This is a genomic window from Streptomyces sp. NPDC055103, assembly GCF_053607625.1.
The window spans coordinates 1-56,487 of the sequence record NZ_JBSGTX010000022.1; the positions used below are offsets into that span (position 1 = coordinate 1).

Consider the following 56,487-nt stretch of genomic DNA (forward strand, 5'->3'; position numbering starts at 1 on the left):
TCGCGGGATTGCCCCGCACCACGTGCTCGACCAGCGGAACGTCCGCGCTGTCGGGCAGCGCGGTCTTGAGCTCGTCCGCCAATGCCTCCCCCTAAGGTGGACGCATGAACGATCGCATGGTGTGGATCGACTGCGAGATGACCGGGCTCTCGCTGACGGACGACGCACTCATCGAGGTGGCCGCACTGGTCACCGACTCGGAACTGAACGTGCTCGGCGACGGGGTGGACATCGTGATCCGCCCGCCGGACGCGGCCCTGGAGACCATGCCCGAGATCGTGCGCCAGATGCACACGTCCTCGGGACTGCTCGACGAGCTCGCCGGCGGCACCACGCTCGCCGACGCGGAGGCCCAGGTCCTCGCGTACATCCGCGAGCACGTCAAGGAACCCGGCAAGGCGCCGCTGTGCGGGAACTCGGTCTCCACGGACCGCGGCTTCCTCGCCAGGGACATGCCTGCCCTGGAGAGCCACCTGCACTACCGGATCGTCGATGTGTCCTCGGTCAAGGAGCTGGCGCGCCGCTGGTACCCGAGGGCGTACTTCAACAGTCCGGAGAAGAACGGCAACCACCGGGCGCTCGCCGACATCCGCGATTCCATCACGGAGCTCCGCTACTACCGCGAGGCGGTCTTCGTCCCGCAGCCCGGCCCGGACTCGGAGACCGCGAAGCGGATCGCCGCCCGCCACGCCGCGCCCACGGAGCGGACCCCGTCGTAGACACGTCGTAGACCCCGTCCGCACGGGGTCGCTCGCGTCCGGAATCAATGCGGGCGCGAGCACCCCCCAGGACCCTGTAGACTTCTTCTCGGCCGGTCGGGGAAACCCAGAAAAATTCCCGGTCATGGTGGGTATAGCTCAGATGGTAGAGCACCTGGTTGTGGTCCAGGATGTCGCGGGTTCGAGTCCCGTTACTCACCCTGAAGGCCGAGGCCCCGGTTCGAAAGAACCGGGGCCTCGGTCGTTTTCGTGTGCGCTCAGGAGCAGTTCGCGCCTTCGCGAGTGAAGGCGGCGGGTACGGGTCGGTGCCGCTGCCGCCGGACGAGTGGTGCGGGCGGTGGATTCCGTGCGGACCGGCGAGCTGTCCCCCGCCGCCGGTGCCGGGCCGCACTACGGTCGGGGCCCATGTGGAGCAGGAGGAGGAGCGGGCCCGTCGTCCCGCTCGCCCTCGCCCTCCTGCTGTCCGCGGCGCTCTCCGGCGGCTGCGCGACCGACCCCGTACCGCCGCCCTCGCCCGGCGTCCCGGTGCGGGAGCCGGTCGACGGGAGCGGGCGGCGGATCACGCTGACCGTCGGGGTGTTCGGCACGTTCGGCCTCCAGGAGGCCGGGCTCTACGACATGTACATGCGGCTCCATCCGGACATCGCGGTCCGGCAGACCTCCCTCACGCGCAACGACGTCTACTACCCGCAGCTGCTCACCCACCTCACCGCCGGATCCGGGCTCGCCGACGTCCAGGCCGTCGAGGTCGGCAACATCGCCGAGGTGCTCGCCACGCAGGCGGGCCGGCTCGACGAGCTCGGCTCGGCGCCGGGCGTCGACCGGGCCGCGTTCCTGCCGTGGAAGTGGGCGCAGGGCACCGCCCCCGACGGGCGGACGCTCGCGCTCGGCACCGACATCGGGCCGCAGGCCGTCTGCTACCGCAAGGACCTCTTCGCGCGGGCCGGGCTGCCGACCGAGCGGGGCGCGGTGGGGCGGCTGTGGGCCGGGGACTGGCGCAAGTACCTGGCGGCCGGGGTCCGTTACCGTGAGCGGGCCCCGGAGGGCACGGCGTTCACCGACTCCGCGTCCGGGGTGATGGCGGCGGTGACGGGCAGCGCGGCGCGCCGCTACTACGACGAGCGCGGGGAACTGATCGTGGCGGTCAACCCCGCCGTACGGGAGGCCTGGGACCTCGCCGCCGCGTTCGCCCGGCAGGGTCTCACCGCCCGGCTCCAGCAGTTCACCCCCGGCTGGGACCAGGCCTTCGCGAACGGCGCGTTCGCGACGGTCGCCTGCCCGGCCTGGATGCTCGGCTACATCCAGGACAAGGCGGGCCCGGCGGGGCGGGGCCGGTGGGACGTGGCGGCGGCGCCCCGGCCGGGCAGCTGGGGCGGCTCGTTCCTCGTCGTGCCGTCCGCCGGGCGGCACCGCGCCGAGGCGGCCCGGCTCGCGGCCTGGCTGACGGCGCCGGCCCAGCAGGCGGTGCTCTTCGAGCGGCGCGGCAGCTTCCCGAGCGCCTCGGCCGCGTACGCGCTCCCGGCGGTCGCGGACGCCCGGCACCCGTACTTCGGCGACGCCCCCGTCGGCGCGATCTTCGCGGCGGCGGCCCGGGGCGTCCCGCGGGCCCCGGCCGGCCCGAAGGACGCCCTCGTCGCCCAGACCCTGGCCGACGTCGGCATGCTCCAGGTCGACCAGACCGGCCGCTCGCCGGATGCGGCCTGGCGGGCGGCGATGAAGGCGATCGACAACGCGCTGGACCGGTGAGCCCGCGATGACCGAGACACGGACGCCGCCGGAGCGGACGGAGCCCGGGCGGAGGGGCGCCGAGACCTCATCGCGGGTGGTGGGGCGTGGTCGTCGTACTCCCGTCGGTTCGCGCTGGGCCCCGTACGCGCTGGTCGCGCCGTTCTTCGTCTTCTTCGGCGCCTTCGGGGTCTTCCCGCTGCTCGCGACGGCCTGGACCTCGCTGCACCGGGTGGAACTGACCGCACCCGCCGAGGCGGAGTGGGTGGGGGTGCACAACTACGCCCGGCTGCTCGACGACGCGTTCTTCTGGAACGCCCTCGGGAACACCGTCGTCATCGGGGTCCTCTCCACCGTCCCGCAGCTGCTGCTCGCGCTCGGTGTGGCGCATCTGCTCGATGTGCGGCTGCGGGCCCGGGGCTTCTTGCGGGTCGTGGCGCTCGCGCCGTACGCCACCTCGGTCGCCGCCGCGACCCTGGTCTTCGCGCTGTTCTACGGGCGGGACCACGGGATGGCCAACTGGGCCCTGGGTGCGGTCGGGCTGCCCCCGGTGGACTGGCAGAACGGCCCGTGGGCGTCGAAGCTCGCGGTGTCGTCGATCGTCGTCTGGCGCTGGACCGGCTACAACGCGCTGATCTATCTGGCGGCGATGCAGACGATCCCGCGCGAGCTGTACGAGGCGGCGGCGCTCGACGGGGCGTCGCGGTGGCGGCAGTTCCGGCACGTGACGCTGCCGGGGCTGCGGCCCGCGATCGCCTTCACGGCACTGGTCTCGACGATCGGCGCGACCCAGCTCTTCGGTGAGCCGCTGCTGTTCGGGAGCGGGGCCGGGGCCTCCGGTGGCGCCGATCACCAGTTCCAGACGCTCGGGCTCTATCTGTACGAGCAGGGCTGGGTGAACCTCCATCTGGGGCGGGCCGCGGCCATCGCCTGGGCGATGCTCGTCCTCCTGGTCGTGCTCTTCGGGGCCGTACGGCTCCTGCGCGACGGGCTCGCGCGCCGCCGGGGGTCCGCCGTATGAGGACGGAGCGGGCCGGCTGGGGTACGTACGCGCTGCTCGCGTTCTTCGCGGCCGTCTCCCTCTTTCCCCTGCTGTGGACGGCGATCGCCGCCTCGCGGACCAGTACGCGGCTCGCGGCCACCCCGCCGCCGTTCCGGTTCGGGCGGAACCTGCCGCGGAACCTGGAGATCGCCTGGACCGACGCCCGGCTCGGCGAGGCCCTGGTGAACACCGCGCTGGTCGCCGGGACGGTCGCGGCGGGGACGGTGCTCTTCTCGACGCTCGCCGGCTTCGCCTTCGCCAAGCTGCGGTTCCGCTTCCGGGGCACGCTGCTCCTGCTCGTGGCCGGGACGATGCTGATCCCGCCGCAGCTCGGGGTCGTCCCGCTCTATCTGCTGATCGCGCGGCTGCGCTGGACGGACGAGCTCCAGGCGGTGATCCTGCCCTCGCTGGTCTCCGCCTTCGGGGTCTTCTTCATGCGCCAGCACCTGCGGCGGGCGCTGCCGACCGAGGTGCTCGAAGCCGCCCGGATGGACGGGGCGGGGACCCTGCGGACGGTGTGGCACGTGGTGCTGCCGGCGGCGCGCCCGGCGATGGCGGTCCTCGGGATGCTGTCGTTCGTCGCGGCCTGGAACGACTTCTTCTGGCCGGTCCTGGCCCTGACGCAGACCGGCAACCCGACGGTGCAGGTGGCGCTCACGGGCCTGGGGCGGGGGACGGTACCGGATCAGTCGGTGGTGATGGCGGGGGCGCTGCTCGGGACACTGCCGCTGCTCGTCGTGCTCGCGCTGTTCGGACGGCACATCGTGGGCGGCGTGATGCACGCCGCGAGATGATCGCGAACCTGCCGCGGGCCGAGAAGGACCGGCTGAGCAAGCGGTACGGCACGCTGTCCCTGGAGCCCGAGAAGATCCGGTTCATCGACCGGCTCGTCGCCGACTCCCGGCCCGGCTGGCCGAGCAGACCAGCGTCGTCCTCCTCAACGGCGGCGGCTTCGACGGCCCCGAGGGGTCCGTCCGCGTCTCCCTGGCCAACCTCGACGACCTGGACTACCTGAAGATCGGCCACCACCTGCGGGCGATCTTCAACGACTACGCCGACGAGTGGCGGGCCTCGAAGGCCTGACCGGTACGGACAGCGAAGCGCGCCCCGGCCGGGGTGGGGTCTCTCGGCCGGGGCGCGCGCTGTGGGGGGACGGGGGCGGCCTGCTCGGCCGGCCTGCTTGGCGGCCTACTTGTAAGCGGCGAAGGCCTTCGTGAAGGCCAGCGGCTGCTGGAGGATCGAGGAGCAGGTGGCGTCGGCGTAGTTCACGGCGCCGGCCGCGCACTGCTTGTCACGGGTCGAGGACCACATCGAGAGCCATCCGATCCCCTTCGACCGCGCGAAGTCGACGAGCTGCGTCGCGTCGGCGACCGTGAAGATCTCGCTGACGACGTCGTTGACGCCGATCATCGGGGTGACGGCGACGGCCTTCCAGGCGGCCGCGTCGGAGAGCCCGAGGACGCCCTTGACCTGGGCCTGGGTCGCGGTCGCGGCCTGGATCGCGTACGTGCCCATGTCCGCGCTGTACGCCGGGCCGTAGTCCATCGCCATGATGTTGACGGCGTCGACGCGGACCCCGTTCTTCTTCGCGTCGGCGAGCAGGGCCACGCCCGGCTGCGTCAGCCCCTCGGGCATGACCGGCAGCGTGAAGGAGACGTTGAGGCCCGGGTGGGTCCGCTGGAGCTGGGCGATCGCCTGGGAGCGGCGGGTGTTGGCGGCCGTGTCCGGCAGGGCCGCGCCCTCGACGTCGAAGTCGACCTTCGTCAGCTTGTACTGGTCGATGACCTTGCCGTACGCGGCGGCGAGCGCCGAGGACGAGGAGCAGTTCAGGGCGAGCTCGTGGCCGGCGGCGCCGCCGAAGGAGACCCGGACGTCACCGCCCTTGGCGCGCAGGGCGCCGATCTGGGCCGCGACCTTGTCGTTCGCCAGGTCGGTGACCCCGCCCCAGAGGGGGGCGCAGGAGCCGCCGGAGGTGATGAAGGCGAGGTTGAACTCCTTCACGCCGGTGGCGTCGGCGGTCGCGAGCAGGTCGTACGTCGGGTAGAGCGAGGTGTCGACGTACGGGGCGTACGTGGCGGCGGAGGCGGGGGCGCCGGTCGCGGTGGGGGTCGGCGTCGGGGTGGTCGAGGTGGCCGTCGCCGTGGGGGTCGGCTTCACGGTCGCGGTGGCCGTCGCCGTGGCGGTGGCGGTGGCGGTCGGCTTCGGGGAGGTGGTCGCCGTGGCCGTCGGCTTCGGGGAGGCGGTCGCGGTGGGCTGATCGGTGGGGCGGCCGCTCGGGGTGGGGGCGGGGCCTCCGGCGGAGCAGGCGGACTTGTTGATGAGGCAGCCGGTCGGGTCGCCGGCCGCGCCCGCGGCGGAGGTCACGAAGCCGACGGTGACGGACTGGCCGGGCGCGAGCTCCTTGTTCCAGCTCGCGGGCTTCACGGTGACGTGGCCGCCGGAGACGGTGTACTCGCCGTTCCAGAGGGAGCCGACGGTCGTCCCCGCCGGCAGGTCGAACTCCAGGGTCCAGCCGGACTGGGCGGTGGTCGTCTCGTTGGTGACGACGTACTGGCCGGTGTAGCCGCCGGTCCAGGAGCTGGTCCGGGTGTACGCGGCGCCGACGGCGGCGGCCTGCGCCGTACCGCCGAGCGCGAAGGCGGTGCCGCCGGCGATCGCCGCCGCGACGACGGCTCCGACGACCTTGGTCCTGGTGCTCGCCCTGCGCCGGTGCGAACTGGTGCCCATCGGGTGCCTGCCTCTGTGTGCCGGGGTGTGGGGGTGGGGTGCGGCAGCACGTTAGCGACTGGGAAGCGGACAAATGCCCGCGATGGGCTCGGGGTTGGGATTCTTAGGCCCCGCTTAAGGAAGGCATCGGAACCACGAAAGGTTCGGCCGCTCCGCGCCCCGTACGGCTCAGGGCCTGCCCGACCCTGAGCCGCCGGACAGGCCCTGGGCGTCGGCGGCCCGGCGGGTGCCCGTGCCGCCGCGCCGGCGGCGGGCCGGGCGGTGGCCGCGGCGGGCCGCCGCGGTGCCCGAGCGGCGTCCGTCGAGCCCGATCCAGACGCGGACCTCGGTGCCGCCGAGCACGGAGTGTCCGATGGCGACGTCTCCCCCGGTGGCTTCCGCCATGCGCCGCACGATGTCCAGGCCGAGGCCGGTCGAGCCGGGCCGGCCGCCGCTGTTGCCGCGGGCCAAGGCTGCGGTGGGGTCGGCGATGCCGGCGCCCGCGTCGGAGACCAGGACGATGACGGCGTCGTCGCCGTTGTGGACGTCGATGGAGAACGCGGTGCCCTCGGCGGTGTGCCGGAAGACGTTGCCGAGCAGGGCGTCGAGGGCGGCGACGAGTTCGGGGCGGGCCACCGGGATGCGTACGGGACGCTCGACGCCCGCGACCCGGACCCGCCGGCCCTCGTCCTCCGCGAGCGCCGACCAGAAGTCCATCCGCTCGCGGACCACCTCGGCGGCATCGCAGCCGGCGCCGGGCCCGGTCGCCTGGGTCTGCGGCTTCGCGTCCCGGGCCGTACGGATGATGATGTCGACCTCGCGCTCCAGCTGTTCGACGGCGGCCCTGGTCTGCTCGGCGGCGGGTCCGGAGCCGAGCGAGGCCGCGTTGAGCCGCAGCACCGTCAGCGGGGTGCGGAGCCGGTGGGAGAGGTCGGCGGCGAGCTCGCGCTCGTTGGCGAGGAGCTGGACGACCTGGTCGGCCATCGAGTTGAATGCGACGGCCGCCGACTTGAGCTCCGGCGGGCCCTCCTCGGGCACCCGTGCGCCGAGCCGGCCCTCGCCGAGGTCGTGGGCGGCGCCCGCGAGCCGCTGGGCAGGCCGGACCATACGGACGCCGAGCCGGTCGGCGACGGCGACGGAGCCGACGATCAGCGCGATGCCGACGCCGGCGAGGACGAGCCAGGCGGTGGCGACACCATTGGTGACCTCGCCCTCGGGGACGAAGAGTTCGACGACGGCGACCTGGCCGCTGCTGAGCGCGGTGGGCTGGAGCAGCGCGAAGCCGCCCGGCACCTCGGCGATGGAGGCCCGGCCGAGCCGGCGGGTCGCGGCGAGCTCCTCCTCGTCGGCTCTGCGGGTGCCGATCTCCATGGCGGTGCCGCCCGAGTCCTCGGCGGGCACGTGGACGGCGAGCCGCCCGGCGGCCCCGTCCTCGGTCGTGGCGACGGCCTTGTCCAGCTCCTGGCGGTCGGTGGTGATCGCGAGGACGGGGGCGAGCCCGGCGGCCCGCCGTTCGGCGTTGGAGAAGGCCCTGTCGCGGGCCATCTCCTTGACGACGAGCCCGAGGGGTACGGCGAAGGCGACGACGACCATGGCGGTGACGGCCAGCGACACCTTGACGAGCGCCCACCTCACGGCTGCGGCTCCCGGGGCGGCTCCAGCTTCACGCCGACCCCGCGCAGGGTGTGCAGGTAGCGGGGCCTGGCGGCCGTTTCGCCCAGTTTCCGCCGCAGCCAGGAGAGATGGACGTCGATGGTCTGATCGTCCCCGTAGGACTGCTGCCACACCTCGGCGAGCAGTTCCTTGCGCGGTACGACCACACCGGGCCGCCCGGCGAGGAAGGCGAGCAGGTCGAACTCGCGCCGGGTGAGGTCCAGCGGCGTCCCGTCCAGCTCCGCCTGACGGCGCAGCGGGTCGACGACGAGCCCGCCGACCTGGAGGACCCGGGACGGGGGCGCCTCGCCCCCGGTGGAGCGGGCCCTGCGCAGGACGGCGGCCATGCGGGCGGAGAGGTGGTCCACCGAGAAGGGCTTCACGAGGTAGTCGTCCGCGCCGGCGTGCAGGAGCCGTACGATCTCGGCCTCGTCGTCCCGGGCGGTCGCGATGATCACCGGTACGTCGGTGATCCCGCGCAGCATCTTGAGCGCCTCGGACCCGTCCAGGTCGGGCAGTCCAAGGTCCAGGACGACCACGTCGAAGCGGAAATGGGCGACCTCGCGCAACGCCTCCAGAGCCGTACCGACGCTCCGTACCGTGTGGGAGGCCTCGGAGAGCTGGCGGATGAGGGCGGAGCGCACGAACTGGTCGTCCTCGACCACGAGCACACTTGCCATGGGCCGCACCGTACGCCATTCGGGGGAACGGGTGAGCAATGCGCACCCTCCGATCCGAAGCCTCACGGGGTGGTGCACTATGTCCCGGTGCGAAGAGGACTCGTTCACGCCCTGGCCTGGTCGCTCGCCACCGGCGCGGCGGTCACGCTGTCCTGGTGGGGAGTGCACACGGTGCTGTCCGGCACGGTCTACGACCCCCCGCGCGCGCTGCCCCTCCCGGTCGGCGCCGGAGAGGACGTACCGGAGACGTCCGGCAGCGATCCGCTGGCCTCGTCGACGCGCCGGCCCGAGACCCCCGCGTCCTCGGCGCCGCCGTCCCCGAGGACCACACCGGGCGGGCGGAGCACGACCTCCGCCGCTCCCTCCTCGACGCCCTCCTCGTCTCCCTCCGACGGCCCGGGGACCACGACCGCGGCGCCCGCGACCACCACGGCCGCGCCCGCCACCACCGGTGCGGCCGCTCCCGCGTCCTCCGTGAAGAGCTACCCGGTCGACGGCGGCCGGGTCACCTTCGACCTCGGCGAGACCTCGGCCGAACTGGTCTCGGCGACGCCCGCGTCCGGCTGGCAGATGCAGGTGTGGAAGCAGCCGACCTGGATCCGGGTCACCTTCACCAGGGACGGCCGCGAGCTGTCGGTGTTCTGCCTGTGGCACGACAGCGCGCCGCGCGTGGAGATCGAGGACCGGCAGTCCTGAGTCTCCGGCTCAGCGGAAGACGGACGCGGGCGGTACGGGTGAGGGCTTGGCGCTCGCGTCGGTGACCGGGGCGGCCCCGCCGGCGAAGTCGGCGAGCTCGCGGCCGTGCTCCACCCGGCCCGGGTGCGGGTCGGTGGCGACCCGGCGGGTCAGTTCGGCCACGGGCAGTGCGCGGTCGGAGGCGAGCAGCACCGCGTTGCCGAAGCGGCGGCCGCGCAGCACCGTGGGGTCGGCGGTCAGCGCCAGTTCGGGGAAGACGGCGGCGGCCGTGGCGATCTGGCCGCGCAGATGGGTCAGCGGCGGGCCGTCGGCGAGGTTCGCCGCGTAGAAGCCGCCGGGGCTCAGGACCCGTCGGACTTCGCCGAGGAACTCGACGCTGGTCAGATGCGCGGGGGTGCGGGCGCCGCTGAAGACGTCGGCGATGACGAGGTCCGCCCAGCCGTCCTGCACCTTGGCGAGTCCGGCGCGGGCGTCGGTGGAGCGGACGCGGATGCGGGCCCCGGCGTCGAGGGGCAGCTCACGGCGGACGAACTGGACCAGGGGTCCGTCGAGTTCGACGATCTGCTGGGTGGAGCGGGGGCGGGTCGCGGCGACGTACCGGGCGAGGGTGAAGGCGCCGCCGCCGAGGTGCACGACCTGGAGCGGCCGGTTCGGCGGGGCGGCGAGGTCGGCGATGTGGCCGAGGCGTCGCTGGTACTCGAAGGAGAGGTGGGCCGGGTCGTCGAGGTCGACGTGCGACTGCGGGGCGCCGTCGATGAGCAGCGTCCAGGCGCGCGGGCGTTCCCGGTCGGGTACGAGTTCGGCGAGCCCGCCGTCGACGGTCTCGACGACGGCGGCGGACGCCGCCCGGTCACGCTGCTTGTTCCTGGCCACGAGCCCATTATCGGGGCTGGACGCCCTGGAGGGGTCAGTGGCCGCCGCGGTGGCTCGGAAGTCAGCGGCAGCCTCCGCCAGGGGTCGGTGACAGCCGTCGGCCAGGGGTTCGGCGACAGCCGTCGGCCAGGGGTTCGGCGACAGCCGTCGGCCAGGGGTTCGGCGACAGCCGTCGGCCAGGGGTCAGTGACAGCCGTCGGCCGCCTCGATGAGCCGGGCCGCCTCGCCGAGCGCCTCGCGCAGGACCACGGGGTCGGTGACGGAGTCGTTGTCGCCGGGCGGCAGCAGCCAGCCGGCGGGGCGGGGGGTGTCGCCGGTCGGTTCGGGGAGTTCCGGCAGCTCGGGGAGGCGGAGGCCGCGCCCCGAGGTCCGCGTACACGCGCTGCCCGGCATGTCCCAGGCCGCGGCCGTGCCCGGCGGGACCAGGAAGCCGAGGGTGTCGCAGGCCCCGTCGTGCACGACCGGACCGACCGCCGGGGCGCTGCCGCGGCGCAGGATGTCGACGGCCTCCAGGCCCTGCCGGACCGGCACGGTCACCAGGTCCCAGGGCTCCGCGGGGGGCTGGGGGGTGGCGCCGTCCGGGGCGGGCGCGTGCCACGTGGCCGACTGCGAACCGATCTCCGACATGGGACCCCTCCTCGCTCCAGAGGAGACACGTTCCGTCTCTCCCTTACGGTTCAACGCCCGTGCGCGTCAACGGCTACGGCGCCATGCCGCTGCAAAGGATGGCAGTTCATGGCAGATCGCAGGCGAGATATCCGATTTGTAGCCAAACTCAGCGTACGCATCCAGTCACAGCAGGTACGTTCTTGCCGCCGGACCACCCGGCAGCACCAGGAGAGGGCTCGGCCATGGCGATGTCACGGGCAGTTCCCAATCTCGCCTTCCGCCGGCTCCGCGGACAGCACTCGCCGGCGGAGTTCGCCGCGGCTGTCCGCCGGGCGGCGCGGGAGATCGGCGAACAGGTCGCGTGCGACGCCCGCTACATCGGGCGCGTGGAAGCGGGCGAGATCCGCTGCCCCAACTACGCGTACGAGCGGGTCTTCCTGCACATGTTCCCCGGACTCGGCCTCTCCGACCTGGGTTTCTCCGCGCGGGAATCGGTACGCGGCCGGCGGCAGGCCGCCCCCGCCGGGGCTCCGCCTCCCGCCGCGATCTCGACCCGGAACGATGAGGAGAGCGACGTGCTGCGTCGCGCATTCATGACGAGCGGCTCCGCCACCCTGGCGGCCGCCTCGCTGGGACTCGGCGGCCCCGCCGTCGCGATCCCCGCCCCCCGCGGCAGCCACAGGATCGGCGAGGCCGAGGTCCGGGCCGTCGAGGAGGCCGTGCGGCAGATCCGTCTGCTCGACGACCGGCACGGCGCCGACGGGCTCTACAAGGTGGCCGCGCAGCCGCTCCGTACCGCGTACGCGCTGCTCGACACGGGCACCATGACCCGCCGCTCCACCGAGGACCGGCTGCACGCGGGCGCGGGCGAGCTGTCCCTCTCCGTCGGCTGGCTCGCCCACGACTCGGGCCGCCACGAGGACGCCCGCTCGCACTACGCCGAGGCCCTCGCCACCGCGCGGGTCTCGGGGAACGCGGCCCTGGAGGCGCACGCCTTCTGCAACACGTCGTTCCTGGCCCGGGACACCGGCAAGTACCGCGAGGCGGTCCGGGCGGCGCAGGCGGGGCTGCGGGCCGCGCAGCCCCTCGACTCGGCCCGGCTGCTCTCGCTGCTCTCGCTGCGGGAGGCCGGGGCGTGGGCGGGGCTCGGTGACCGGTCCGCCTGCGAGCAGGCCCTCGGCCGGGCCCACGGGCAGTTCGACCGGGGGCCGTCCGACGGCGACCCCGAGTGGATGTCGTTCTTCGGCGAGCCGGAGCGGGAGGCCCTGGAGGCCCAGTGCTGGGCTGCCCTCGGCGACTGGGGCCGCGCCGCCCGCCACGCCCACCGGGCGACGGTTCTGCAGAATCCGTACTTCGCCCGGAACCTCGCGCTCTACCGCGCCCACCTGGCCAAGGACCTGGCGCACGCCGGGCGCCCGGACGAGGCGGCGGCGGAGGCGAAGCGCGTCGTGGAGTCCCTCGACGGCATCGCCTCGGCCCGGATCCGCGTGATGCTCGCCGAGACGAGCCGGGTCCTCGCCGCGTACTGACCGCGCACTGACCGCGTACGCGGGGGCGCTCTACTCCAGGTGGCCCGTGTCGTTCCAGCGCTCGATCGCCGGGGCGCCGTACGCCCAGCCCAGGACCGAGAGGCTCGTCGGGTCGAGGCGGATGCGGGAGGCGAACGAGACGTCCTCGCCGAGCCAGCGCGCGCCGATCGAGCGCAGGATGTGCCCGTGCGCGAAGACCAGCACGTCACGGTCGGCCGAGTGGGCCCAGTTCACGATCTCGTCGGCGCGGTCCGACAGCTGCGCCAGGGTCTCTCCGTCGGGGACGCCGTCCCGCCAGATGAACCAGCCGGGCTGGACGGCCTGGATCTCGGACGGGGTCATCCCCTCGTACGCCCCGTAGTCCCACTCCATCAGCGCGTCCCACGGCTCGGCGCGGTCGCCGAAGCCCGCGAGGTCGCAGGTCTCGCTCGCGCGGACCAGCGGGCTGGTGCGCACCTCCACGCCGGGCAGCCCCTGCCAGGGACCGCGGTGCAGGCGCTCACCGAGCAGCTTCGCGCCGCGCCGCCCCTCGTCGAGCAGGGGGATGTCGGTCCTGCCGGTGTGCCGGCCGAGAAGCGACCACTCGGTCTGGCCGTGCCGGGCGAGCAGGATGCGCGGTGCCATGGGAAGGACTCTCCAGGGGTGTGGTTCACGGTGCGGGCGTGCCTCTCCCATCATCGCCCACGCGAATTCCGGGTGACGTCCGGGCGACCTCGGGACGGTTGTCAGTGGTGGATGCGAGACTTCCGCGGGTGAGCGCATCCCTGGACAGCGGTCTGCCACGACCGGCACAGACGACACTTCGGCAGGCTCTGGCCGATCTGCGTGGACCGGACACGGCGCCACGCGCCCTGGACGCGCGGGCGCTCGCGGCGCTCGCCGCCAATCCGGGCTGCCGACGGCGGGCGTTGCTCGACGGCGCCGGGGTCGACAAGGCGGCGCTCGCGTCGAAGCTGGGCTCCCCCGCGCCGTTCGGCCAGTCGCAGTTCGCGATCATGCGGGGCAACTCCTTCGAGGCGAAGGTCAAGGCGGACGGCGGCCGTGAGCTGCTGCGGCTGCTCGGCGTCGAGGAGCCCGGCGCGGTCTCCGTGCCCGATCTGGCGGCGGCGGGACCCCAGGGGCGGACGGCCCGTACGGCGCTCGCGCTGCGGGAGGCCACCGGGGCCGGGACGTGGTCGCTGCTCGGCCACCCGCTGCTCGCCCTTGAGGTGGCCGGCTCCCCGGTCTATCTGGAGCCGGACGCGGTGGTGGTCGACCCCGAAGGGCGGTGGACGGTCGTCGAGATCAAGTCCTTCCCGATGATCGACGGCGCGGCCGACGCGTCGAAGGTGGGCGCGGCGGCCCGGCAGGCCGCCGTGTACGTGCTCGCGCTGGAACGGACGGCGGCGGTGACCGAAGGCGCGCTGGTCGCGCACTCGGTGGTCCTCGTCTGCCCGAAGGACTTCTCGAACGTGCCGACGGCCTCGGTGGTGGACGTGCGCAAGCAGCGGTCGGTGACCCGGCGGCAGCTCGCCCGGCTGACCCGGATCGAGGAGATCGCGGACGCGCTGCCGGAGGGCACCACCTTCGATGTGGCGGGGTGCTCGGCTGCGGAGCTGACGGAGGCCGTGGAGTCCGTGCCCCACGCGTACGCGCCGGAGTGCCTGGCCGCCTGCGAGCTGGCCTTCCACTGCAGGTCGCGGGCCCGGGACGCGGGCGCGGTGGAGACCCTGGGGCGTTCGGTACGGGGTGAGCTGGGCGGCCTCACGACGGTCGGCGCGGTCCTGGCGGCGGCGCGCGGCGAGGCCGGGGACCCGGACGATCCGGCGGTGGCGGCCCTGCGCCGGGCGCGGGCGCTGCGCCAGGAGGCGCTGGCCGCCGCACCCGCGCGCCTGCCGCGGGAGGCGGCCGAGTGAACCCGCCGACCCGGCTTCCGCGCGTCACGGCCGAGGAGGCCCCCGTATGTCGCTGATCTCCGCTCTGGCCCGGATGGAGGCCGTCGAGTCGGGCCGCGCCCAGCCGTTGGCGACGGTCCGCCATCGGCGCGTGTCCGCGCGGCCGCTCGTCCTCGTCCCCCTGACGACCGCCGGCGAGGCGGGTGCGCCGCTCGGGGCGCTCGTCGGCACCGACCGCGAGGAGCCCAGGCTCCTGGTGGTGGCGCAGCCCCGGGACCGGGACCTGCGGTTCTCGTTCCTGGCCGACCTGGCCGAGGAGGTCCTGCCGTACGTCGACTCCTTCACGGACGTCGTCGAGGCGGCGGAGCGGAGCGAGGTCGATCCCGGGACCGGCAAGAAGGTGAAGGTCGAGGTCGAGCTGTGCGCGGACGCGCCACAGCTCATCGTGCCCAGCCGGGCGGGCGTCGAGTACGTACGGCTGCTCGGGCGGTCGACGCGGTTCCGGCGGACGGCCGAGCAGGACCCGGAGACGCCGTTCCCCGCGCCGCCGCGCGTGCCGCTCCTCGGGCGCTGGCTGACGCACTTCGGCGAGCGGGCCCGGGTGCCCGGTTCCTCGCTGCTGCTCGCGGCGACGGATCTGCTCAACCGGCACTGGGCGACGGGCCAGTCCTCTCTGGAGGACCAGCACCTGGGCGCGCTGCTCGCGTGGATCGACCCGCGGGACGGGGAGTCCGGTCCTGCGGGGGCGCTGCGGGCCGAGGTGGGGCGGGACGACCAGGGGCAGTTGCTGTGCCCGCCGGCCGGTCCGGCCACCGACCCCGCCTTCGACAACAAGCTCCTCGCGCCCGCGATCGAGCGGTACGACCGGGCCCGGCAGGCGCTGGGCGCGGCCGCGGACGGCGAGGCGGCCGACAGGGGCCTCGGCGAGCTGCACCGGGCCGAGCGCGAGATCAGGCGCCTCGTCGCCGCGCAGCTGAAGCCGACCTGGGACGGGGTCTGGCGGGCGCTCGACCTGCTGCGGGAGCTGCCGGAGGGGGCCAGGGTCGAGGACCGCTGGACCCGCGACCGCTGGTCGTTCACCGGTCACCGGGACCGGATCACGGCAGGTGAGCCGCCGCAGCCGCGCCGGGACGACGCCGTGGGGGCGGCCTCGAAGCTGGCGGCCCGCGAGCAGGCGCAGGGCCAGCTGGAGGCGCACGAGGCGCTCGACGACCCGCTGGTCCTGGCGGGGCGGCGGCTCGCGGGCGAGGCGTTCGCGGCGGAGGTGGTCGAGGTGACGATGGCCTGGACGGAGTCGAAGCGGCCCGCGCCGCGCCCGCTCGTCACGGTCCGCACGGAGGACCGGCCGCACCTCGCGGAGAAGACGAGGGTGTTCCGCTCGCTGGAAGGGAAGCCGCAGGCGGCGGAGTTCGTGCGGTACGAGGAGGACGGTTCGCTGGTGCTGCGGCTCCTGGACAGGATGGGGCGGTCGAAGGAGCCGGCGGAGGGCTCGGTGCCGGAGAAGGGCGAGCGGTTCGCCTGGACGCTGTTCGAGCACGAGCAGCGGGTCGGGCCGAAGCTGCCGGACCCGGAGGAGACGCCCTGGACGCACGGCGGTCCCCCGCGGACGGACGCCGTCGAACTTCCCGATGCCGTGACCCCCGAGGACGTGCTGTGACGACCGTGGACCCTCGCTTCGATGCTGCCGGAGCTCGTTTCAACCCGGCTGCCGGAGCTCGTTTCAACCCGGCCGCTGGACCTCGCTTCGACCCGGCCGCTGGACCTCGCTTCGACCCCGCCGGACCTCGTTTCGATCCGTCCGCCGAGGCCGGTCGGGCGACGGACGGCATCCTCGCCGACACCCTGCGCGGCACTTCCCGGGGTGTCGTCGTCGACTCCCCTCCGGGTGCCGGGAAGTCGACCCTCGTCGTGCGGGCCGCTCTCGAACTGGCCGCCGCCGGGCGCCGCCTGATGGTCGTCGCGCAGACGAACGCGCAGGTGGACGACCTGGTGCTGCGGCTCGCCGAGAAGGAGCCCGGCCTGGAGGTGGGCCGGCTGCACTCCAGCGACAGCGACCCGTACGACAAGGCGCTCGACGACCTGGCCACCGTACGGAAGTCGGCGAAGCCCGGGGAGCTGACCGGGCTGCCGGTCGTCCTCTCCACCTCCGCCAAGTGGGCGCACGTGAAGAACGTCGAGCCGTGGGAGCACGCGATCGTCGACGAGGCCTACCAGATGCGCTCGGACGCGCTCCTCGCCGTGGCGGGCCTCTTCGAGCGGGCGCTGTTCGTGGGCGACCCCGGGCAGTTGGACCCGTTCTCGGTGGTGGGCGCGGAGCAGTGGGCGGGGCTCTCGTACGACCCGTCCGCCTCGGCCGTCTCCACGCTGCTCGCGCACAATCCGGAGCTGCCGCAGCACCGGCTGCCGGTGTCGTGGCGGCTGCCCGCGTCGGCGGCTCCGCTGGTCTCGGACGCCTTCTACCCCTACACGCCGTTCCGCAGCGGCACCGGGCACGGGGACCGGAAGCTCTCCTTCGGGGTGGCCTCGGACGGTTCGGGTCCCGACCGGGTCCTCGACGAGGCGGCGGAGTCGGGCTGGGGACTGCTCGAACTGCCGGCCCGCACCACCCCGCGCACCGACCCGGAGGCGGTCGGCGCGGTCGCCCTGCTCGTCCGCCGGCTCCTGGACCGGGAGGGGGCGGCGGTCTCGGAGCGGTCCGAGCGTCCTGTGCCGCTGACGCCCGACCGGGTCGCGGTCGGCACCGCCCACCGCGACCAGGCGGCGGCGGTCCGGGCGGCGCTCGCGGGGCTCGGTGTGACGGGTGTGACGGTGGACACCGCGAACCGGCTCCAGGGGCGCGAGTACGACGTCACGGTCGTCCTCCATCCGCTGTCGGGACGCCCGGACGCGACCGCCTTCCACCTGGAGACGGGCCGCCTGTGCGTCCTCGCCTCCCGGCACCGGCACGCGTGCGTCGTGGTCTGCCGGGCGGGCGTCGCCGAGCTCCTCGACGAGCACCCGTCGACGGAGCCGGTGCGGCTGGGCGCGGCGGTGTCGTTCCCCGACGGCTGGGAGGCGAACCACGCGGTGCTCTCCCACCTGGCGGAGCACCGGGTGACCTGGACGCCGTGACTTCGGGCCGGTCGAGGCCGCGTGGAGCATCTCGTTCCGCCCTGCGAGCTCGGCATTTACGGTGAGCCGCAACCCCATGGCCCCGTTCCGCCGGGTTCCGTCATGGTGGGTCCACGGCGCGGGACGAGGGGCGTGTCCGTGCCGCAGTGACCACACAACGGGAGGACATCCATGCGAACTCTCAAGACTCGTGCGGCAGTTGCCGCGACCACCGGCGCACTCGCCCTGGCCGGGATCCTGGGCACGGCCGGCACGGCGAGCGCGACCCCGGCCGCCGCTTCCGGGCAGCGGACGGAGGCCACCGAGGCCGGGCAGCCCCAGGCGCTCGCCCTTTACGTCCGCAAGGTCTGGAAGACGGTGAACCACCGGGTCGCGCCGGACGGGGACTCCACGAAGATCGGCACGCTCTACGCGAACAACTACTACACGGTGAGCTGCTGGAGGTACGGCGAGTCGGTGACCGCCGAAGGCACCACCAACAACGTGTGGATCTACTCCAGGAACGACAGCGGCCGGTGGGGCTACGCCAGCGCCATCTACTTCTCGGGCAACAAGTACGCCGACCTGCCGTCGACCGCCAGGTGCTAGTCGACCCGTGAGCGACCTCACCCTGGAGCCGTACGGAGAGCCGTACGGCTCCGGGGCCGTGTCGGGGGGCGCACAGGCCCCGGCTTCCGGGGGCGCGCGGTGGAAGCCGCGCGCTCTTGCGGGGCGCGGGACAATGGAAAGCGGCCCGGGATCCCGGGCCGTGCCTGTGCGAGGAGGAAAGAACGATGGCGGAACCCGCGGAGCGGAGCGGACAGCGACGGCTTCGGCCGGCACCGCTGGTCTTCGAGCCTGCCGAGGCGACCGCCGATCCGGAGCACTTCTTCGACCTGGAGTCGATAGAGGACCCGCGCGAGCTGCTGGCCCGGGCGACGGAGCTGACGCTCGCGTTCCGTGCGGCGACCGACCGCGCGACGGAGTTCCAGGCGATCGCGGCGGCGCAGCTGGCGGACCCGCGCCGGTTCGACCGGCTGACGGCGGCGGACGTCGCCGAGCGGGCGGAGTGGACCGAGGACTACGCGCTGAAGATGATCGAGTTCGGCCGCGGACTGATCCGGTCGAACGGCCGCCCGGCGGAGGAGTAGGCGCCGGGAATGACGCCGGAAGTGACGCCGGGAGTTGGCCGTCCGCCGGACAGACCCTGGTGCGTCCCGTGGCATATGCGGGGCGCACGATACTCCTCGCCCACCCTTCCTGTCCGAGATTTCGGCAACCCTCGGAAACGGAGTCGTTACGGCCGGTAGATCTGGTCGTATGACGACCTGGTTGCGCGACGAGACCCCGTACGACATCTTCCGTTTCCTTCGGGAGGGCGACGAGGGGCGGCACCAGACGGCCCACGTGACCGCCGACGGGGCGGCCTGGCTCGCCTCGGCCACCGGGGGCCGGCCCGGGGCCGCGCTCACCCGCTGGGAGGCCAGCCCGGCCTCGCCGGCGGCGCTGCCCTGCGGGACCGTCTTCGACGTCGTCAACGTGGACCCGGTCTTCGGGCGCCGGATGCTGGACCGGCTGTGGGAGGAGGGCCCGGGATCCGGGCCCGTCGCGGTCCACCGGGGCCGGATGATGCTGTTCGCCGCGCCCGGGACGGCCCAGCGTTTACCGGCGTTGCTCGACTGGGAGGAGTGGGGCGACGCGGTCCCCCGGCCTCTCTGCCACGGCGTCGGGGACGCCGTGACCGTGCCCCCGCTCACCCCGGCCGACTCCACCGGGCCCCGCTGGCTGGTGGCCCCCGACACGCGCAGCCCCTGGCTGCCCGGCCCCGAGGTCATGCTCTGGGCCTGTGTACGGGCCGTCCGGGCGGCCTCCGCGCCCGACGTGCGGGTATCGATTTTTCCTCCCGCCGATCCGGGTGCTAATGTCTACGACGTCAGCAGGCGCCGCTAGCTCAGTTGGTTAGAGCAGCTGACTCTTAATCAGCGGGTCCGGGGTTCGAGTCCCTGGCGGCGCACAGACGGAAGAAGCCCCTCGCGCGAGCGGGGGGCTTCTTCGTTGTCCCACGACGCTCTCCCGTGGCGTTCTCCGGCGACCTCCCGGTTGTCAGCCCACGCCGGGCGGGGTGACCTTCACCGTCCAGCCGCCCGTCTCCGTACGGTCCGCCACCTCGACGCGGACGCCCGCCCCGGGCACGGTGAAGGTCTCGCCCTCCTCCAGCGGCGCGTCCGCGAGCGGCGGGTAGACGGAGCGGTCCCAGCACGCGTCGGTGCGCGGGTGGGCGTCGACGACCTGGACCGGGCCGTCGCCGGAGGCCGCGCCGCTGCGCACCCGGTAGAGGAGGACGCCCTCGGTGCAGGTGTCGGCGTCGTTGCCGGTGGCACCCCGGGCCTCGATCGCGAGGACGCTGTCCGGGCCGGTCCTGACGACGGCCAGCCGGGTGCCGAGAGCGCCGCTCTCCGTCGGCGGCGCGTCGGTCGGCTCCAGGCTGACCAGCTGGGAGCCGGCGCCCTGCACACAGGCCACCTGGGCGCGGGAGAGCCAGCCGAGCTTCCACTTGTGCCAGCCGAAGAGATCGGGCGCGAGCCCGAACTGGCTGCCCATGACGTCCCAGTCGCCCACATGGGTGTCCCAGTCGCCCTTGCCGTCCGCCGGCCGGTGGTAGAGGTCGGGCAGGTCGAAGACGTGGCCGGTCTCGTGGGCGAGGACGTTGCGGTCGGGCGGGTGCCGCTCGAAGACCGTGACGACCCGCTTGATCTCGGCGCCGTCGACCTCCAGGGGACGTTCGAGGTTGACGACCTTCGTCGCGTCGGAGTCCACGCCGGGCGCGTCCGGGTCGGCGACCAGATAGACGACGTCGTAGCGCGAGAAGTCGACGTCCGCGTCGGCGGCCGCGATCGCGTCGCGCAGATAGGCCGCGCGCTTCCCGGAGTCCCAGTCACGCCGTATGTCGTACGCGCTCGACTCCCGAGGCATCCGGGTCCAGTCGGACCGGGGGTGCGGCCGCAGGTCGAAGCGGCCGTAGGAGGCGCGGTCGAAGTACTCGCTGGTCGCCGGGAAGTGGTCGGCGGTGAGTTCGGCGGGGGTCGTGAGGGGCGTGGCGTCCGGGAACGACAGGAAGATCATGACCGCGTCGAGCGTGCGGGTGGGACGCGGATAGGAGCCGTTCCAGGTGTCGAGGCCGAGCGAGTGGTGGGCCGCCGTGCGGGGCAGGGCGCAGGGGTTCGCGACGGGCGCGCCGACGGCGGGGCCCGCGACGAGCCCGGTGGCGGCGAGCGCGGCGAGCGCGGTGAAGGCCGCCGCACCGGCACGCAGCTTCGGCCGCTCCACTCCCCCGGGTGGCTGCTGACCCCTCACGTGGACCTCCGGATCGGTAGAGCGGGACACCACCACCACCTTGTGATGGTTTGCGGTGTTTCGCATGTTTCCGCTGCCCCGGTCGGGTGAGGGAGCGCCACCGGGTCGACGCGACACGAGCAGGCAACAGCTCACGGAAAGTCACATTCGGTCACGTCATCACCGGCCCGTGTCAGACCCGTGCAGAAACGATCGGGCGAGGGGCGGCGGTGGGGAGCCTCACAGCGGTCGGCGGCCTCCGGAGGGGCCTCGGAGCTGGAACGGGCCCCCGACCTGGCTCTATGATCGGCACACTTTCCTTGGCCGACCATCCCGACCACATGTGAACGGCCCGACTGCACTACGGGAGCGAGCGGTGAGCGGAACCCCCGAAGGACCGGTGCACCCAGAGCCGCCGGAGACGCCCTCGACCGATCCCGTAGTCACGGAGCGTCATGCCGAGCCCTGCGCCACGCGTCAGCCCGACCTCGTCCCCCGTCTCGGCACCGACCCCGGGGAGGCCGACCGCCAGGACTCCGACCGCCGGGCGGCCGAACTCCGCGACTACCGCGCCGCCTTCCGCGCCGCGCAGCTCGCCATGGCCGTCGTCGACCAGGACGGCATCGTCGTCACGGCCAACGACTCCTTCGGCGCCCTCCTCGGGACCGAGGCCGGGTCGCTCCGCGAGCAGTCCGCGGCCGATCTCGTCGACCTCGCCTCCGACGGCCGCACCTGGCACGCGTACCGCGAGGTGCTCCGCGGTCGCCGCTCCCGCTTCCGCTGCACCCGTCGGCTCAAGCACCCCGACGGGCGCTCGCTGTGGGCCGAGGTCACCGTCTCCCCCGTACCGGACAGCCGGCGCGTCCTCCTGTCGATCGCGGACATCAGCGACCGGCGCGAGCTCCAGGCCCGGCTGCGCCACCTCCAGATGCACGACCCGGTGACCCGACTGCCCAACCGGGCCCTGTTCTTCGAGCGGCTCTCGGCGGCCCTGGAGGCCTCCGCCCAGGACGCCGCGACGGAGAGGACGTCGGCCGGTTCGTCGCGCGAGTCGCACGAATCGCATGAGCCGCATGAGCCGCATGAGTCACACGAATCACACGAATCACACGAGTCGTACGGGTATGGCAGAACAGGGCGGATCGGTCTCTGCTACCTCGATCTCGACGGCTTCAAGGCCGTCAACGACACCCTCGGCCACCGGGTCGGCGACCGGCTCCTCGCCGCCGTCGCCGCCCGCCTGACGGAGTGCGCGGACAGCGACGGCTACACCCGCAGCGGCGGCCATCTCGTGGCGCGGCTCGGCGGCGACGAGTTCGCGATCCTCGTCGAGGACTCCACCGGTACGGAACAAGTCGCGGACCTGGCCCGCTCGGTGCTGGTCGCGCTCCAGCTCCCCTTCGACCTCGGCGGTCAGCGGCTCTCGGTCTCCGCCTCGATCGGCGTCGTCGAGCGCACCGCGCTCGGGACGACGGCGACCGCCCTCATGCAGGCCGCCGACACCACGCTGTACTGGGCGAAGGCGGACGGCAAGGCCCGCTGGACCCTCTTCGACCCGGAGCGCAACGCCCATCGGATGACCCGCCAGGCGCTCTCCTCCACGCTCCGCCCGGCCGTGGAGCGCGAGGAGTTCGGCCTGGAGTACCAGCCGCTCGTGGACCTGGCGGACGGGGCGGTCCGCGGGGTGGAGGCGCTGGTGCGCTGGAACCACCCGCAGTTCGGCTCGCTCCCGCCGAATCGGTTCATCGGCATCGCCGAGGAGGACGGCTCCATCGTCGAGCTCGGGCGGTGGGTGCTGGGGACGGCCTGCCGCCAGGCCCGGCAGTGGCAGAAGGACCATCCGCGCGAGCGCCCGATCTTCGTCAGCGTCAACGTGGCGGTCCGCCAGGTCTGGGACTCCGACCTGGTCGCGGACGTCGCCGGGATCCTCGCGGAGACCGGGCTCGCCCCGCACCTGCTCCAGCTCGAACTGACCGAGTCCGCCGTGATGGGCTCCGCCGGGCGGCCGCTCCAGGCCCTTCAGGCGCTCAGCGACATGGGCGTGCGGATCGCGATCGACGACTTCGGCACCGGCTACTCGAACCTGGCCTATCTGAGCCGGCTGCCGGTCTCGGTGCTCAAGCTGGACGGCTCCTTCGTCCGCGGCTTCCAGGACGAGGAGCACGCCAACCCGGCCGACGAGCTGATCGTCGAGGCGCTCGTCCAGCTCGCGCACCGGCTCGGGCTCACGGTCACCGCCGAGTGCGTCGAGACCTCGGGGCAGGCCGCCCGGCTGCGCCGGATCGGCTGCGACACGGGGCAGGGCTGGCTCTACTCGCGGGCGGTGGCCCCGGACCGCATCGCCGAACTGATCGGGGCGGAGCCCCTGCGGGTCTGAGCCGTCCCCGCTCTCGTACACCGGGCATGGAACTGCCCCCGGCCGGAGGGACATTCCGGGCGGGGGCAGCGGTTCATGAGGTGGTGCTCGGCGGGGTGCTCCTCAGTGGGGTTCCGGAGAAGCGCTCAGCGGGTCGGGCACTCAGCAGGCGCCGAGGTCCTTCCAGACGCCCCACTCGCCGGTCGTGCCCGGCGTCTCGTTCTGGGTCCACCACTGGGCCTTCCACTTGCGGCCGTTGTGGGAGACCTCGTTGCCCGCGGTGTAGATCGTGCCGGCCACGTACGCCGGGACCGAGCCGCAGCCCGTGGGAGGCGTCGTCGTCGGAGGCGTGGTCGGCTCCGTGGTGGGCGGGGTGGTGGGCGGCGTCGTCGGCGGGGTGGTCGGCGGCGTCGTGGTCGGCGGGGTGGTGGTGGCGCCGAGCGCGGTGTTGATCTGGCCCAGCAGGGTGGCGTTGTCGTCCAGGCCGAGGAGCGAGTACATCATCGCGCCGGCCAGGCCGCGCTGCTTGCCGTAGTCCACCCGGGCCTGGATGGACTTCTGGTTGAGGCCGGTGAAGAACTCGCCGTCCTTGTAGAAGTACGAGGACTTCGACTGGTCGTCCCAGAAGGTCGTCGACGCGTTGTCGACGATGCCGCCGAGCTCCTTGTAGTGCGCGATGCCGGCCTGCTGGCTGAGCGGGCGGACGTTGGAGCCGCCGGTCGCGGTCTGCGCGAGGCCGTTGGTGGTGCCGGCCGGCACGCCCTTCCAGCCGCGGTAGTAGAACTCGTAGCCCAGGGTCAGCTTGTTGGCCGGGAAGCCGCCCGCGATGCCGTAGGTCGGGTTGCCGTCGATCCAGGAGTCGATGGCCGAGTCGATGCTGTACTTCTCGGTGCCCGGCGCGATCACGTCGGTCGGGTCGTTCGGCGAGGGGTACAGCGGGGACTGGTGGTACGTCGGCCCGTCGCCGTCCCAGGCGCCGTGCATGTCGTACGTCATGATGTTGGCGTAGTCCAAGTACTGGCCGATCTTGTCGGTCTCGATGTACTTGATCTTGTCCTGGCCGGCCGGGAGGGCCGAGGTCAGCAGGTACTTCTTGCCGCCGTTGGCCGCGCCGTACTCGTCGAGCTGCTTGCGGAACTCGGCGAGGAGCAGGGTGAAGTTCTGCTTGTCCTCGGGGGCGTAGTGGTTGCCGAGGTGGCCGTCGGCCGAGCCCGGGTACTCCCAGTCGATGTCGATGCCGTCGAAGATGCCGGCCGCCGTGCCCGCGCCGCCGAAGCCGCCCTCGACGGGCAGGTCGCCCTTGATGTACTGGTCGATGCAGGAGGAGACGAGCTTCTTGCGGCTCGCGTCCGTCTTGGCCGCGTCGCTGAAGTACTTGGAGTAGGTCCAGCCGCCGAGCGAGATGTTGATCTTCAGGTGGGGGTACTTCGCCTTCAGTTCCTTGAACTGGTTGAAGACGCCCACGATCGGCTGGTTCCACGTGTCGGCGACGCCGTCGACGCTGTCCGCCGCGCTGAAGGACTTCTGGTAGTCGGCGTAGGAGTCGCCCGCACCGTCACCCGCGTTGGGGTTGTTGTCGTCACCGGCGGCCTTGTTGGCCTCGAAACAGGTGAGGTTGGTGGGGTGGATGTTGCCGAACGAGTAGTTGATGACGTCCAGCTTGCTCGCGATGCCCCGGGTGTCGAGGTGCTTGGGGTAGAACGCGTTGCCGTAGACGCTCCACTGGTCGTAGTACGCGATGCGCACGTTGCCCGCAGAGGCGGTGGTCGATGCGTCGGCCGCCTGGGCGGAGCCGAGGCCGACGGTCGCGGCGAGCGCGCCGGCGGCGAGGGCCGAGCTGAGGAGCGCGGCGATCAAGGGCTTACGGGGGTGCACGTGCGGCCTCCGATGGGGGGTGAACTGGGTGGTGCCGTACAAGAGCTGAGGAAGTGATAACCGGCGCATGAACAGCGCGTCAATGGTCTGAACCAGATTGAGGACTAGACCAATTTGACGAGGAAAGCCCTTGTCAGAGGGGTGCAGCACAAAACGAAACCGCCCGCCACCATGGGTGACGAGCGGTTTAAGGTTCACTTAGGGGTGCCGCGAGGCGGGTTGGGGGATGAACCAGCCGGTCGCCGGAACCGGGGTTTTTACCGGGCCGTCGCCTCTCCGGAATTCGCCGCGTCCGGGAGGTGCGGCAGCTCGTACGCGTCGGCGATGAGCTCGTAGCTCCGGATCCGGGCGTCTCCGCCGTGTCCGTTGGCCGTGATCATCAGCTCGTCCGCGCCCGTGCGCTTCCGGAGGTCGTCCAGGCCCGTGCGGACCTCGTCCGGGGTGCCGTGGACGATGTTCGCCAGCCAGTCGTCGACGAACTCCCTCTCGGCGGGGGCGAAGTGGTAGGCCTCCGCCTCCTCCGGCGTCGGCACGAGACCCGGCCGGCCGGTGCGCAGCCGCAGCATCGCGAGGGCGCCGGCGAGGACCTCACGGCGGGCCCGCGCCGCCTCGTCGGCGGCGAACGCCGAGACGCCGATCATCGCGTACGGGGCGTCGAGGGCCCCGGACGGCCGGAAGGAGTCCCGGTAGAGGTCGAGCGCCGGGATCGTGTTCCGGGCGGAGAAGTGGTGCGCGAAGGCGAAGGGCAGGCCGAGCAGGCCGGCGAGGCGGGCGCTGAAGCCGGAGGAGCCGAGCAGCCAGACCGGCGGCCGCCCCTTCGGGCCCTGCACGGGACCGGGCACGGCGTGGATCCGGGCGTACGGGTGCCCGTCCGGGAAGTCGTCGTCCAGGAAGCGCGTCAGCTCGGCGAGCTGCTCGGGGAAATCTTCGGCCCCTTCGTTCAGCTGGTCCGTCCGCCGCAGGGCGGCGGCCGTGGCGCCGTCGGTGCCGGGTGCGCGGCCGAGACCGAGGTCGATCCGACCCGGGGCGAAGGCCTCCAGGGTGCCGAACTGCTCGGCGATGACGAGCGGGGCGTGGTTGGGCAGCATCACACCGCCGGAGCCGAGCCGGATGCGGCGGGTGTGGGCGGCGAGGTGGGCGAGGATCACCGCCGGGGAGGAGGAGGCGACGCCGGGCATGGAGTGGTGCTCGGCGACCCAGTGCCGGTGGAAGCCGCGCCGCTCGGCGAGCCGGCTCAGCTCGACGCTGGTGGCCAGCGCCTGCGTCGCGGTCCGCCCGCTGCCGACGGTCACCAGGTCCAGTACGGACAGCGGTACGGGCGCGGATCCCCGCGCCTCTCCTCGAATAGCGTCGGTCACCGTAGGGACCCTCCTCGGCACACGTGCGGATGGTGCGAACACTGCATCCGGTCCACAACAGGAGGGTGTCTCCGTTTATTCCGCACGTTCTCGGCCACCGGAGGAGCCCTGAGGAGTCCACTTCCCCGTAAAAAATCTCCCGGCCGTCACCGCCCGAACGCGCGCGCGAACAGGGTCTCGCACGGCCCTGACCTGAGGCTCCCTGAAGGAGTCATGACATGGGCATATGCCAGGGTGGTGCGTCGCAGCGTACGGCGGGGATCCTCCGCATCATTCTCGCCAACAGCCGCCCCTCAAAGGGCCCTTGGCGGCTATCGTGGTACGAAAGCTTGCGGTCACAACCTGGTAGGGGGGAAACCGTGGCGCTGAAGCCCGAGCCCACCGCGCCGTTCCACTCGGTGCAATACGCCTTGCGCGTACTCGAGACGGTCTCACGGCACGGTGGCGGAGTGACGGACGTCCAGATCGCCCGCGAGACCGGCCTGCCCGTCGCCCACCTCTCGTCACTGCTCCTCATGCTCCGCCGCGAGGGGTACGTCGAGCAGGTCGCCGACGGCGCGTACGTCATCGGGGACTCCCTCGTCCTCCTCGGTTCCGGCCTGACCCGCCGCGAAGCGCTGGAGGCCAAGCTCCAGGAGACCCTGACCGAACTGCGCGACTCCGTCGGCGCGGCCGTCTACATCAGCCGCTACATCGACGGCGAGGTGAAGATCACCCAGTTCGCCGACGGGCCCCGCACCCCGAAGGTCAACGAGTGGGTGGACTTCCGCTCGGCGGCGCACGCCAGCGCCGTCGGCAAGTGCCTGCTCACGCAGCTCGACCAGAACGGGCGGCGGGACCACCTCGCCCGCCACAAGATCGCCCGGCTGACCTCCCGGACGATCACCAACGAGCGGATCCTCTTCTCGAAGCTCGACAGCCAGCCGGCGACCGTCCCCGTGCTCGACCTCCAGGAGTACGCGGTCGGCACGGTCTGCGCCGCCGTCCCGCTCACGGCGGGCTCGGCCGTGGGCTGCCTGGCCCTGTCCCTGCCGGTCGAGCACGCCCACCGGCTGCGCGCGGCGGCGGACACGCTCAACCGGCGGGCCGCACCGGTGGTGCTCTCGCTGGCGATCTAGGGCGTGTCTCGAAAGTAGCGTCGTCTGCCCGAAGGGCAGGCATCGGACGATCTCGCGCGACCCCGCCGGACGGCGCTCCGGCGGGGCTGTCACAAGCACCCCGGAACACCAGGTAGTATTTTCTCTGTCAGCAGGCGCCGCTAGCTCAGTTGGTTAGAGCAGCTGACTCTTAATCAGCGGGTCCGGGGTTCGAGTCCCTGGCGGCGCACAGACAGGGAAGGCCCCTCGCTTCGGCGGGGGGCTTTCTTGTCGTCCCCGTACAGGCCTCCGGCGCTCAGGCCCTTCGGCCGTCAGGCCTTCAGGTAGGTCAGGACGGCGAGGACGCGTCGGTGGGTGTCCTCGGCCTGCGGCAGGTCGAGCTTGGCCAGGATGTTCCCGATGTGCTTGCCGACGGCGGCCTCGGTCACCACCAGCCGGCGGGCGATCTCCCCGTTGGAGTGCCCTTCCGCGACCAGGCCCAGGACCTCGCGCTCGCGCGGGGTCAGCGCCTCCAGCGGGTCCCGGTGGCGGCGCAGCAGCTGCCGTACGACCTCGGGGTCGACGACCGTGCCGCCCTCGGCGACCTGGGTGAGGGCCTCGACGAACTCCTCGACCTGCCCCACCCGGTCCTTCAGGAGGTAGCCGACGCCGGTGCCGTCGCCCGAGTCGAGGAGGTCGGCGGCATAGCTGCGCTGCACGTACTGGCTGAGGACGAGGACCGGCAGGCCGGGGCGCTCGGCGCGGAGCGCGACGGCGGCGCGCAGCCCCTCGTCCTGGAAGCCGGGCGGCATCCGGACGTCGGTGACGACGATGTCCGGGTCGTGGGCGGCGACGGCCTCGCGCAGGCCGTCGGCGTCACCGACGGCGGCGACGACCTCATGGCCGAACCGGGTCAGGAACCCGATCAGTCCCTCGCGGAGGAGGACGCTGTCCTCGGCGAGGACGACGCGGAGCTGTCGGGGGGCGGGTCGGGGAGCGATCGGCACGGGATCTCCACTCGGAGGAGGGTCGGCCCGCCCGGCGGGCTCATGATCGTCAGTGTGCCATCGAGGACGGCGATCCGGTCGGCGAGTCCGGTGAGCCCGCTGCCCCGGGCCGGGTCGGCGGCGCCCCGCCCGTCGTCCTCGACGTCGAGCCGCAGGACGCCGTCCGCGTACCGGGCGGCGATCCTCGCCCGGGCGGCGCCGCTGTGCTTGCCGATGTTGGCGAGCGCCTCGCAGCCCGCGAAGTAGCCGGCGCTCTCGACGGAGGCGGGCAGCCGGGGCAGTTCGATGTCGGTGTCGACGGGGACGGCCGAGCGGTCGGCGGCGTCGGCGAGGGCCGCGCCGAGGCCGTAGTCGGCGAGGACCTGCGGATGGATGCCGTGGATCAGCTCCCGCAGCTCGGTCAGGACCTGCCCGGCCTCCGCGTGGGCCTTGGCCAGCTGGTCGGCGAGCGGCCCCGGCGGGGTGTCGAGGCGGGCCAGGCCGAGGGTCATGGTGAGGGCGACGAGCCGCTGCTGGGCCCCGTCGTGGAGGTCGCGCTCGATGCGGCGGCGCTCGGCCTCGAAGGCGTCGACGAGGCGGGCGCGGGAGGCGATGACCTCACCGATCCCGTCCTGCGGCCCGGTCTCCCCGGGTGTGAGCAGGGCCCGGGCGAGGGCGGCGCGGGCTCCGGCGACGGCGGCGAGCGGATAGGCGAGGGCGACGAGGAGGAGGGCGCCGAGGAGGGCGGCGGCGAGGGCCTCGGGATAGGAGGTGACCAGGTACGCCTTGACGACCTTGGCCTCCTGGCCGTCCACCGCCAGCTGGAGCGGGGCGCTGAGGAGGGTCAGGGGCAGGCCGACGCCGACGGCGAGCGCGACGAGGTCGAGCGGCCACAGGACGGTGCCGAGCAGCAGGCCGTATCCGAGCTCCTGCCAGGTGGACCGCTCCCCCGCCCGCAGCCGGAGCCAGGCGGCGAGGCCGGGCGCGGCGGGGACTCGGTGCGGGTCGGGGGCCGGGTCGAGGTCGACGAGGCGGAGCCGGAACCGCTCGACGGAGCCGATGGCGAGCCCGGAGAGAAGGAGCAGCGGCAGCCCGACGAGGACCAGTGAGAACACCCCGAGGACCAGGAACACGAGACAGGCGGCCGCACCCACGAGGGCGCCGGTCGCCAGATACCCGGCGGCCCGCCACGGCCAGGGTCCGAGCGGGAAGCGGGGCCGGGTGAGTGCCTGCCAGGGATGACGGGGTTCCATGAGCGCCCACGGTAGGCGCGGGACCGGGGTGGCGGCCATGGGCCTGGGGGGCGTGGCGGGGGTGGGGCCTGCCCTACCCCCGGGCCTCCGAGGTCGGGGTGCGGCCGTGGCGGGTGTACTCCTCCTGGAGCGCGGCGGTCGCCTCGGGGGTCAGGGGCTCGTACGGGGCGTCCGGGGCCGGGCGCCACCAGACGGGGTCCGGGCAGAGGAAGGACGCCCTGCGCAGGCTCACGCGGTGGATCTTGTTGGTGGCCGTCAGGGGCAGCTCCCGCGTCACGCGGACGAAGCGCGGCGGCATCTTCGTGCCCAGGTCCGGCTGCGCGGCGAGGAAGGCCGCGAACTCCGCCGGGTCGAAGGCGGCCCCCTCGCGCAGCGCCAGCGCCGCCATGACCTGGTCGCCCGCCACCGGGTCCGGTACGGCGTACACCGCCACCCCGGCGGCCCGGTCCCAGCGGGCGAGGATGTTCTCGATCATCGCGGCCGCCAGGTTCTCGCTGTCGACCCGCAGCCGGTCGTCCGTGCGGCCCGCGAAGTAGAGGAAGCCGGCCTCGTCCCGGTAGAAGAGGTCGCCCGTCCAGTACCAGCCGCCGCGCAGCCGGACCGCCTCCGCCCCGGGGTTGCGCCAGTAGCCCTCGAAGGGCGAGCGGCCGCGGTTGACGAGCTCGCCGATCGCCTCGGCGGCGTTGAGGAGCCGTCCCGTGGGCGAGAGGCGGGCCGGTGCGCACTCCTTGCCGGTCTCCGCGTCCAGGACGGCCAGGTCGTCGCCTGGCGCGGCCCGTCCGATCGCCCCGGTCGGGGTGTCGGGGGTCCGCTGGATTGCCGCGCCACCCTCGGAGGAGCCGTACCCCTCGACCAGCGGGACACCGAACCGCTCCCGGAAGCGGGCCGCGTCCACCGCCCCCGCCTCCGTGCCGAAGCCGAGCCGCAGCGGGTGCGCGCGGTCGTCCGGGCCGGGCGGGGTGGCGAGGAGGTACTGCACGGCCCGGCCCACGTACGTGAAGTAGGTGGCGCCGAAGCGGCGTACGTCGGGCAGGAAGCCGGAGGCCGAGAAGCGGGCCCGCAGCGCGACTCCCGCGCCGGCGGACAGCGCGGGCGCCCAGTCCGCGATGACCGCGTTGCCGTGGAACATCGGCATGCAGACGTAGTGGACGTCGTCGGCCCGGACGCCGAAGTGGGTGACGAGCGAGGCGCCCGCGGCCGCGAGCCGCCCCTGGCTGCAGAGCGCGGCCTTGGGCGCGCCCGTCGAACCGGAGGTGAAGGAGAGCAGGAAGCGGCTGTCGGGGCGTACGGGACCGAGGGTGGCGTCTCCCGGGCGGGCGTCCCCGTAGGGCGCGAGCAGCTCCCGGTAGGCGTCGGTGTCGGTGACGAGGATCCGGAGCCCGGGCAGCGCGAGGCCGTCGAGGAGCGGCAGGTGGGCGCGCTGGGTGACCAGGATCCGGCAGTCGGTGTGCCGGATGTCCCGGGCGAGTTCGGCGCCGCGCCGGGTGGGGTTGATCCCGGCGACGGCGGCCCCCGCGAGGGCCGCCGCGCTGAGCCAGAGCGGGTACTCCGGCGTGTTGTCGAGCAGGATGCCGAGGTGCGGCTCGCGCCCCGGCAGGGGTGGCATCAGGTCCACGAGCAGTGCGGCCCGCGCGGCGGCGCCCGCGGCGACCTCGTGGTGGCTGAGGGTGTGGTGCTCGTCCCTCAGGCCGATCCGGTGGTCGCCCCATTGGCGCCGTACGAGCTCCGCGACGGTGTCCGCACCACTCCCACTCATGGCCCGGACTGTAACTGACGCACCGTCAGAACTGAATGCCTCAGAACTTGACGTCCGAGCAGGCGTAGAAGGCGTTCGCGGTGTCCGCGATCGTCCACACCGCCAGGATCAGGTGACGGCCCGTCTTGCCCGCCGGGATGGTCCCGGAGTGCGAGAGGGTCGCCGGCGGCTGCTGGTTGTTGTAGGGGACGGTGAGGAACGGCTGGGAGTCGAGCGCGGCCCGAGTCAGCTTCTGACTCGGGTCCCAGCCGTTCTTGGTGATGTAGTACTTGAAGTCGGTGGTGCGGTGCCGGGCCGTGAACTGCCAGCGGAAGCTGTAGCTCTGCCCCGCCGTGAGGCTCGTCGCCGGCCAGGTGCCACCCCGGGGGTCGTCGAGCTGGGCGAACTGCGTGAGCCCGGCGGAGCAGATCCTGCCGTCGGCGGGGCCGGCTGCGGGGAAGCCCTTGGGGCCCTCGACCGACTGCGGCTCCCACTGGATGGAGCCGCAGTTGGTCACGGTGCCGTTGGCGCAGAGCTTCTGGCGGCTGATCGGCGAGTCGGTGTAGCCGTGGCTGCCCGCACTGCCGGTGGCGAGGAGGGAGGCGCCGGCGACGCCGAGCGCCACCACCGCCGCCCCGACTGACTTCTTGCGCATGTGCATGCTGTCGCTCCAGGAGAACGTGGGGGAGTTCCGTTGGGCCGTGCGCACGCGTGCGGTTGTACGGTCTTGCGGTCTTGCCGTCATGCCGACTTGCGGTCATGCCGGGTTCAGCGCTGGTGACTCATTTTGGTCTGGACCAAGTACCAAGGTATGGACGGAAGTTGAACATGTCCATCCCCTCAGGCCCCCTCGGCGGGCGCCGTCCTCCCCGTGTAGAACGCCACCGTCAGGTCCTTGACCAGCGCCTTGCGCTCGTAGTCGTCCAGTTCCACCAGACCACGACTGGTCAGCCGGTGGACCACGTCGTCCACCGCGTCCACCACCGACGTCAGGACACTGTCCCGGTGCTTCGCGTCGATCGCCGCGATCCGGCGCCGCTGCATCGCCGCCGCGACCTCCGGGGCGTACTCGATGCGCGTCGGCTGCGCCGAGAAGACGTCGACCCCGACCGGGGCGCACTCCGCCGACAGCATCCGCGTCAGGGCCTCGCCGACGGCCTCCGAGTCCCGGAGCGTCGGGGCGTCCTCGTGGAAGGCGTCCGCCGGCAGCTGTGACAGCACCCGCGCCATGGCCGCCTCCACCTGCTCCCGCAGGTAGTCCTCGTGGCCGTCGACCCCGAGCGCGGCGCGGACGGTGTCCCTGACCCGCCAGACGACGAGGACGACGACGTCCAGGGCCGTGCCCTTGGCGTCGACGGCGGGCAGCGGCTCACTGCGCCAGTGCCGCAGCCGTACGTCGACGCGACGGCGGAGCAGGAGCGGGCTGACCCAGACCAGACCGGTCCGGCGGACGGTGCCGCGGTAGTCGCCGAAGAGGGTCAGGACCCAGGCGTAGCCGACCCGGCCGCGGCCGAGGCCGCCGAGCGCGAAGAGGGTGGCGACGACGCCGAGGGCGAGCAGCGCCCACTGGCCGAGGTGGATGCCGTGGTACGGGCGGGCCGGCAGCCGCAGCATCCGCGACGCCTCCGCGGGCACGGCCCCCGTCCACCACACGACCGCCGCGCACCCGGCGAGCGCGAGGGCGCCGCCGGCCACGCCGACCCAGCCGGGCAGCACCGGACCGGGCCGCTCGACGAGATCGGGATCGGCGGTGGGGGCGGGGCGGGCCTGGGACCGGGACGAGGAGGGGGCGGACGGGGGCTGGGAATGCGCCTGGGGGGACTTGGGCTTGGGCTTCGGCTTGGACTTCGCCCCCGGCCGGTTCGCGGCCTGCGTCTTCGCGGGCGCCGGGATGGCCGCCTTGCCGTTCTTCACCGGGGCGGCGGTCGCGGCCATCGCGATGGTGTCGGGACCTCCGTCGTCCCCGGTCACGCCGGTCGCGGCGGCGCCTGCCTCCGGCTCGTCCCGGAAGAGGAGGTGCACCGGGATGGAGCCGGTGGTCTCCGCCCCGATCACGTTCTTCCGCCGCGCGACCCGTACGACCCCGGCGACGGGCACGGCGAGCGCGGCGACCCGCGCGTCCGCGATCCGCCCGAAGTCGGGCACGTCGACGCGCTCCTTGGCCACGGAGGCCTTGGCGGCGGCGACCGGGGACTCGCCTGTGGATGCGGATGCGGGTGCGGGTGTGGTTTCCCCGGGGAGCGGCCCGGCGGAGGCCGACGCCCCCGCCGGCGTACCGACGGAGGCCACACCGATCTCGGAGGCCGCCACGCGAGGGGCGGTCGGGGTCGGGGCCTCGGTCGCGGCGGGGGTCGGGGCCGGGGCCTCGGTCGCGGCGGGGGTCGGGGCCGGGGCCTCGGTCGGAGCCGGGGCCTCGGTCGGAGCCTCGGTAGCGGTCGGGTTCGGGGTCGGGGTGGTGGTCGCGGTCACGGTGGTGGGGGTGGTGACGGTAACGGAGGGGGCGGGCTCGGGCTCCGGGGCGCGGGTTGGCGTCGGGGCGGCCCAGGGCTCGGCGGAGGTCCTGGCGGTGGTCACCGCGGAGGTCCCGGCAACGGTCACCGCGGAGGTCACGGCAGAGGTCGCGGCAGAGGTCACAGCGGAGGTCGCGGCAGAGGTCGCGGCGGCCGTCTCGGCGGCCCTCGTGTCCTCGGTCTCCGCCACAGGGGCGGGCGTGCTCGGCGGCGCGCCCGCCGTGAGGTCCGAAGCGGCGGGCGCCGCCTCGGGCCCGCCTTCCGCCGGGGCGGGCCGCCCCGTCCTCGTACCGGCGTCCGAATCCGCGGAGGCGGGCTCGGCCGCCGGCGTATCGGCCGCCGGGCCCGGCGGGGCGGGCGCGGTCGTCGACAGGGCGGCGGGCGCGGTGGGCGCCGTGACGGGCGGCACCGGTTCCCCGCCGGGGTGGGGTGACGTGCGGGGAAGGGCGCCGTCCGTCAGGCGTCTGGCCGTGCGGGCCGCGTCACGCGAGGCCGCCGCGCCGGAGTCCGCGGGGGTCGGGGTCGATGCGGTCATTCGGGTCCACCTCATGCTCTCGGGGTCATCGGAACAAGCGCCGCCAGGTCTCCGGGCCCGGGTAGCCGTCGGCCGCTCCGCCGCGCCAGCCCTGAGCCCGCTGGAACGCCTCGACGTTGCGGCGGTCCGCCTCCGTCCAGCGCGGACCGGGTCCCGACAGGTAGTGCTTGCCGAAGCCCCGCTTCACCAGTTGTTTGCCCAGCTTCTCCACATATGCGTTGGATTGGCCCGGACGGAAGTAGCCACGCCCGGGGAACCCCGTCGCATGCGCGCTCGAACCGCCTGAACCACCCGATCCGCCGATGTTCCTGCCCCCGCCGGTGACGAGGAGCTGCCACGTCTGCGGCCCGGGCAGGCCGTCCGCCTCCTTGCCCTTCCAGCCCTGCGCCAGCTGGAACGCCTGGGTCGCCCGGCGGTCCGCCTCGCCCCACTTCGGGCCGGGGCCCTTGCTGTAGTACTTCTTGGCGCCGCGCTCGACGAGGAGCTTCCCGAGCTGGGTGACGTAGGCGTTGTCGGCACCCGGGCCGAACTTCGCCGTACCGGGGTACGGGGTGGCCGGCGACGTCGGCGTCGTCGGCTTCGACCCGCCGCCGGTCGCGCCGCCCCCGCTGCCGCCGCTCACCACGCCCTTGTAGCGGTAGGCGACATACCGGGCGGAGTTCTCCCAGTACGCCATCGGCGTCGCCTGCTTCCGCGTGCGCGGCTTGGTCTGCTCGTAGGCGATGTACGAGGTGTGGGTGTAGTCGGTCCAGCCGCCGAAGATCGTGACGTGGGAGCCGCGGGTCGGGCTGTCCGGGTTGTGGAAGAGCAGGATGTCGCCGGGCTGGAGCCGGGTGCGGTCGATCCGCTCGGCGAAGCGGTCGAGGCTGCCGGTCCACTCGTTGCTGCGCAGGTTCCAGGCCATGGAGATGTAGCCGGAGCAGTCCTGGCGGTACCCGTCCGACCAGTACTTCTCCATGGAGTACGGGACCTGGGCGGTCACCCACAGCTTGGCGCGGTTGATGATCTCGGCCCGGGTCGTCTGCCGCAGGGTGCCGGTCGAGATCTGACTGGCCGTCGGCGTCGTGCCCGTACCCGCGTTGGTCGCCGTGTTCGTGCCCGTGGTCGCGCCCGTGTTCGTGGCCGCGCCCGGGGGCGGCGTCGGGTTCGGGGCGGGCTGGGCGCCGGGGCCCGGCGCTCCGTGCAGCGGCTCCCGGCCGCCCTGCGGGGTGTCCGGACCGGGCCAGGGGGCCACCGGTTCGGCGACGTCCGCGGCCGGGCCCGCGGCCGCCGGGGTGAACGGGTCCGTCGGGCCGACCGGCTCCGCCGGGCGGGAGAGGGCCGTCGCCACTCCCGCGCCTCCCCCGCCGAGGACCACTCCCGCCGCCGTCACCAGGACCAGCGCGCGGCGCGCGCCATGGGCCGCCGGGTGGCCGCCCGCCCGCACGGGCAGGCCAAGCGCGAGGCCACGGCGCTGCTGGGCGCAGCCCGGGCAGCCGCAGTCGGCCGCGGGTTCGAACTCCTCGAAGACCGGCACGCTCATGCGATTCCCCTCCACACTCGTCAAGATCTTTTGACCCTCGTTTCGGGCGCCAGTGTCTCAACTGTCTGGACAAATCGCATTTTGACGGATCGAAGGCCTGATACGACCATCCGACAGGCCGGAGGCGACCGGTATTGGTCAGGAGCACACCTCCAGGTCGGGTAGAGTTCTCTCTGTCAGCAGGCGCCGCTAGCTCAGTTGGTTAGAGCAGCTGACTCTTAATCAGCGGGTCCGGGGTTCGAGTCCCTGGCGGCGCACGCACAGTCAAGACCCCCTCACCGATGGTGAGGGGGTCTTGATCGTTCTCCGAGATCTCCCCGAACTACCCGGCGTTGCGGGCCAGTTCCCGCGCGTACGCGTCGAACCAATCCCCCGCCGTCGGGCCGCCCCGGCACTCCCCGTCCGACTCTCCCGGCCGCTTGATCCACAGGTACGCGGCGACCAGCGGGTCCCCGGTGCGGCGGGTCGGCGGCGGGCGCCGATGCCGCGCGCCACGCCGTCCACCCAGGCGCGGTAGGCCGCCGGGTCCGCCGCGCCGCCCGCCGAGTGCTGGCCGCAGTCGCGGTGCGGGATGTCGTAGAGGACGAGGAGCGCCTCGCGCCCGGCGCGGGTGGCGGCCTCGGTGAGGGTGCGGGCCTCGGCCTCGGGCCGGTCGGAGCCGATCCACTCGGCCACGGGCCGGGAGGCGATCCGCCGCAGGAGCGCGGCCTCGGCGGTACGGCCCGCGGCCAGGTGCTCGGCCACCCGCCGGGCGGCCTTCCCGTCGGGGTTCATCCAGTACGGGGCGAGGCGGACGGCGTGGGAGCCGGGGCGGGGGCGGGAGCGGCGGCGGGAGGAGCCGCGGGTGGCTCGCTCCCCGCCGCGGGCGGCCCTGCCGGGGCCGTACAGGCCGTGGCGAGGAGGAACGCGAGCGCGAGGGCCGGGAGGGCGAGTCCCGCCCGACGCGCGCACGGAGATACGGACATGCGGGGCCCCTCGGCACGTACGGAGCGGTCGCCGTCATCGTGACACGGCAGCCCTCCGGGCCGGGCGAGGCACGGCCTCTACGGTGCCGGGAGCACCGCCCCCGCACCCGCCGCCCCCGCACCCGCCGTACCCGCGCCCGCCGTACCCGCTTCCGCGCCCGTGAGGTACGCCGAGACGACGACGTTCGCCGAGTACGTGCCGGCCGTGCGGTCGAAGGTGCCGCCGCAGGTGATCAGGCGGAGTTCGGCGCGGCGGGGTTCGCGCGGGCCGTAGACCTTCGTCGCGTCGAAGTGTTCGCGCGGGAAGACCTGGACGTCGTCGACCGTGAACTCGGCGACCGTGCCGTCCGTCCGGGTGACCCGGATCTTCGCGCCGGGGCGGGCCGCGCTCAGGCCGTAGAAGACGGCCGGGCGGGTGTCGGTGTCGACGTGGCCGACGAGGAGGGCCGCCCCGGCCGCGCCCGGCCGGGTGCCTGCGCCGAACCAGCCCACCGTGTGCGGCAGCTCGAAGGGCGGCGGGTCGATCGCGCCCGTACCGTCCAGGCCGCGCGCCACGACGGGCGCGGCGATGCCGAGGGACGGGACCTCCACCCGGCGGGGCTCGGAGGGGGTCAGCGGCGCGTGGGACGGGGGCAGCGCCACGCCGAGGGGCCGGCCCACGGCGGCGATGTCGCCGTGGGTGGGCGCGGAGCTGCCCCCGGGGCCCTCGGCGGCCTCGCGGCCCCAGAGCCAGAGCCCGAGGAGCAGCAGCGCCCAGGTCACACCGGTGACGAGTCGCCCGGTGCCCGCCGGGCGGGTTCCGGACGGCACCCTCAGCCCGCGCCCGTACCCGCGCCCGTGCCCGTACCGGAGCCCGTGGCCGCGGCGCGGCGGCGGGAGCTCCGGAAGGCGACCGCCACGGCCGCGATCGCGGCCATGCCGAGGCCGAGCAGGGTGTACGGGGTGCCGAGGCCGCTCTCGCTCGTGGTCTGGGCGACTCCGGGGGCCGCCGGGGCGGCGAAGGCCGCGGTACCGCCGCCGCCCGCGCGGACGGGGGCGACCGGGCTGGCGTGGTGGGTCGGCTCGGGCGCCGGCTTGTGGGTCGGCTGCCGGTGCCTGACCTGCACCGTGCCGATGTCCGGATGGTCGTGGCCGTCACAGGTCACGCTGACCTTGTACGTACCGTCCTCGAGTCCGGACTTGACCGTGGTGTCTCCGAACAGCGGGTAGTCCCCGCCGTCCCGGCCGGTGAGCTCCACGTCGGCGACGAACGCCTGGGACTTCGCGGCACCGGTCGTGCCCTTGCAGCCCTGGACGCGGACGTCGACGTCGGCGCCGGGCGAGGCGGTGGACGGGGTGACGGTGACCTTCACCCCGTCGTGGGCGTACGCGCTACCGGCCGTGGGTGCCAGTACGAGTACGACGGCCGCCCCCGCGGCACGGAGAGCAATGGAACCTGAACGCATCGTGACCTCCTGGTACTGGCAGGGTCACCCGGATCCGCACTGATCGCATCCGCAGGGGCTCGGCCGGAGGGCGGCTACACCCGGTCGACGATGTCCGCGATCGAGTCGACGATCTTGGACGGGCGGAACGGGAAGCGGTCGATCTCTGCCTTGCTCGTCAGGCCGGTCAGGACCAGGAAGGTCTGCATGCCGGCCTCCAGACCGGCCAGGATGTCGGTGTCCATCCGGTCGCCGATCATCGCGCTGGACTCGGAGTGGGCGCCGATGGCGTTGAGGCCGGTGCGCATCATGAGCGGGTTCGGCTTGCCCGCGAAGTACGGCTCCTTGCCGGTGGCCTTCGTGATGAGCGCGGCGACGGAACCGGTGGCCGGGAGGGGGCCCTCCAGGGAGGGGCCGGTCTCGTCGGGGTTGGTGCAGATGAAGCGGGCTCCGGCGTTGATGAGCCGTACCGCCTTGGTCATCGCCTCGAAGGAGTACGTCCGGGTCTCGCCGAGGACGACGTAGTCCGGGGCGTGGTCGGTGAGGACGTAGCCGATGTCGTGCAGCGCGGTGGTGAGACCGGCCTCGCCGATGACGTACGCGGTGCCGCCGGGGCGCTGGTCGTCGAGGAACTTGGCGGTGGCGAGGGCGGAGGTCCAGATGTTCTCGACGGGGACTTCGAGGCCCATCCGCATGAGGCGGGCGTGCAGGTCGCGGGCCGTGTACATCGAGTTGTTCGTGAGGACCAGGAAGGGCTTCCCGGTCTCCCGCAGCTTCTTGATGAACGCGTCGGCGCCGGGGATCGGAACGCCCTCGTGGATGAGGACGCCGTCCATGTCGGTCAGCCAGGATTCGATCGGCTTGCGCTCTGCCATGGGTGCGGGACTCCTGCCGTACAAGACGTGCGGTGTGCTGGGGGCGCCGCGACAGCGCTGTGGCGACGCCCCCAGGGTAATCAGGAAGCCGTGACCTTGACCCCGTCGGTGATCAGGAAGCCGTGACCTTGACCCCGTCGATCGTCCAGTACCAGTTGCTGGCGCCGGTGTAACGGAAGCGGAAGCTCACGCTGGACGTCCCGGCGGGGACGTTCACCGTGAGGGACTGGGGCTGGGAGATCACGTCGGAGGTGTAGCTCTTGACGACGGTCGGGGTGCTGCCGTTGAAGCTCGCCAGGACCTGCGCGGACTGGCTGCCCTCCTGGCGGTAGAAGGTCATCAACTTCTCGGCCCTGAACGACCGGGTTTGTCGGCTCGGTCGGGAGGGTCGTGATGGCAAGTGGAGCGCGGCTGGCTGTCGCGTGGTCCCCTGCGTCCGGAATCAGTGTGTGCTGGTTCTGGGGCGGTTGACTGCGCCCCGCTTCCACGCGGCTTCGCCTCGGTGGGCGATGTTGCGGGAGCCGTTGTGGTCCGCGTGTATGACGGTCCCGCAGGACCGGCAGGCGAACCGTGCCTGGGTCACCCTGTTGGTGCGGTGGGTGTGCCGGCACTCCGAGCACTGCCGGGAGGTGTTGCGCGGGTCCACGAAGACCACGGGCACCCCCGCCCGGCGCGCCTTGTACTCGACGAAACCGCCGAGTTGGGCGAAGCCCCAGGAGTGCAGTGGTGCCCGCTGGTCCTTTTTGGCCGTAACCCTCTGCCGGATGCCCGAGAGGTCTTCCAGGGCGATCCCGCGCGAGGTGCGTCCAGCGGTGGCGACGAGCTGTTTCGCGATGATGTGGTTGGTGTTCGCGGCGTGCCGCGCCTCACGGCGCCGCACGCGCTTGAGAACGCGCTTCGCGCTCTTGGTGCGCTTCTTCTGGAGCTTGGCCCGCAAGTCGCGGTGCCGCTGCCGGTAGCGGTTGAGCCTCCGACCGGCCGTGATCCGGCCGTCGGAGGTGGTGGCGAGGTTGACGATGCCCAGGTCCACGCCGAGGAAGCCGAGCGGCTCGAACACCTCCGGCTCGGAGATGTCGAAAGGTCGAGGGAGTCGAGGACGGTGGTGCCGCCGTACGCGACGGAGACGCCGTCGAAGCGGATGCCGCCGGCCGCTCCCGTGCCGCTGGTCATGCCTCCAGCTCCCGGAGGAGCGCGGGGAGTTCGGCGATCGAGGCGAGGACGTGGGTGGCGCCGTGCTCTTCGAGGGCGCTCTCGCCGTGGGCTCCGGTGAGGACGCCCGCCACGATCCCGGCGCCCGCGCGGGAGCCGCTGAGCATGTCGTACGAGGTGTCGCCCGCGACCGCGATCCGGCGGACGTCGTCCACCGCGCCCGTACGGAGGAAAGCCGCGAGGACCATGTCCGGGAACGGGCGGCCGCGGCCGCCGGCGTCGGCCGGGCAGAGGGTCAGCCCGACGAGGTCGCGCCAGCCGAGGGCGTCGAGGACGGCGTCCTGGGTGACACGGGCGAAGCCGGTGGTGAGGACGACGGTCCTGCCCTGCTCCTTCAGTGTGGCGACGGCCTCGGCCGCGCCCGGGATCGGCGCGATCAGGCCGCCGGAGACGAGCTCTCCGTACGCCTCCTCGAAGGCGAGGTTGGCCTGCCGGGCGCGGTTCTCGTCGCCGCCGAAGAGGTGGCGGAAGACGGAGATCTTGGACTCGCCCATGGTGGCGCGGACGTAGTCGATCATCGTGGCGGGGTCCTCGCCGAGGCGCTCGGCGGCGGCGGAGAACGCCCGCTCGACGAGGCCGCCGTCGGCGACGGTCGTCCCGGCCATGTCGAGGACGACGAGGTCGTGCTGCTTCTGGTTGTCGTTCACTGTGTTCACCAGCCCAGTTCGTTCGCGGTCGTCTCGGCGATGGCGGGCGAGCAGGTCATGCCGCGTCCACCGGGTCCGGTCACCAGCCACACGCCGTCGCCGACCCGCTGGCGGTGCACGACCCGGCTGGTGTCCACGCACTGCGCGTACACCCCGGCCCAGCGGCGCTTGATCTTCGGCAGCGGGCGGCCGAGGAAGGACTCGACGACGCGCGTCAGGTGCTCGTAGGGGTCTTCGACGGTGTCGAAGGCGAAGGGGTGCTCGTACTCGTGGGTGTCACCGATGGTCAGTCCGCCGTCGAGTCGCTGCACCATGAGGAGCTGCATCTTGTGGGCGGCGGCCGTCGGGTCCTGCGGCCGGCCGGCGTTGAGGGCGTCGAGGGCCTCGGAGGCGTACGCCGGGTAGTAGCGGAACGAGTCGGCGTCGGCGACGGAGGTGGTGAGCGGCTCGCCGAGGGGCTCGGTCTGCATCATCTGGAGCCGGACCCGGCGGACGGGTATCTCGCCGGCGAGCTCGCGGACGAGGCCGGAGAGCCAGGCGCCGGTGCACAGGACGACGGCGTCGCCGGTGTGCGTCTCGCCGCGGTCGTCGCGGACGGCGGCGGTCCCGTTTCCGTCGGCGCCGACGACGTCACGGACCTCGCGGTTCGGCAGGAAGGTGTACTTCCCGGTGGCCAGGAGGGCCTCGCGCAGGGCGAGTTGGGCGAGGCGCGGCTCGACGGCGGCGTCCCGCTCGCACCAGAGGGCCGCCTCGAACGCGCCTCTCAGCGCCGGGTTGACCGCGCGGGCCTCGTCCGCCGTCAGCAGCTTGTAGCCACGGGCGGCGGCGTCGGGCCGGGCGAGGGCGGCCTCGGCGACGGCCAGTTCCAGGTCGTCACGCACGGGCGTGAGGGAGCCGATGGCCCGGAAGCCGAGCCCGGGGACCCGGGCCCCGATGCCCTCCCATAGTTCGCGGGCGCGCAGGGCGGTGTCGAGCTCCTCCCCGCCCGCGCGCCCGCTCACCCAGATCTGGCCGAAGTTTCGGAGGGACGCTCCGCGTGCCTCCGCCTCGCGCTCGATGTGTACGACCTCGTGGCCGCGTTCCACTGCCTGCCAGGCGTGCATGGTTCCCACCACGCCGGCTCCTACGACGATCACCTTCATGGCCGAAACGGTCGTGGCGGTGGGTGGCTTGGGCGGATCCGGTGGGCAACGGGACGGTGAACGGCCCGACAAGCTTGGACCAGACCCGTTACCCGTTCGTGATGTTTCGTGATGCCCGTGGAGGTGTGGCGTTGGCGCTCGGAGGCCGACGGTGTCAGTCCTGGCGGCCCAAATGCGCGGTGAAGCTGAAGCGGTCACCGCGGTAGAGGGTGCGGACCCGCTCCAGGGGCCGCCCCGCGGTGTCCCGGGAGACGCGGTGGAGCAGCAGCATCGGCAGGGCGGGCGGGGTGCCGATGAGCAGGGCCTCGCGCGGGGTCGCGAGCACGGTCTCGATCCGCTCGTCGGCGTCGCCGAAGGTCACACCGAGGTGGTCGTGGAGGTAGGCGTAGAAGGAGGAGTCCGGGTCGAAGTCGGCGTCCAGGCGCGGGGCGCGGGCCTCGGAGACGTACGTGCTCTCCAGGCCGACCCGCTCGTCGTCGGCGAGCAGCACGCGCTCCATGTGCCAGACGGGCTCGCCGCGTTCGGCGCCGATCTCGGGCGCGAGCGCCTCCGGGCAGGGGAAGCGGTCGAGGGAGATCAGGCTGCGGCCGGGGCGGCGGCCCTGACGGCGGACGCCCTCCGTGTAGCTGGCGAGCGAGAGGGGCTGTTCGAGCTTGGGCCCCGCGACGACCGTGCCCCGGCCCTGGCGGCGCACCCTGCCCTCCAGGAGCAGCTCGCGCAGCGCCTGCCGGACGGTCTCGCGGGACACCTCGTACCGGACGGCGAGATCACGCTCGGTGGGCAGCGGCCCACCCTCACCCAACTCGTCCACGAGCAGGACGAGTTTCGCCTTCACGGCGTAGTACTTGGGGACCCTGCCGTGCTCGGGAACGCCGGAACGGACGGGGGCGCCGGGGTCGACGGGGGCGGTCTGGTAGTTCACGGAGGGATCGTCGCAGACGGGGATGAACGCGGAGGTGTACGGAACGTGACTCAGGGGTGCCGGGGGTTTCGGGGGGCTCGTGCGGTCCGTCGGACCGTACGCCGAACCGTACGCCGGAGCGTGCGTCGGGCGGTTCCGACGAGGGTGGCGCCGAGCAGGGTCAGCGCGGCGGCGAAGGGGGCGAGGACGAGGGCGGACCGGTCGGACTCCTCTCCCGTGCTGGCGAGTTCGCGGCTCGGGGCGGTCAGGTCCGCACCCTTCGGGTCCTTGGGTTGCGCCGGCTCCTTGCCGGTGGGGGCCGACGGGTCGGCCGCGCCGTCGGGAGGCTCGGGCGTAGCGGATCCGTCGGGCAGGGCGGGGCCGACGGTCAGGCGGTAGTCGCCGGAGGCGCCGATCCAGTCGCCGTCGGCGCCCCTGCGCTGGACGACCGCCGCGCTCACGACGACCTCGTCGGGGGCGGTGCCCTCGCGGAACGCGAGCCGTACGGGGACGGTGAGGGTGTCGCCCGCGGGGACCGCGAAGCCGCCGAAGGCGGTGAACGCGCCCACGTTCTCGGCCTCCTCCGTCGCCTCGAAGGCCACGGGCCGCCAGCGGGCCGAGCCCTCGTCGTAGAACTCGAAGCGGATCTGGCGGGGTTGGAGGGAACGTGCCCGGTCGGCGAGGACGAGAACGGGGTGGATGCCGGTGCAGGACGTGTCGGTGGTGTTCGTGAGGTCGAGCTTCCACTCCTGGGGAGGGCCGCCGGCGGGGTAGTCGGCCGGGCCGCCGTGGATCCGGGTCGCGAGCGGGAACCCGCCGTCGGGGGCCGCGCCGCAGGAGGGCGCGGGCGGGTCGGGAGCGGGGACCTGGACCGGGGCGTCGGGGGCGGGGGCGGCGGAGGCCGGTGCGCCGGGGGCGGGGGCCACGGAGGCCGGAGTCTCGGGGGCGGGGGCCGCGAGCGCGGGAGCCGCGAGGGCGGGAGCCGCGAGGGCGAGGGCCGCGGTCGCGGTGACCGTCGAGACGGCCGCCGCTCTCGCCGCCGCTCTGGCCGTCGCCCCGAACCTGACTCGGGCCGTCGCTCTCGGCGTCGCTCGGGCCGTCGCGGCCAGGGGCAGGGGCACGGGCTCGGGCAGGGGCTCGGGCTCGGGCAGGGGCTCGGGCTCGGGCAGGGGCTCGGGCTCGGGCTCGGGCAGTGGCACGACGAGGGCGCTGCGCTGGTGCAGGGGGGCGGATGCCATGGGGCGGCTGCCTTTGCTGCTCGCGGGCGTACGGGTCGGCCGCGACGCTGCCATGCCCGGACGGGCGGGCCGGGCAGCGACACCGTGCACGCCTCCGGACTGCCCGCACAATCCGCCCGATCAGCCTATTGTCCGAAGATCGGGGCGAGAACGAGCCATGCCGCCCCCACCGCCACCGCCTGCGGGGCCGTGGCGACGGCGACCGGCGTCGGGAGCCCGAGCCCGGCGAGGACCGCCCGGACCCCGTCGGTGAACACCTCCGGCGCGCCGAGCACCACCCGCCCGCCGAGCAGGACCTGATCGATGTCGAGGAGCCGTACGAGGTTGGCCGCGCCCGCGCCGAGGATCCGCGCGGCCTCGGCGAGTTCGGCGCGCGCGACCGCCGCCAGGCAGAGGACCTCAAGGCAGCCGCGTCCGCCGCAGTCGCACGGGGGTCCGTCGAGCTGGACGGTCTGGTGCCCGAACTCGCCCGCCCCGGTCCTGTCCCCGCGCAGCGGCGCGCCGCCGAGGACGAGACCGGCGCCCAGACCCGTACCGAGGTGGAGGTAGGCGAAGGAGCCGGGGGCGACGGGCCGCAGGGCGAGGCCGAGGGCGGCGGCGTTCGTGTCCTTGTCGAGCACGACGGGCAGGCCGAGGCGCCGGGCCAGCTCGTCCCGTACCGGATGCCCGTCCCAGGAGGGGAAACCGGTCACGCGGCCGGCCACCCCGGCGCGATGGTCCAGGGGCCCTGGCATGGCGACGCCGACACCGAGGACGGGGCGGCCGAGGGAGTCCCCGACACCGAGGACGGGGCCGAGGGAGTCCCCGACACCGAGGACGGGGCCGAGGGAGTCCCCGACACCGGGGACGGAGTCGGGAACGGGACCGGCCGCCTCCCCGGCGCCGAGAACGTGGCCGACCGGACCGCCCTCCTCCCCGTCCGGGTGCGTGAGCAGCGCTCGTACCTCTCCCGTGACCGCGTCCAGGACCGGCCCCGCCCCCTCCCCCAGGTCGACCGGGCGGCGGCGCAGTGCCACGACCGTGCCCGCGAGGTCCGTCAGGAGCGTCGTCAGCTCGTCGCGATCGAGGTGGACGCCGACCGCGTACCCGGCGGAGGGCACCAGGCGCAGGACCGTACGGGGTTTGCCGCCCGTCGACGCGCGGTGGCCCGCCTCCGCCGCGAGGCCCTCGGACCGGAGCCGGGCGGTGATCTTGCTGACGGCCTGCGGGGTGAGCCCGGTCCGCTCGGCCAGCTCCAGGCGGCTGATACCCGCCTCCCCCGCCGTGCGGAGCAGGTCGAGCACGAGCGCCGCGTTGTGGCTGCGCAGCGCCGGTACGTTCACGCCGCCCAGGCCCCTCGTATACCTCTGCTCCTGCTTCACGCCCCCATTGTCGCGGTCGCTTGCACTTTGGCAACAGCGTTGCTTAAGTGAGACGCATGACTGGCACCGACTCCCGTACCCCGCGTGCCCCGCGCACCCCGCTCCGCGTCGGACTCGTCGGCTACGGCCTCGCGGGCTCCGTCTTCCACGCTCCGCTGATCGCCGCCTCCGAGGACCTCGTCCTCGCCGCCGTCACCACCGGCAACCCGGAGCGGGCCGCCGAGGCCCGCGCCGCCCACCCGGGCGTACGAGTCGTGGCGTCCCCCGAGGAGCTGTGGGCGCCGGGGGCGGACGCGCTCGACCTGGTCGTCGTCGCCTCCCCCAACAAGACGCACGTCACGGTCGCGACGGCCGCCCTGGAGGCCGGGATCCCGGTCGTCGTCGACAAGCCGCTCGCCGGGACCGCCGCCGAGGCGCGCGGCCTCGCCGCCCTCGCCGAGGAGCGGGGCCTGCTGCTCTCGGTCTTCCAGAACCGCCGCTGGGACAACGACTTCCTGACGCTCCGTCGGCTCCTCGACGAGGACGCGCTCGGCAAGGTCCAGCGCTTCGAGTCCCGCTTCGAGCGCTGGCGTCCGCAGCCCAAGGGCGGCTGGCGGGAGTCGGGCGCGCCCGAGGAGATCGGCGGGCTGCTGTACGACCTGGGCAGCCACGTCGTCGACCAGGCCCTCGTGCTCTTCGGCCCGGCGGTCTCGGTGTACGCGGAGTCGGACGTCCGTCGCCCGGGCGCGGCCGCCGACGACGACACGTTCATCGCGGTCACGCACGCCGGCGGTGTCCGGTCCCATCTGTACGTGAGCGCCACCACCGCCCAGCTCGGCCCCCGCTTCCGGGTGCTCGGGCAGCGCGCGGGCTTCGTGAAGTACGGGCTCGACCCGCAGGAGGCCGCCCTGCGCGACGGTCTGCGGCCGGTGCCCGGCACGGTCTGGGGCGTGGAGCCGGAGGCGCTGTGGGGCCGGCTCGGCTCCGGGGAGTCCCCGCTGACCGGCGGCGGCGCCCCGGTCCCCTCGCTGCCCGGCGCCTACCCGGCGTACTACGCGGCCGTCGCCGCCGCCCTGCGCGGCACCGGCGAGAACCCGGTCACCGCGCACGAGGCCGCCGCCGCGCTCGACGTCCTGGAGGCGGCGAAGCGGTCGGCCCGCGAGGGGATCACGGTGACGCTGTGAGCGAGGTCCAGGAACTGGAGGCGCAGGAGGCCCGCCTGGTCCTCCGCCGCTTCACGTACGAGGACGCCTGGACGCTCGGCACCCTCCTCGTCGGCCTGGCCCGGGAGCGGCGGGCGCCCGTCGCGATCGACGTCCGGCGCGGGGCGCAGCAACTGTTCCACTGCGCCCTGCCGGGGTCCAGCGCGGACAACGACGCCTGGATCGACCGGAAGCGGCGGGTCGTCGAGCGGTACGGCGCGAGCTCGTTCCTGGTCGGCGCGCGGTTCCGTGCCAAGGGAACGACCTTCGAGGCGTCCTCGCGTCTCGACCCCGACCGGTACGCCGCCCATGGCGGTTCGTTCCCGGTCGCGGTCGAGGGCGCGGGGGTGATCGGCTCGGTCACGGTCTCGGGCCTGCCGCAGGCCGAGGACCACGCGATGGTCGTCGAGGCGCTGGAGCTGCTGCTCAGTTCGTACGCCGCCGGCGACGGCTGAGGGTCACGAGGATCCCGCCGCCGAGGGCGAGGCCGGCGGCGGTGACGCCCATGACGATCTTCCCGGTGCCGGCGCCGGTCTCGGGCAGCTCGCCGCCGCCGTTCGGGCCGTGGTTGCCGCCGGAGTCGCCGTAACCGCCGGTGTCACCGCCGCTCGTGTGGCCGCCCGACGTGTGGCCGCCCGAGTCCCCGCCGTTCGCGCCGCCCGTCGAGCCGCCGGTCGTGGGGTCGGTGGGATTCGGGGTCGGGTCCGTGGGCGTGGGCGTCGGGTCCGTCGGGGTGGGCGTCGGGTCCGTCGGCGTCGGGTCCGTCGGGGTGAGCGTCGGGTCCGTCGGGGTCGGCGTCGGGTCCGTCGGGGTGGGAGTCGGGTCCGTCGGGGTCGGCGTCGGCGTGGGATCCGTACACGACGGAAGGTCGCCGTTGAACGGATAGGCGTGGATCTCCTGGCCACCGCCTCCGTTGGCCTCCGAGGCGTGGGTCAGGTTCCCCGTGGTGAAGAAGCGGCCGTTCGTGCCCGGCATCGTGACCGTCGCCGTGCTGGACTGGTTGCCGATCAGGACGCTGCCCGCGAACTGTGCCGTCCCCTCGAACTTGACCGTCGTGGCGTCCGGGAAGTTCCACAGGACCCGGTCGCGCAGGCCGTCCGGCAGCCCGGCGGTGTAGGTGTCGACGGTGCGGTCGGCGCCGAGGATGTTGACGAGGACGGTCGCGTCGGCCGGGATGCCCTCGAAGCGGATGTCCTGATGCCCGCCGCTCGCCGACTCCAGGTCGAAGTCGACGGTGAAGACCTGGAGCGCCGAGGTGCCGTCACCCGTGAAGAGCGTCTCCGTGCCCTTGTTGACGGCGGTTCCGGTGGGGGTGCGGGAGGCGCCGCCGACGTAGGCGTAGCACTGGCTGGCGTCGGTGAGCTGCCCCCGGAGGGCGGTGTACTTGTCGGCCGCGGCGCTGTCGTGGACCGGGGTGGGCGTGACCGTCCCGGAGAGCACGCCCCCGTACCGTACGACGCCCTTGACCGTGCCCTCCTCGGCGAGGAGGCTCTGCCCGGACGCCACCGTGAGGTCCTTGCCGACGGTGAGGAAGTCGGTGTCGTTCTCGGGCGGGACACGCGAGCCGACACCGGCGACGCCGACGTTGTAGACGCCCGAGACGCCGGCGCGCTTGTTCTGGTCGAAGCCGCCGAGGACGACGACCTTGCCCTCGGCCTCGGCCGCGGCCTCGCGGACGAGGAAGTCGCCGCCGACGAAGACGTTGATGTTGTTGTCGCGGAAGATGACGGTGCCGTTGCCGATGTCGGGGTAGCCGTCGGGCGGGCAGTTGCCCGGCAGGCAGGGGCCGAGGCCGCCCGGCAGGGGATCGGCGAAGCCGTTGACCGCCAGCGCGCCGACCAGGGCGGTGGCCCCGACCGTGGCCGCGGCGATGACGGCGAGACGGCGCCGGGCGGGCCGCCGGTCGTGCGTGTCGTGTTCGTCGTGTTCCATAGGGGGCAATATGCAAAAACGGTATGAAATTGGCGACGCCCCACGCGGGAGCGCCGCCCATTTCCGACATTTCAGGCAGCGGCTTTCACGCCACCGTCAGGCGCCCTTGAGCTCCTGCCGCTGCCGGCCGAGCCCCGCGACCTCCAGTTCGACTACGTCGCCCGGGCGCAGGTACGGCTTGGGCTCGGGCTGGCCCATGGCGACGCCCGCGGGCGTGCCGGTGTTGATGACGTCGCCCGGGTGCAGCGTCATGAACTGGCTGACGTACCGGACGACCTCCGCGACCGGGAAGATCTGGTCCGAGGTGTGACCGTCCTGCTTGAGCTCGCCGTTGACCCAGAGCCGCAGCGAGAGGGCCTGCGGGTCCGGCACCTCGTCAGCGGTGACGAGCCAGGGGCCGAGGGGGTTGAAGGTCTCGCAGTTCTTGCCCTTGTCCCAGGTGCCGCCGCGCTCGATCTGCCACTCGCGCTCGGAGACGTCGTGGGCGACCGCGTAGCCGGCGACGTGCGCGAGGGCCTGCTCGTCGGTCTCCAGGTAGCGGGCGGTGCGGCCGATGACGATCGCGAGCTCCACCTCCCAGTCGGTCTTCACCGAGCCGCGCGGTACGAGCACGGTGTCGTCCGGGCCGACGACCGTGTCGGCGGCTTTGAGGAAGACGACGGGCTCGGCCGGGGTGGCCTGGCCCGTCTCGGCGGCGTGCCCGTGGTAGTTCAGCCCGATGCACACGACCTTGCCGATCCGGCCGACCGGCGGGCCGACGCGCAGCCCGGTCGCGTCGAGCGCGGGCAGCACGCCGGCTCCGGCCGCGCCCCGGATCCGGTCGAGCGCGGAGGCGTCGGCGAGGAGGCCTCCGTCGATGTCGTCGACCAGCGCGGACAGGTCACGAAGGACCCCGTCCTGGTCGAGCAGGGCAGGACGCTCGGCTCCCGGCGGTCCTACGCGCAGCAGCTTCATGGTCTTCTCCCGGTGGTCGAGGTGGGCCCGGGAAGGGCCCTGAGGGTGCCCCGGCCGATGGGTTGCGGCCATCGGAGGATTGGTCGATCCTCCAAGAGAACGGGGCACTCTGCAAGACCCCGTTCACGCACTGGACCCTTACGCGCGAGTAGCAACGGCGCCTGAGGGCTCCTTCTCGCTCTCCTCCCGGAAGAGGAACGCCCGCTCGACGGCGCTCCAGGTGGTGCTGGTGACGATGTAGAGGGCGGCGGCGAGGGGGACGACGGCGACCGTGATCAGGGTGGCGAAGGAGAGCAGCGGCATGACCTTGGCGATCGCGCCCGCGCCGGGCGTGGGCTGCCCCAGGTCGAGGGGCTGGGCGGCGAGCTGCCGCTTGGTGCGGCGGTAGGCGAAGACGGCCACGGCGGTGACGACCGCGAAGAGGACGAGATAGACCCGCCCCGCCGGACCGAGGACGCCGCCGTGGGAGAGGGCGTCGGCCCAGTGGTCGCCGAGCGGGGCGGCGAAGAGCGTGTGCCCGGCCATCCGGTCGCCGGAGAAGAGGTGGTACATCAGGAAGAACGCGGGCGCCTGGAGGAGGCTGGGCAGGATCCCGGCGAAGGGCGACACCTTCTCCTCGGCGTGCAGTTCCAGCATCGCCTTCTTGAGGCGCTCGGGGTTCTTGGCGTGCTTCTTGCGGAGCGCGGCGAGCTGCGGCGCGATCCGGGTGCGGGCCTTCTGGCCGCGCGCGGACGCCCGGGAGAGCGGGTGGATCGCGAGGCGTACGAGCATCGTGAAGAGGACGATCGCGGCGGCCGTGGCGGTGGTGGCGAAGAGCGGCTGGAGCAGGTCGGCGAGCCGCTCGACCAGGGAAGCGAAGACGGACAAGGGAGCCCTCCGTGGGGTCTCGTCGTGCCGGGAGAGATTCGGGTCTCGGCATGACGGATCCGCGTGAGGACCTTCCGGTGTGCGTCGGGCTCCGGCGTGGGCTCCTACGCGGCCGTCAGGAGGGGACGGCCGGGAGCTCGGGGTCTGCGGCGGCCGGCGGCGTCGGGGTCGCGCTGGGGCAGGAAGGCCGTACGCCGCTCGCGGTCCCGTATCGCCGTACGGACACGGGTGGCGGGGACGACGGGAGCCGCGGGGACGCCGATCAGGGCGCAGACGACGGTGGTCGCGGCGAGGACGACGGCGGCGAGGCCCGCGCCGTCGGAGAGGAGGAGGTCGGCGAGGGCGAGGAGGAAGAACAGCGGCGCGAGCACGCGCAGGAGCATGTTCCTGCCGACCATCGAGCCACCTCCTCTCGCACGTCTCACGGCATCGGACCTACCCGGGTTCCGTACCCGGATTTCCTACCCGAAGGACGCTCGGGATCGATCAGGAGTTCCCGGCCGCAGAGACGATGTTCCCGGCCTCGGGGACGACGTTCCCGAGACCGGGGACGACGTTCCCGGCCTCGGGGAACAGCGGGACGAGCAGACGGCGAGGCCGCAGCAGGGCACGGCTGACCGGATCTCCCGGGTCCGGGTCGAGCCCGGCGCCGGGCCGGCTCTCGACGTCGGCGGGCGGCACGGGGACGCGGCAGGCGGGGCATTCGCCGTACGGGCCGAGCTCGGTGCCGCAGTCGGCGTGGTGGAAGTGGCGCACCGGTACGGCTCCGGGGACCTCGGCCCGCCCCCAGGCGCCGAGCGAGCGCAGGACGGGCCAGAGCGCGAGGCCACGCTCGGTGAGCACGTACTCGTCGCGCGGGGGCGACTGCCGGTAGCACCGCCGGTCGAGGACGCCGGCCTCGACGAGGGCCTGGAGCCGGGCGGCGAGGACGGCGCGGGGGGCACCGAGGTGGACGAGGAAGTCGTTGTAGCGGCGGACGCCGTAGAAGGCGTCGCGGACGACGAGGAGGGTCCAGCGCTCACCGACGACCTCAAGGGCGCGGGCGATGGAGCACTGCTGGTGGGCGTAGTCCTTGCCGAGAGCCATGGGACCCATCGTACCCAACCAGGGTTCATTGAATGAACTTAGCTGCTAGCTTAGGTTCGTTCACTGAACCTAAGGGTGGAGGTCCCTGCCGTGCCCCAGTCAGCCACCGCCTCCGGAGCTCCTCCGCACGCCCGACCGGCCCGCCCCGCCGCCACGCTCGCGGTCACCGGCGCCGCCACGGCCGTCGCGCTGATGAACTACACGGCCCCGATGCTCACCCTCCCCGACACGGCCGCCGCCTTCGGGACCCCGGACTCGGCGCGGGCGTGGCTGCTCAACGGCACCCCGCTCGGCCTGGCCGTCCTCCTCCTGATCGCCGGCAGCCTCGCCGACGCGCACGGACGGCGCCGGGTCTTCCTCCTCGGCACCCTCGCCCTGGGCGTCTCCACCGGCCTCGGCGCGTTCGCGGGCTCCACGCTCACCTTCACCCTGGCCCGGATCGCGCAGGGCGCGGCGAGCGCGGCGGTCCTCGCGGGCAGTCTGGGCCTGCTGGCCGACGCGTACCCCTCGGGCCGCGACCGGATCAGGGCGACCGGCGTCTGGGGAGCGTCGGTGAGCGGCGGCATCGCGCTCGGCCCGCTGCTCGCGGGCGCGCTGAGCCTGGTGGACTGGCGCCTGGCGTACGCGGTGCTCGGGCTCGGCGCCCTGGTGATCGCGGCGGCGGGCGCCCGTACGCTCGCGCCCGACACGGCGAAGGGGGCACGGCGGACCCGTCCCGACATCCCCGGCGCCCTGGTGCTCGGACTGTCCCTGGCAGCGCTGCTGACCGCGCTCACGCTCGGCCGGGACGGTTGGCTCCGGGCCCCGGTGGGGCTCCTGCTCCTGGCCGCGGCCGTGCTCACGGCGCTCTTCGTGGCGGTCGAGCAGCGGAGCCGTACGCCCATGGTCGACCTGGCGCTCCTGCGCCGGCCGGCGTTCCTGGCGTCGACGCTCGGGGCGCTGTTCACGGGCCTGGCGGTGATCGGCCTGTTCAGCGTGGTGCCCGCGCTGCTCCAGAGCGGGGCGGGGATGTCGCCGCTGGGGGCGGCCTGGCTGTTCGTGCTCTGGTCGGGCACCGCGTTCGTGGTGGCCCTCCAGGCGCGCCGCCTGGCGGGCCGGTTGTCTGCCGCGTACCAGCTGACGTGGGGTTTCGCCCTGTCGGCGGCGGGAGTCCTGACCCTCGTCGGAGGCCTGGAAGGCCCCTGGCCCCGCCTCCTCCCCGGCCTCCTCGTGGCGGGTGCGGGCAGCGGCCTGCTGAACGCGGCGCTGCCGCGGCTCGCCGTCGACTCCGTACCGCCGGAGCGCGCGGCGATGGGTTCGGGGGCCAACAACACCGCCCGCTACATCGGTTCCGCGGCGGGCGTGGCCCTGACGCTCGCGCTGACGACGACGGGCCCGGACACGGCACTCCTGGTCTCGGCGGGCCTGGCCCTGACCGGCGGAGCGATCACGCTGGCACTGGGCCGCCGCCCGGAACGACGCCCCGGCGCCACGCGCACCGCCGAACGGCCGGAACGACGCCCCGACACCGCGCCCACGCCCGTGCCGGCGCCGGCACGGCCGGAATGACGCCCGGCACCCCCACGCTCACCACCGAACTCGCCGAACTCACCGCACTCATCACCGCACTCACCGCACTCACGGGCGAGTCGACCGGCCCGACGGCCGCACGGGTGAACTCCTCCAGGGCGAGGACGTCCTCGTCGGCCCGCTCGTCATCGGTGTCCGGCCCCCCGAGGAGGCTGACGGAGACGGCCACGGCGAGATTCACGACGAGGGCGAGCAGCCCCGCGTTGACGCAGTGGGGCCTGCGTCTGATCAGCCGGTTCACCCGGTCGAGACTAGCTTCGCCCAGACGACGAGCCGGTAGGCGCTGCTGAACTCGGGGGTGCAGGTGGTGAGGGTGAGGTAGGACCCGGGGCTGGAGTAGCCGTAGGACGGCTTGACGAGGGAGCGGGGAACGGCCCGGACGACGCCGACGTCACGGGGCGCGGTCTGCGGCAGCACCTGGTCGACGCGGTAGGTGTAGGTCCGCTCCCGGGTCCGCACGGTGATGCGGTCTCCCTCGCGGAGCCGGTTGATGTACCGGAAGGGCTCGCCGTGGGTGTTGCGATGCCCGGCGAGGGCGAAGTTCCCGGGGAGCCCGGGCCCGGCGGTGCCGGGGTAGTGCCCGACGTACCCCTTGTCGAGGACGGAACGCTTGGAGATGCCCTGGGCGACGGGGGCGGTGAGGCCGATCCGGGGGATACGGAGGACGGCGAAGGCGCGGGAGTCGGGGACGAGCGGGGTGCGGGGGGAGGACGACCCCCCGGCTCCCGGAGAGTCCCCACCCCCGACCCCCTCCACGGGCTCCGCGCCAGGATCCGCAGCCCCAGCCCCCTCACGCACGGCACCGTCCGCACCACCCACGACATCGCCATCCCCAGGGGCCACGTCGGTCACATCGCCCCCGGGGGCGGAGACCCCCCACTCCCGCTCGAGAACGGTCACCTGCTCGCGGGCCAGCGCGCGGGCCTCCTGGTTGGTCCACCAGAGCTGGTGCACGACGAGGAGGAGTACGAGAACCCCGCAGGTGACGACGGTCTCGGCACACACCCACAACACACGCGCGCCCGTACGCCGCCGCCCCCGCGTCTGGACGACGACCGGCACCCGCTGCCCCACCCTGTCCCGCACGCGGGGCACGATAAGCGCTGAGGCGCCAACTCTCCAGGCCCGTACAGCAGTACGGTGGAGGGCATGCGCCCCGACACGCCTGCCGCCCACATCACCGAAGCCGAGCGCCTGCTGCGCACAGCGGCGCAGTACCCGGGTGACCGGGAACCCCTGTACCTCCAGGCCGCGGCCCACCGGGAACTGGCGGGCGACCGCCCGGGGGCGACGGCCCTCTACGACACACTCCTCGACTCCTCCCCCGCGAACCCGCTCCTGATCAGGGCGCTGAAGGCGGCGAACCTCTGGGAGTACGGTCACGAGGCCGAGGCGCGGGCGATCATCGACGGCGTACGGCGCGCGAAGCCGGCGGACGCGGCGGCCTGGGAGATCACGGCGGAGACGCTGGAGGCGCACGACGAGCTGGAAGCGGCGGAGTCGACGCTCACAGAAGCGGCCGCACTCCTGGTCCCCACACCCGCCCCGGACGACCTCCCCCATCCCACCCAGTCCCTCATCACCACCCGCCACAGGATCCGCAGGATGCTGGCGCTCCCCCACGACGACTGGGACACCCTGGCGGACCGGCTCCACACGGGGGCCGTCCCCCTGGACGAGCTCCACGACCCGAAGCGCCTCTGGTCGCTGGGCTCCTCGGACCCGGCGGAACTCCAGGCGGAGATCGCCCGCCTCCGCTCGGAACTGGGCACGTACCGCACGGCCCTGTCCCGCCCGTTCCCGGTCGCGGTGCTGCACTGGCCGGAAGCGGAACTCGACGAGCTCCTGGCGGCGTACCCGGAACTGGAAGCCGAGTACCCCACGTACCGGGCGCACCTGACGGACATCGAGGCCTCCCTCCGCGAACTCTCCCAGGCGGGCACCCCGAACCTGGGCATCGTCCGAGCGACGGTCCCCTCCTACGAAGCCTTCGCAGCCTCGGAATCCACCTCCCCGTCAAACGCGGACCTCCTCCCCCAATACGCCACCACCTTGGCCGCCCGAGCCCGCGCCACCGCCTGGCCCCCGGCCCGCGACGCAGCTTGCTGGTGCGGCTCGAAGAGCACGTACGGGGAGTGCCACGGGGCTCCCGCGTCCCTGTAATCCTCCGCACCTCGGCGAAAGCTCCGTGACGGCTGATACCAATGGGGAGGTTGATCAGGGAGGGGAAGACGATGAGCGCGTTGTCCGAAGCCGGCGAGCCGATCTCGGGTCTCTATGAGCAGTTGATGACTCTGCGGCTCGAAGCACACCTCAAGACGCTCACGGATCGCGGCTGGCACGCCATCGAGGATGCCGTCGGCCCCGAGTCCTCCCCACGGGTTCTGGCACTGCACGTGTCCGACACCGTGCGTCGCATCCTCGCCGGACTGCCTGAGGCGGACCGCGTGCATGCGGCGAACCACATCCTCGAATCCATGAGCACCATCGAGGGCGCCCGCGAATGGGTCGACCTCATTGCCGAGGGTCCGCGCCAGCTCCTTGCGATCGCAGCACAGGAAGCCCAGGGCGTCTATCGCATACGCCCTGCGACCCCGCTCGCGGAAACAGCCCTCATCACCAACGCGCCGGAAGATCCCAGCCTGGGGTTCGAGCTGCGAGCGGAGCTCGCGACGGCTGACCGGGTGGACCTCCTCTGCGCCTTCGTGAAGTGGCACGGTCTCCGCGTCATCGAACAGTCGCTGGAGGCAGCCCATGCGCGGGGTGTTCCCATACGGGTCATCACGACCACGTACATCGGTGCAACGGAGCGACAGGCGCTCGACCGCCTCGTCCAGCGCTTCAACGCAGAGGTGAAGGTCAACTACGAGCTCCGCTCGACACGCTTGCATGCGAAGGCGTGGCTCTTCCGCCGGAACAGCGGCTACGACACCGCGTACGTCGGTAGCTCCAACCTCTCCAAGGCGGCGCTCCTCGACGGGCTGGAGTGGAACGTTCGCCTTTCGTCCGTCGCGACCCCGGACGTCATCCGTAAGTTCGAAGCGACCTTCGACGCCTACTGGAGTGACCCGTCCTTCGAGCCATACGACCCCCACCGCGACGCAGCCCGTCTCAGCGAGGCGCTCCAGATTGCGGGCCAGGGCAAGGGGGCAACGGCCGATCAGCGGATCACTCTGTCAGGCCTTGAGGTACGGCCGTACCCCCACCAGCGGGACATGCTGGAGCGGCTCCAGGTGGAGCGAGAGGTCCACGACCGTCACCGCAATCTCCTCGTGGCAGCGACCGGCACGGGCAAGACGGTCATGGCAGCCCTCGACTACAAGCGCCTCCGGCAACAGCACGGCCGCGACCTGCGGTTGCTGTTTGTCGCCCACCGACAGGAGATTCTGCGCCAGTCGCTG

The 56,487-nt window shown here is 73.4% G+C and carries 49 protein-coding genes, 4 tRNA genes and 3 pseudogenes (1 of these 56 only partly in view); 24 read left to right on the forward strand and 32 right to left on the reverse strand.

Annotation, left to right across the window (positions count from 1 at the left end; genetic code table 11):
- Positions 1-104 precede the first annotated feature (104 nt).
- The 6 genes and pseudogenes from orn to ACWFR1_RS16120 form a co-directional block, all read left to right on the forward strand.
- The gene (orn, locus tag ACWFR1_RS16095; protein WP_453551296.1) at positions 105-719 is read left to right on the forward strand and encodes an oligoribonuclease; all 615 of its coding nucleotides are present in this window, start codon (positions 105-107) and stop codon (positions 717-719) included.
- A 127-nt stretch (positions 720-846) separates the two neighbouring features.
- Positions 847-919, forward strand: a tRNA-His gene (locus ACWFR1_RS16100).
- A 205-nt stretch (positions 920-1,124) separates the two neighbouring features.
- Entirely contained in the window at positions 1,125-2,465 is a 1,341-nt protein-coding gene (locus ACWFR1_RS16105) for an ABC transporter substrate-binding protein (RefSeq protein ID WP_453551299.1), read from the forward strand.
- Between the two features lie 7 nt (positions 2,466-2,472).
- Entirely contained in the window at positions 2,473-3,465 is a 993-nt protein-coding gene (locus ACWFR1_RS16110; protein WP_453551302.1) for a carbohydrate ABC transporter permease, read from the forward strand.
- Complete coding sequence (locus ACWFR1_RS16115; protein ID WP_453551305.1) at positions 3,462-4,280, forward strand: carbohydrate ABC transporter permease; 819 nt, start codon at positions 3,462-3,464, stop codon at positions 4,278-4,280. Before ACWFR1_RS16110 ends, ACWFR1_RS16115 begins: the two co-directional genes overlap by 4 nt.
- A 112-nt stretch (positions 4,281-4,392) precedes the next feature.
- Positions 4,393-4,569, forward strand: a pseudogene (locus ACWFR1_RS16120) (aspartate 4-decarboxylase); the annotation flags it as partial.
- Between the two features lie 105 nt (positions 4,570-4,674).
- Here ACWFR1_RS16120 and ACWFR1_RS16125 read toward each other — a convergent pair.
- The 3 genes from ACWFR1_RS16125 to ACWFR1_RS16135 form a co-directional block, all read right to left on the reverse strand.
- Complete coding sequence (locus ACWFR1_RS16125) at positions 4,675-6,213, reverse strand: glycoside hydrolase family 18 protein (protein ID WP_453551307.1); 1,539 nt, start codon at positions 6,211-6,213, stop codon at positions 4,675-4,677.
- A gap of 168 nt (positions 6,214-6,381) precedes the next feature.
- Positions 6,382-7,827: a sensor histidine kinase gene (locus ACWFR1_RS16130; protein WP_453551310.1), complete on the reverse strand. Its 1,446-nt coding sequence runs from the start codon at positions 7,825-7,827 to the stop codon at positions 6,382-6,384.
- The gene (locus ACWFR1_RS16135) at positions 7,824-8,525 is read right to left on the reverse strand and encodes a response regulator transcription factor (protein ID WP_453551312.1); all 702 of its coding nucleotides are present in this window, start codon (positions 8,523-8,525) and stop codon (positions 7,824-7,826) included. Before ACWFR1_RS16135 ends, ACWFR1_RS16130 begins: the two co-directional genes overlap by 4 nt.
- A gap of 87 nt (positions 8,526-8,612) precedes the next feature.
- Between ACWFR1_RS16135 and ACWFR1_RS16140 the strand changes: the two genes are divergently transcribed.
- Positions 8,613-9,221 carry a hypothetical protein gene (locus ACWFR1_RS16140; RefSeq protein WP_453551315.1) on the forward strand — a complete coding sequence of 203 codons (609 nt, stop codon included), beginning with the start codon at positions 8,613-8,615 and terminating at the stop codon, positions 9,219-9,221.
- Between the two features lie 9 nt (positions 9,222-9,230).
- Here the strand turns inward: ACWFR1_RS16140 and ACWFR1_RS16145 are convergent, their stop codons facing one another.
- Both ACWFR1_RS16145 and ACWFR1_RS16150 read right to left on the reverse strand, forming a co-directional pair.
- Positions 9,231-10,094: a spermidine synthase gene (locus ACWFR1_RS16145; RefSeq protein WP_453551317.1), complete on the reverse strand. Its 864-nt coding sequence runs from the start codon at positions 10,092-10,094 to the stop codon at positions 9,231-9,233.
- A gap of 183 nt (positions 10,095-10,277) precedes the next feature.
- Complete coding sequence (locus tag ACWFR1_RS16150; RefSeq protein WP_453551320.1) at positions 10,278-10,721, reverse strand: hypothetical protein; 444 nt, start codon at positions 10,719-10,721, stop codon at positions 10,278-10,280.
- 224 nt (positions 10,722-10,945) lie between these two features.
- Between ACWFR1_RS16150 and ACWFR1_RS16155 the strand changes: the two genes are divergently transcribed.
- The gene (locus ACWFR1_RS16155) at positions 10,946-12,232 is read left to right on the forward strand and encodes a tetratricopeptide repeat protein (protein ID WP_453551322.1); all 1,287 of its coding nucleotides are present in this window, start codon (positions 10,946-10,948) and stop codon (positions 12,230-12,232) included.
- Positions 12,233-12,262: 30 nt separating this feature from the next.
- On the opposite strand, the gene ACWFR1_RS16160 is transcribed toward ACWFR1_RS16155, so the two are convergent.
- Positions 12,263-12,856, reverse strand: coding sequence for a histidine phosphatase family protein (locus tag ACWFR1_RS16160; RefSeq protein WP_453551325.1), 594 nt, complete (start codon positions 12,854-12,856; stop codon positions 12,263-12,265).
- A gap of 128 nt (positions 12,857-12,984) precedes the next feature.
- On the opposite strand from ACWFR1_RS16160, the gene ACWFR1_RS16165 reads away from it, so the two are divergent.
- From ACWFR1_RS16165 to ACWFR1_RS16195, 7 genes are all read left to right on the forward strand, one after another.
- The gene (locus tag ACWFR1_RS16165; RefSeq protein WP_453551327.1) at positions 12,985-14,127 is read left to right on the forward strand and encodes a hypothetical protein; all 1,143 of its coding nucleotides are present in this window, start codon (positions 12,985-12,987) and stop codon (positions 14,125-14,127) included.
- 46 nt (positions 14,128-14,173) lie between these two features.
- The gene (locus ACWFR1_RS16170) at positions 14,174-15,763 is read left to right on the forward strand and encodes a hypothetical protein (RefSeq protein WP_453551330.1); all 1,590 of its coding nucleotides are present in this window, start codon (positions 14,174-14,176) and stop codon (positions 15,761-15,763) included.
- A 170-nt stretch (positions 15,764-15,933) separates the two neighbouring features.
- Entirely contained in the window at positions 15,934-17,217 is a 1,284-nt protein-coding gene (locus ACWFR1_RS16175; protein ID WP_453551522.1) for an AAA domain-containing protein, read from the forward strand.
- Positions 17,218-17,388: 171 nt separating this feature from the next.
- Positions 17,389-17,805, forward strand: coding sequence for an SH3 domain-containing protein (locus ACWFR1_RS16180; RefSeq protein ID WP_453551332.1), 417 nt, complete (start codon positions 17,389-17,391; stop codon positions 17,803-17,805).
- Positions 17,806-17,990: 185 nt separating this feature from the next.
- Positions 17,991-18,347 (forward strand): hypothetical protein, encoded by a 357-nt coding sequence (locus tag ACWFR1_RS16185; protein ID WP_453551335.1) that lies wholly within the window; start codon positions 17,991-17,993, stop codon positions 18,345-18,347.
- 169 nt (positions 18,348-18,516) lie between these two features.
- Complete coding sequence (locus tag ACWFR1_RS16190) at positions 18,517-19,146, forward strand: hypothetical protein (RefSeq protein WP_453551337.1); 630 nt, start codon at positions 18,517-18,519, stop codon at positions 19,144-19,146.
- A tRNA-Lys gene (locus tag ACWFR1_RS16195) sits at positions 19,137-19,210 on the forward strand. Before ACWFR1_RS16190 ends, ACWFR1_RS16195 begins: the two co-directional genes overlap by 10 nt.
- An 89-nt stretch (positions 19,211-19,299) precedes the next feature.
- Here ACWFR1_RS16195 and ACWFR1_RS16200 read toward each other — a convergent pair.
- Complete coding sequence (locus ACWFR1_RS16200; RefSeq protein WP_453551525.1) at positions 19,300-20,550, reverse strand: M6 family metalloprotease domain-containing protein; 1,251 nt, start codon at positions 20,548-20,550, stop codon at positions 19,300-19,302.
- Positions 20,551-20,905: 355 nt separating this feature from the next.
- Between ACWFR1_RS16200 and ACWFR1_RS16205 the strand changes: the two genes are divergently transcribed.
- Positions 20,906-22,906: a putative bifunctional diguanylate cyclase/phosphodiesterase gene (locus ACWFR1_RS16205; protein WP_453551339.1), complete on the forward strand. Its 2,001-nt coding sequence runs from the start codon at positions 20,906-20,908 to the stop codon at positions 22,904-22,906.
- A 141-nt stretch (positions 22,907-23,047) separates the two neighbouring features.
- Here ACWFR1_RS16205 and ACWFR1_RS16210 read toward each other — a convergent pair whose 3' ends face one another.
- Positions 23,048-24,760, reverse strand: coding sequence for a glycosyl hydrolase family 18 protein (locus ACWFR1_RS16210; protein WP_453551341.1), 1,713 nt, complete (start codon positions 24,758-24,760; stop codon positions 23,048-23,050).
- A gap of 257 nt (positions 24,761-25,017) precedes the next feature.
- Positions 25,018-26,118, reverse strand: a complete 1,101-nt coding sequence (locus tag ACWFR1_RS16215) for an LLM class flavin-dependent oxidoreductase (protein ID WP_453551344.1) — start codon at positions 26,116-26,118, stop codon at positions 25,018-25,020.
- A gap of 359 nt (positions 26,119-26,477) precedes the next feature.
- Here ACWFR1_RS16215 and ACWFR1_RS16220 point away from each other — a divergent pair, with 359 nt between their 5' ends.
- Positions 26,478-27,236 carry an IclR family transcriptional regulator gene (locus ACWFR1_RS16220; RefSeq protein ID WP_453551347.1) on the forward strand — a complete coding sequence of 253 codons (759 nt, stop codon included), beginning with the start codon at positions 26,478-26,480 and terminating at the stop codon, positions 27,234-27,236.
- Positions 27,237-27,370: 134 nt separating this feature from the next.
- Positions 27,371-27,444, forward strand: a tRNA-Lys gene (locus ACWFR1_RS16225).
- Between the two features lie 82 nt (positions 27,445-27,526).
- Here ACWFR1_RS16225 and ACWFR1_RS16230 read toward each other — a convergent pair.
- The 6 genes from ACWFR1_RS16230 to ACWFR1_RS16255 form a co-directional block, all read right to left on the reverse strand.
- Positions 27,527-28,201, reverse strand: a complete 675-nt coding sequence (locus ACWFR1_RS16230; protein ID WP_453551350.1) for a response regulator — start codon at positions 28,199-28,201, stop codon at positions 27,527-27,529.
- Positions 28,120-29,433: a sensor domain-containing protein gene (locus ACWFR1_RS16235; RefSeq protein ID WP_453551352.1), complete on the reverse strand. Its 1,314-nt coding sequence runs from the start codon at positions 29,431-29,433 to the stop codon at positions 28,120-28,122. The genes ACWFR1_RS16230 and ACWFR1_RS16235 overlap by 82 nt, the downstream gene beginning before the upstream one ends.
- Positions 29,434-29,506: 73 nt before the next feature.
- Complete coding sequence (locus ACWFR1_RS16240) at positions 29,507-31,189, reverse strand: AMP-binding protein (RefSeq protein ID WP_453551355.1); 1,683 nt, start codon at positions 31,187-31,189, stop codon at positions 29,507-29,509.
- A 40-nt stretch (positions 31,190-31,229) separates the two neighbouring features.
- Positions 31,230-31,823 (reverse strand): lytic polysaccharide monooxygenase auxiliary activity family 9 protein, encoded by a 594-nt coding sequence (locus ACWFR1_RS16245; protein ID WP_453551527.1) that lies wholly within the window; start codon positions 31,821-31,823, stop codon positions 31,230-31,232.
- A 185-nt stretch (positions 31,824-32,008) separates the two neighbouring features.
- The gene (locus ACWFR1_RS16250) at positions 32,009-34,213 is read right to left on the reverse strand and encodes an SPFH domain-containing protein (RefSeq protein ID WP_453551357.1); all 2,205 of its coding nucleotides are present in this window, start codon (positions 34,211-34,213) and stop codon (positions 32,009-32,011) included.
- 25 nt (positions 34,214-34,238) lie between these two features.
- The gene (locus ACWFR1_RS16255; RefSeq protein ID WP_453551359.1) at positions 34,239-35,735 is read right to left on the reverse strand and encodes a peptidoglycan-binding protein; all 1,497 of its coding nucleotides are present in this window, start codon (positions 35,733-35,735) and stop codon (positions 34,239-34,241) included.
- Positions 35,736-35,918: 183 nt separating this feature from the next.
- On the opposite strand from ACWFR1_RS16255, the gene ACWFR1_RS16260 reads away from it, so the two are divergent.
- Positions 35,919-35,992 (forward strand) — tRNA-Lys (locus ACWFR1_RS16260).
- A 65-nt stretch (positions 35,993-36,057) separates the two neighbouring features.
- Here ACWFR1_RS16260 and ACWFR1_RS16265 read toward each other — a convergent pair.
- From ACWFR1_RS16265 to ACWFR1_RS16315, 11 genes and pseudogenes are all read right to left on the reverse strand, one after another.
- A pseudogene (locus ACWFR1_RS16265) lies at positions 36,058-36,623 on the reverse strand (glycoside hydrolase family 6 protein).
- A gap of 155 nt (positions 36,624-36,778) precedes the next feature.
- Positions 36,779-37,510, reverse strand: a complete 732-nt coding sequence (locus ACWFR1_RS16270; RefSeq protein WP_453551362.1) for a class F sortase — start codon at positions 37,508-37,510, stop codon at positions 36,779-36,781.
- Positions 37,511-37,512: 2 nt separating this feature from the next.
- Positions 37,513-38,145, reverse strand: a complete 633-nt coding sequence (locus tag ACWFR1_RS16275; RefSeq protein WP_453551365.1) for a hypothetical protein — start codon at positions 38,143-38,145, stop codon at positions 37,513-37,515.
- A gap of 74 nt (positions 38,146-38,219) precedes the next feature.
- Complete coding sequence (locus ACWFR1_RS16280; protein ID WP_453551368.1) at positions 38,220-38,999, reverse strand: HAD-IIA family hydrolase; 780 nt, start codon at positions 38,997-38,999, stop codon at positions 38,220-38,222.
- 112 nt (positions 39,000-39,111) lie between these two features.
- Positions 39,112-39,336: pseudogene (locus tag ACWFR1_RS16285) on the reverse strand (alkaline phosphatase family protein); the annotation flags it as partial.
- Between the two features lie 105 nt (positions 39,337-39,441).
- Positions 39,442-40,056 (reverse strand): RNA-guided endonuclease InsQ/TnpB family protein, encoded by a 615-nt coding sequence (locus ACWFR1_RS16290; RefSeq protein WP_453551371.1) that lies wholly within the window; start codon positions 40,054-40,056, stop codon positions 39,442-39,444.
- Between the two features lie 109 nt (positions 40,057-40,165).
- Positions 40,166-40,864, reverse strand: coding sequence for a phosphonatase-like hydrolase (locus ACWFR1_RS16295; protein ID WP_453551374.1), 699 nt, complete (start codon positions 40,862-40,864; stop codon positions 40,166-40,168).
- Complete coding sequence (locus ACWFR1_RS16300; RefSeq protein WP_453551377.1) at positions 40,861-41,997, reverse strand: TIGR03364 family FAD-dependent oxidoreductase; 1,137 nt, start codon at positions 41,995-41,997, stop codon at positions 40,861-40,863. The genes ACWFR1_RS16295 and ACWFR1_RS16300 overlap by 4 nt, the downstream gene beginning before the upstream one ends.
- Before the next feature lie 154 nt (positions 41,998-42,151).
- Positions 42,152-42,919 (reverse strand): GntR family transcriptional regulator, encoded by a 768-nt coding sequence (locus tag ACWFR1_RS16305; RefSeq protein ID WP_453551380.1) that lies wholly within the window; start codon positions 42,917-42,919, stop codon positions 42,152-42,154.
- 50 nt (positions 42,920-42,969) lie between these two features.
- The gene (locus ACWFR1_RS16310) at positions 42,970-44,136 is read right to left on the reverse strand and encodes a hypothetical protein (protein ID WP_453551383.1); all 1,167 of its coding nucleotides are present in this window, start codon (positions 44,134-44,136) and stop codon (positions 42,970-42,972) included.
- A 125-nt stretch (positions 44,137-44,261) separates the two neighbouring features.
- Positions 44,262-45,497, reverse strand: a complete 1,236-nt coding sequence (locus ACWFR1_RS16315) for an ROK family transcriptional regulator (RefSeq protein ID WP_453551385.1) — start codon at positions 45,495-45,497, stop codon at positions 44,262-44,264.
- A gap of 56 nt (positions 45,498-45,553) precedes the next feature.
- On the opposite strand from ACWFR1_RS16315, the gene ACWFR1_RS16320 reads away from it, so the two are divergent.
- Both ACWFR1_RS16320 and ACWFR1_RS16325 read left to right on the forward strand, forming a co-directional pair.
- Positions 45,554-46,660, forward strand: coding sequence for a Gfo/Idh/MocA family oxidoreductase (locus ACWFR1_RS16320; protein ID WP_453551388.1), 1,107 nt, complete (start codon positions 45,554-45,556; stop codon positions 46,658-46,660).
- Entirely contained in the window at positions 46,657-47,133 is a 477-nt protein-coding gene (locus ACWFR1_RS16325) for a heme-degrading domain-containing protein (protein WP_453551390.1), read from the forward strand. The genes ACWFR1_RS16320 and ACWFR1_RS16325 overlap by 4 nt, the downstream gene beginning before the upstream one ends.
- Here ACWFR1_RS16325 and ACWFR1_RS16330 read toward each other — a convergent pair.
- From ACWFR1_RS16330 to ACWFR1_RS16350, 5 genes are all read right to left on the reverse strand, one after another.
- On the reverse strand, positions 47,105-48,610 hold the full coding sequence (locus tag ACWFR1_RS16330; protein ID WP_453551393.1) for a choice-of-anchor A family protein: 1,506 nt from the start codon (positions 48,608-48,610) through the stop codon (positions 47,105-47,107). The two genes, ACWFR1_RS16325 and ACWFR1_RS16330, sit on opposite strands and share 29 nt — an antisense overlap.
- 96 nt (positions 48,611-48,706) lie before the next feature.
- Positions 48,707-49,564, reverse strand: a complete 858-nt coding sequence (locus ACWFR1_RS16335; RefSeq protein WP_453551530.1) for a fumarylacetoacetate hydrolase family protein — start codon at positions 49,562-49,564, stop codon at positions 48,707-48,709.
- A gap of 138 nt (positions 49,565-49,702) precedes the next feature.
- Positions 49,703-50,431 carry a YidC/Oxa1 family membrane protein insertase gene (locus ACWFR1_RS16340; RefSeq protein WP_453551395.1) on the reverse strand — a complete coding sequence of 243 codons (729 nt, stop codon included), beginning with the start codon at positions 50,429-50,431 and terminating at the stop codon, positions 49,703-49,705.
- A gap of 104 nt (positions 50,432-50,535) precedes the next feature.
- A complete protein-coding gene (locus ACWFR1_RS16345; RefSeq protein ID WP_453551397.1) occupies positions 50,536-50,829 on the reverse strand; it encodes a DUF6412 domain-containing protein in 294 nt (97 codons plus the stop codon).
- 88 nt (positions 50,830-50,917) lie between these two features.
- Positions 50,918-51,517: a winged helix-turn-helix transcriptional regulator gene (locus ACWFR1_RS16350; protein WP_453551400.1), complete on the reverse strand. Its 600-nt coding sequence runs from the start codon at positions 51,515-51,517 to the stop codon at positions 50,918-50,920.
- A gap of 90 nt (positions 51,518-51,607) precedes the next feature.
- Here ACWFR1_RS16350 and ACWFR1_RS16355 point away from each other — a divergent pair, with 90 nt between their 5' ends.
- Positions 51,608-53,065 carry an MFS transporter gene (locus tag ACWFR1_RS16355; RefSeq protein ID WP_453551402.1) on the forward strand — a complete coding sequence of 486 codons (1,458 nt, stop codon included), beginning with the start codon at positions 51,608-51,610 and terminating at the stop codon, positions 53,063-53,065.
- A gap of 258 nt (positions 53,066-53,323) precedes the next feature.
- Here ACWFR1_RS16355 and ACWFR1_RS16360 read toward each other — a convergent pair whose 3' ends face one another.
- Positions 53,324-54,172, reverse strand: a complete 849-nt coding sequence (locus ACWFR1_RS16360) for a class E sortase (protein ID WP_453551404.1) — start codon at positions 54,170-54,172, stop codon at positions 53,324-53,326.
- Between the two features lie 63 nt (positions 54,173-54,235).
- On the opposite strand from ACWFR1_RS16360, the gene ACWFR1_RS16365 reads away from it, so the two are divergent.
- Both ACWFR1_RS16365 and ACWFR1_RS16370 read left to right on the forward strand, forming a co-directional pair.
- Positions 54,236-55,249, forward strand: coding sequence for an SEC-C metal-binding domain-containing protein (locus ACWFR1_RS16365; RefSeq protein ID WP_453551406.1), 1,014 nt, complete (start codon positions 54,236-54,238; stop codon positions 55,247-55,249).
- Between the two features lie 71 nt (positions 55,250-55,320).
- Positions 55,321-56,487: the 5' portion of a DUF3427 domain-containing protein gene (locus tag ACWFR1_RS16370; protein ID WP_453551409.1), read on the forward strand. Its footprint extends 1,971 nt past the window's final position; 1,167 of the gene's 3,138 nt are visible here — the first part of the coding sequence; the start codon lies at positions 55,321-55,323; its stop codon lies beyond the right edge, outside the window.

Coding starts and splice junctions, on each gene's coding strand:
- orn (WP_453551296.1), top strand. CDS start 105: ATGAACGATCGCATGGTGTGGATCGACTGCGAGATGACCGGGCTCTCG.
- ACWFR1_RS16105 (WP_453551299.1), top strand. CDS start 1,125: ATGTGGAGCAGGAGGAGGAGCGGGCCCGTCGTCCCGCTCGCCCTCGCC.
- ACWFR1_RS16110 (WP_453551302.1), top strand. CDS start 2,473: ATGACCGAGACACGGACGCCGCCGGAGCGGACGGAGCCCGGGCGGAGG.
- ACWFR1_RS16115 (WP_453551305.1), top strand. CDS start 3,462: ATGAGGACGGAGCGGGCCGGCTGGGGTACGTACGCGCTGCTCGCGTTC.
- ACWFR1_RS16125 (WP_453551307.1), bottom strand. CDS start 6,213: ATGGGCACCAGTTCGCACCGGCGCAGGGCGAGCACCAGGACCAAGGTC.
- ACWFR1_RS16135 (WP_453551312.1), bottom strand. CDS start 8,525: ATGGCAAGTGTGCTCGTGGTCGAGGACGACCAGTTCGTGCGCTCCGCC.
- ACWFR1_RS16150 (WP_453551320.1), bottom strand. CDS start 10,721: ATGTCGGAGATCGGTTCGCAGTCGGCCACGTGGCACGCGCCCGCCCCG.
- ACWFR1_RS16155 (WP_453551322.1), top strand. CDS start 10,946: ATGGCGATGTCACGGGCAGTTCCCAATCTCGCCTTCCGCCGGCTCCGC.
- ACWFR1_RS16160 (WP_453551325.1), bottom strand. CDS start 12,856: ATGGCACCGCGCATCCTGCTCGCCCGGCACGGCCAGACCGAGTGGTCG.
- ACWFR1_RS16170 (WP_453551330.1), top strand. CDS start 14,174: ATGTCGCTGATCTCCGCTCTGGCCCGGATGGAGGCCGTCGAGTCGGGC.
- ACWFR1_RS16180 (WP_453551332.1), top strand. CDS start 17,389: ATGCGAACTCTCAAGACTCGTGCGGCAGTTGCCGCGACCACCGGCGCA.
- ACWFR1_RS16185 (WP_453551335.1), top strand. CDS start 17,991: ATGGCGGAACCCGCGGAGCGGAGCGGACAGCGACGGCTTCGGCCGGCA.
- ACWFR1_RS16190 (WP_453551337.1), top strand. CDS start 18,517: ATGACGACCTGGTTGCGCGACGAGACCCCGTACGACATCTTCCGTTTC.
- ACWFR1_RS16235 (WP_453551352.1), bottom strand. CDS start 29,433: ATGGAACCCCGTCATCCCTGGCAGGCACTCACCCGGCCCCGCTTCCCG.
- ACWFR1_RS16240 (WP_453551355.1), bottom strand. CDS start 31,189: ATGAGTGGGAGTGGTGCGGACACCGTCGCGGAGCTCGTACGGCGCCAA.
- ACWFR1_RS16245 (WP_453551527.1), bottom strand. CDS start 31,823: ATGCGCAAGAAGTCAGTCGGGGCGGCGGTGGTGGCGCTCGGCGTCGCC.
- ACWFR1_RS16250 (WP_453551357.1), bottom strand. CDS start 34,213: ATGACCGCATCGACCCCGACCCCCGCGGACTCCGGCGCGGCGGCCTCG.
- ACWFR1_RS16255 (WP_453551359.1), bottom strand. CDS start 35,735: ATGAGCGTGCCGGTCTTCGAGGAGTTCGAACCCGCGGCCGACTGCGGC.
- ACWFR1_RS16275 (WP_453551365.1), bottom strand. CDS start 38,145: ATGCGTTCAGGTTCCATTGCTCTCCGTGCCGCGGGGGCGGCCGTCGTA.
- ACWFR1_RS16280 (WP_453551368.1), bottom strand. CDS start 38,999: ATGGCAGAGCGCAAGCCGATCGAATCCTGGCTGACCGACATGGACGGC.
- ACWFR1_RS16300 (WP_453551377.1), bottom strand. CDS start 41,997: ATGAAGGTGATCGTCGTAGGAGCCGGCGTGGTGGGAACCATGCACGCC.
- ACWFR1_RS16310 (WP_453551383.1), bottom strand. CDS start 44,136: ATGGCATCCGCCCCCCTGCACCAGCGCAGCGCCCTCGTCGTGCCACTG.
- ACWFR1_RS16320 (WP_453551388.1), top strand. CDS start 45,554: ATGACTGGCACCGACTCCCGTACCCCGCGTGCCCCGCGCACCCCGCTC.
- ACWFR1_RS16330 (WP_453551393.1), bottom strand. CDS start 48,610: ATGGAACACGACGAACACGACACGCACGACCGGCGGCCCGCCCGGCGC.
- ACWFR1_RS16335 (WP_453551530.1), bottom strand. CDS start 49,564: ATGAAGCTGCTGCGCGTAGGACCGCCGGGAGCCGAGCGTCCTGCCCTG.
- ACWFR1_RS16345 (WP_453551397.1), bottom strand. CDS start 50,829: ATGGTCGGCAGGAACATGCTCCTGCGCGTGCTCGCGCCGCTGTTCTTC.
- ACWFR1_RS16350 (WP_453551400.1), bottom strand. CDS start 51,517: ATGGCTCTCGGCAAGGACTACGCCCACCAGCAGTGCTCCATCGCCCGC.
- ACWFR1_RS16365 (WP_453551406.1), top strand. CDS start 54,236: ATGCGCCCCGACACGCCTGCCGCCCACATCACCGAAGCCGAGCGCCTG.